General features: G+C 54.8%; 53 protein-coding genes (2 of these 53 running past the window's edge). 26 read left to right on the top strand and 27 right to left on the bottom strand.

Going from position 1 to position 57356, the window contains the following annotated elements; genetic code table 11:
• Positions 1–956, bottom strand: the 5' portion of a protein-coding gene (gene purH, locus IEW52_RS01170; protein WP_188628231.1) for a bifunctional phosphoribosylaminoimidazolecarboxamide formyltransferase/IMP cyclohydrolase. The gene continues 628 nt to the left of window position 1, outside the view; the window shows 956 of its 1584 coding nt (coding positions 1–956); it begins with the start codon at positions 954–956; its stop codon lies off the left edge, out of view.
• Between the two features lie 223 nt (positions 957–1179).
• On the opposite strand from purH, the gene zntR reads away from it, so the two are divergent.
• The 5 genes from zntR to IEW52_RS01145 all read left to right on the top strand — a co-directional run bounded on the left by zntR (position 1180) and on the right by IEW52_RS01145 (position 6773).
• Positions 1180–1608, top strand: a complete 429-nt coding sequence (zntR, locus tag IEW52_RS01165; protein WP_188628230.1) for a Zn(2+)-responsive transcriptional regulator — start codon at positions 1180–1182, stop codon at positions 1606–1608.
• 211 nt (positions 1609–1819) lie between these two features.
• Positions 1820–3103 (top strand): purine/pyrimidine permease, encoded by a 1284-nt coding sequence (locus IEW52_RS01160; protein ID WP_188628229.1) that lies wholly within the window; start codon positions 1820–1822, stop codon positions 3101–3103.
• A 108-nt stretch (positions 3104–3211) separates the two neighbouring features.
• Positions 3212–3412, top strand: coding sequence for a heavy-metal-associated domain-containing protein (locus tag IEW52_RS01155; RefSeq protein ID WP_188628228.1), 201 nt, complete (start codon positions 3212–3214; stop codon positions 3410–3412).
• Positions 3413–3660: 248 nt separating this feature from the next.
• On the top strand, positions 3661–4053 hold the full coding sequence (cueR, locus tag IEW52_RS01150) for a Cu(I)-responsive transcriptional regulator (protein WP_188628227.1): 393 nt from the start codon (positions 3661–3663) through the stop codon (positions 4051–4053).
• A gap of 248 nt (positions 4054–4301) precedes the next feature.
• On the top strand, positions 4302–6773 hold the full coding sequence (locus tag IEW52_RS01145; RefSeq protein WP_188628226.1) for a heavy metal translocating P-type ATPase: 2472 nt from the start codon (positions 4302–4304) through the stop codon (positions 6771–6773).
• Positions 6774–7048: 275 nt separating this feature from the next.
• Here the strand turns inward: IEW52_RS01145 and IEW52_RS15665 are convergent, their stop codons facing one another.
• Positions 7049–7396 (bottom strand): GMC oxidoreductase, encoded by a 348-nt coding sequence (locus IEW52_RS15665; RefSeq protein ID WP_229667731.1) that lies wholly within the window; start codon positions 7394–7396, stop codon positions 7049–7051.
• Positions 7393–8688, bottom strand: coding sequence for a GMC family oxidoreductase (locus IEW52_RS01140; protein ID WP_229667730.1), 1296 nt, complete (start codon positions 8686–8688; stop codon positions 7393–7395). The genes IEW52_RS15665 and IEW52_RS01140 overlap by 4 nt, the downstream gene beginning before the upstream one ends.
• Before the next feature lie 224 nt (positions 8689–8912).
• Between IEW52_RS01140 and IEW52_RS01135 the strand changes: the two genes are divergently transcribed.
• From IEW52_RS01135 to IEW52_RS01120, 4 genes are all read left to right on the top strand, one after another.
• Positions 8913–9926, top strand: coding sequence for a TRAP transporter substrate-binding protein (locus IEW52_RS01135; protein ID WP_188628225.1), 1014 nt, complete (start codon positions 8913–8915; stop codon positions 9924–9926).
• 119 nt (positions 9927–10045) lie between these two features.
• Positions 10046–11998 carry a TRAP transporter large permease gene (locus IEW52_RS01130; RefSeq protein WP_308424512.1) on the top strand — a complete coding sequence of 651 codons (1953 nt, stop codon included), beginning with the start codon at positions 10046–10048 and terminating at the stop codon, positions 11996–11998.
• A 73-nt stretch (positions 11999–12071) separates the two neighbouring features.
• Positions 12072–12479: a GlcG/HbpS family heme-binding protein gene (locus IEW52_RS01125; protein WP_188628224.1), complete on the top strand. Its 408-nt coding sequence runs from the start codon at positions 12072–12074 to the stop codon at positions 12477–12479.
• A gap of 32 nt (positions 12480–12511) precedes the next feature.
• Positions 12512–13279: an IclR family transcriptional regulator gene (locus IEW52_RS01120; RefSeq protein WP_188628223.1), complete on the top strand. Its 768-nt coding sequence runs from the start codon at positions 12512–12514 to the stop codon at positions 13277–13279.
• Between the two features lie 50 nt (positions 13280–13329).
• Here IEW52_RS01120 and pdxR read toward each other — a convergent pair whose 3' ends face one another.
• Positions 13330–14805 (bottom strand): MocR-like pyridoxine biosynthesis transcription factor PdxR, encoded by a 1476-nt coding sequence (pdxR, locus tag IEW52_RS01115; protein WP_188628222.1) that lies wholly within the window; start codon positions 14803–14805, stop codon positions 13330–13332.
• A 1220-nt stretch (positions 14806–16025) separates the two neighbouring features.
• Between pdxR and IEW52_RS15870 the strand changes: the two genes are divergently transcribed.
• Positions 16026–16820 carry a group II intron maturase-specific domain-containing protein gene (locus IEW52_RS15870; protein ID WP_308424515.1) on the top strand — a complete coding sequence of 265 codons (795 nt, stop codon included), beginning with the start codon at positions 16026–16028 and terminating at the stop codon, positions 16818–16820.
• 77 nt (positions 16821–16897) lie between these two features.
• Here IEW52_RS15870 and chrA read toward each other — a convergent pair whose 3' ends face one another.
• Positions 16898–18028, bottom strand: a complete 1131-nt coding sequence (gene chrA, locus IEW52_RS01105) for a chromate efflux transporter (protein ID WP_188628275.1) — start codon at positions 18026–18028, stop codon at positions 16898–16900.
• Between the two features lie 223 nt (positions 18029–18251).
• On the opposite strand from chrA, the gene IEW52_RS01100 reads away from it, so the two are divergent.
• Positions 18252–18395, top strand: a complete 144-nt coding sequence (locus IEW52_RS01100) for an entericidin A/B family lipoprotein (RefSeq protein WP_188628221.1) — start codon at positions 18252–18254, stop codon at positions 18393–18395.
• A gap of 92 nt (positions 18396–18487) precedes the next feature.
• On the opposite strand, the gene IEW52_RS01095 is transcribed toward IEW52_RS01100, so the two are convergent.
• From IEW52_RS01095 to hmpA, 3 genes are all read right to left on the bottom strand, one after another.
• Entirely contained in the window at positions 18488–18853 is a 366-nt protein-coding gene (locus IEW52_RS01095) for a glutathione S-transferase N-terminal domain-containing protein (RefSeq protein WP_188628220.1), read from the bottom strand.
• A gap of 84 nt (positions 18854–18937) precedes the next feature.
• Positions 18938–19780: an HpcH/HpaI aldolase/citrate lyase family protein gene (locus IEW52_RS01090; RefSeq protein WP_188628219.1), complete on the bottom strand. Its 843-nt coding sequence runs from the start codon at positions 19778–19780 to the stop codon at positions 18938–18940.
• A 116-nt stretch (positions 19781–19896) separates the two neighbouring features.
• Positions 19897–21093 carry an NO-inducible flavohemoprotein gene (gene hmpA, locus IEW52_RS01085; RefSeq protein ID WP_188628218.1) on the bottom strand — a complete coding sequence of 399 codons (1197 nt, stop codon included), beginning with the start codon at positions 21091–21093 and terminating at the stop codon, positions 19897–19899.
• A 193-nt stretch (positions 21094–21286) separates the two neighbouring features.
• Between hmpA and IEW52_RS01080 the strand changes: the two genes are divergently transcribed.
• Positions 21287–21874 carry a DUF4202 domain-containing protein gene (locus IEW52_RS01080; protein WP_188628217.1) on the top strand — a complete coding sequence of 196 codons (588 nt, stop codon included), beginning with the start codon at positions 21287–21289 and terminating at the stop codon, positions 21872–21874.
• A 200-nt stretch (positions 21875–22074) separates the two neighbouring features.
• Positions 22075–23415, top strand: a complete 1341-nt coding sequence (locus IEW52_RS01075; protein WP_188628216.1) for a Na+/H+ antiporter family protein — start codon at positions 22075–22077, stop codon at positions 23413–23415.
• Between the two features lie 74 nt (positions 23416–23489).
• Here IEW52_RS01075 and IEW52_RS01070 read toward each other — a convergent pair whose 3' ends face one another.
• Positions 23490–24398 (bottom strand): LysR family transcriptional regulator, encoded by a 909-nt coding sequence (locus IEW52_RS01070; protein ID WP_188628215.1) that lies wholly within the window; start codon positions 24396–24398, stop codon positions 23490–23492.
• A 94-nt stretch (positions 24399–24492) separates the two neighbouring features.
• Between IEW52_RS01070 and IEW52_RS01065 the strand changes: the two genes are divergently transcribed.
• On the top strand, positions 24493–25308 hold the full coding sequence (locus IEW52_RS01065) for a phytanoyl-CoA dioxygenase family protein (protein WP_188628214.1): 816 nt from the start codon (positions 24493–24495) through the stop codon (positions 25306–25308).
• Positions 25309–25381: 73 nt separating this feature from the next.
• Here the strand turns inward: IEW52_RS01065 and IEW52_RS01060 are convergent, their stop codons facing one another.
• The 11 genes from IEW52_RS01060 to IEW52_RS01010 form a co-directional block, all read right to left on the bottom strand.
• A complete protein-coding gene (locus tag IEW52_RS01060) occupies positions 25382–25696 on the bottom strand; it encodes an AzlD family protein (protein ID WP_188628213.1) in 315 nt (104 codons plus the stop codon).
• A complete protein-coding gene (locus tag IEW52_RS01055) occupies positions 25693–26424 on the bottom strand; it encodes an AzlC family ABC transporter permease (protein ID WP_229667729.1) in 732 nt (243 codons plus the stop codon). The genes IEW52_RS01060 and IEW52_RS01055 overlap by 4 nt, the downstream gene beginning before the upstream one ends.
• Positions 26425–26509: 85 nt before the next feature.
• On the bottom strand, positions 26510–26869 hold the full coding sequence (locus tag IEW52_RS01050; protein WP_188628212.1) for a lysozyme inhibitor LprI family protein: 360 nt from the start codon (positions 26867–26869) through the stop codon (positions 26510–26512).
• Between the two features lie 109 nt (positions 26870–26978).
• Positions 26979–28646: an energy-dependent translational throttle protein EttA gene (gene ettA / locus IEW52_RS01045; protein WP_188628211.1), complete on the bottom strand. Its 1668-nt coding sequence runs from the start codon at positions 28644–28646 to the stop codon at positions 26979–26981.
• A 327-nt stretch (positions 28647–28973) separates the two neighbouring features.
• Positions 28974–30029 (bottom strand): BMP family protein, encoded by a 1056-nt coding sequence (locus IEW52_RS01040; RefSeq protein WP_188628210.1) that lies wholly within the window; start codon positions 30027–30029, stop codon positions 28974–28976.
• A 246-nt stretch (positions 30030–30275) separates the two neighbouring features.
• A complete protein-coding gene (locus tag IEW52_RS01035; protein ID WP_373286206.1) occupies positions 30276–31049 on the bottom strand; it encodes a heme ABC transporter ATP-binding protein in 774 nt (257 codons plus the stop codon).
• Complete coding sequence (locus tag IEW52_RS01030) at positions 31040–32056, bottom strand: FecCD family ABC transporter permease (RefSeq protein ID WP_188628208.1); 1017 nt, start codon at positions 32054–32056, stop codon at positions 31040–31042. Before IEW52_RS01030 ends, IEW52_RS01035 begins: the two co-directional genes overlap by 10 nt.
• Positions 32056–32892: a heme/hemin ABC transporter substrate-binding protein gene (locus IEW52_RS01025; protein WP_188628207.1), complete on the bottom strand. Its 837-nt coding sequence runs from the start codon at positions 32890–32892 to the stop codon at positions 32056–32058. Before IEW52_RS01025 ends, IEW52_RS01030 begins: the two co-directional genes overlap by 1 nt.
• Positions 32892–33314 (bottom strand): ExbD/TolR family protein, encoded by a 423-nt coding sequence (locus tag IEW52_RS01020; RefSeq protein ID WP_188628206.1) that lies wholly within the window; start codon positions 33312–33314, stop codon positions 32892–32894. Before IEW52_RS01020 ends, IEW52_RS01025 begins: the two co-directional genes overlap by 1 nt.
• Entirely contained in the window at positions 33311–33931 is a 621-nt protein-coding gene (locus IEW52_RS01015) for a MotA/TolQ/ExbB proton channel family protein (protein WP_188628205.1), read from the bottom strand. Before IEW52_RS01015 ends, IEW52_RS01020 begins: the two co-directional genes overlap by 4 nt.
• 3 nt (positions 33932–33934) lie before the next feature.
• Positions 33935–34621, bottom strand: a complete 687-nt coding sequence (locus IEW52_RS01010; protein WP_188628204.1) for an energy transducer TonB — start codon at positions 34619–34621, stop codon at positions 33935–33937.
• A gap of 169 nt (positions 34622–34790) precedes the next feature.
• Between IEW52_RS01010 and IEW52_RS01005 the strand changes: the two genes are divergently transcribed.
• The 5 genes from IEW52_RS01005 (at position 34791) to IEW52_RS00985 (ending at position 39690) form a co-directional block, all read left to right on the top strand.
• Entirely contained in the window at positions 34791–36797 is a 2007-nt protein-coding gene (locus tag IEW52_RS01005) for a TonB-dependent hemoglobin/transferrin/lactoferrin family receptor (RefSeq protein WP_188628203.1), read from the top strand.
• Between the two features lie 18 nt (positions 36798–36815).
• Entirely contained in the window at positions 36816–37319 is a 504-nt protein-coding gene (gene hutX, locus IEW52_RS01000; RefSeq protein ID WP_188628202.1) for a heme utilization cystosolic carrier protein HutX, read from the top strand.
• Entirely contained in the window at positions 37312–37839 is a 528-nt protein-coding gene (hutZ, locus tag IEW52_RS00995) for a heme utilization protein HutZ (protein ID WP_188628201.1), read from the top strand. Before hutX ends, hutZ begins: the two co-directional genes overlap by 8 nt.
• Positions 37840–37978: 139 nt before the next feature.
• A complete protein-coding gene (locus tag IEW52_RS00990; RefSeq protein WP_188628200.1) occupies positions 37979–38431 on the top strand; it encodes a CBS domain-containing protein in 453 nt (150 codons plus the stop codon).
• A 77-nt stretch (positions 38432–38508) separates the two neighbouring features.
• Positions 38509–39690 carry a benzoate/H(+) symporter BenE family transporter gene (locus IEW52_RS00985; protein ID WP_188628199.1) on the top strand — a complete coding sequence of 394 codons (1182 nt, stop codon included), beginning with the start codon at positions 38509–38511 and terminating at the stop codon, positions 39688–39690.
• 734 nt (positions 39691–40424) lie between these two features.
• Here the strand turns inward: IEW52_RS00985 and IEW52_RS00980 are convergent.
• The 3 genes from IEW52_RS00980 to IEW52_RS00970 all read right to left on the bottom strand — a co-directional run bounded on the left by IEW52_RS00980 (position 40425) and on the right by IEW52_RS00970 (position 43026).
• Positions 40425–41753, bottom strand: coding sequence for a DEAD/DEAH box helicase (locus IEW52_RS00980; protein WP_188628198.1), 1329 nt, complete (start codon positions 41751–41753; stop codon positions 40425–40427).
• A gap of 172 nt (positions 41754–41925) precedes the next feature.
• Positions 41926–42663 carry a glycerophosphoryl diester phosphodiesterase gene (locus IEW52_RS00975; RefSeq protein ID WP_188628197.1) on the bottom strand — a complete coding sequence of 246 codons (738 nt, stop codon included), beginning with the start codon at positions 42661–42663 and terminating at the stop codon, positions 41926–41928.
• A gap of 30 nt (positions 42664–42693) precedes the next feature.
• The gene (locus IEW52_RS00970) at positions 42694–43026 is read right to left on the bottom strand and encodes a DMT family transporter (RefSeq protein WP_188628196.1); all 333 of its coding nucleotides are present in this window, start codon (positions 43024–43026) and stop codon (positions 42694–42696) included.
• A gap of 131 nt (positions 43027–43157) precedes the next feature.
• Between IEW52_RS00970 and IEW52_RS00965 the strand changes: the two genes are divergently transcribed.
• Positions 43158–44525 carry a GGDEF domain-containing protein gene (locus tag IEW52_RS00965; protein WP_188628195.1) on the top strand — a complete coding sequence of 456 codons (1368 nt, stop codon included), beginning with the start codon at positions 43158–43160 and terminating at the stop codon, positions 44523–44525.
• Here the strand turns inward: IEW52_RS00965 and IEW52_RS00960 are convergent.
• Positions 44511–45440: a ChaN family lipoprotein gene (locus IEW52_RS00960; protein WP_188628194.1), complete on the bottom strand. Its 930-nt coding sequence runs from the start codon at positions 45438–45440 to the stop codon at positions 44511–44513. The genes IEW52_RS00965 and IEW52_RS00960 overlap by 15 nt on opposite strands.
• A 112-nt stretch (positions 45441–45552) precedes the next feature.
• Between IEW52_RS00960 and IEW52_RS00955 the strand changes: the two genes are divergently transcribed.
• Both IEW52_RS00955 and IEW52_RS00950 read left to right on the top strand, forming a co-directional pair.
• Positions 45553–46671, top strand: a complete 1119-nt coding sequence (locus IEW52_RS00955) for a 3-phenylpropionate MFS transporter (RefSeq protein ID WP_229667728.1) — start codon at positions 45553–45555, stop codon at positions 46669–46671.
• Positions 46668–50144 carry a hybrid sensor histidine kinase/response regulator gene (locus IEW52_RS00950; protein WP_188628273.1) on the top strand — a complete coding sequence of 1159 codons (3477 nt, stop codon included), beginning with the start codon at positions 46668–46670 and terminating at the stop codon, positions 50142–50144. The genes IEW52_RS00955 and IEW52_RS00950 overlap by 4 nt, the downstream gene beginning before the upstream one ends.
• A 35-nt stretch (positions 50145–50179) precedes the next feature.
• Here IEW52_RS00950 and IEW52_RS00945 read toward each other — a convergent pair whose 3' ends face one another.
• A complete protein-coding gene (locus IEW52_RS00945) occupies positions 50180–50818 on the bottom strand; it encodes a response regulator transcription factor (protein ID WP_188628192.1) in 639 nt (212 codons plus the stop codon).
• 132 nt (positions 50819–50950) lie between these two features.
• Here IEW52_RS00945 and IEW52_RS00940 point away from each other — a divergent pair, with 132 nt between their 5' ends.
• The 4 genes from IEW52_RS00940 (at position 50951) to IEW52_RS00925 (ending at position 54483) form a co-directional block, all read left to right on the top strand.
• A complete protein-coding gene (locus tag IEW52_RS00940; RefSeq protein ID WP_188628191.1) occupies positions 50951–52285 on the top strand; it encodes an MFS transporter in 1335 nt (444 codons plus the stop codon).
• Complete coding sequence (locus IEW52_RS00935) at positions 52282–53010, top strand: DUF3108 domain-containing protein (protein WP_188628190.1); 729 nt, start codon at positions 52282–52284, stop codon at positions 53008–53010. Before IEW52_RS00940 ends, IEW52_RS00935 begins: the two co-directional genes overlap by 4 nt.
• A gap of 43 nt (positions 53011–53053) precedes the next feature.
• Positions 53054–53677, top strand: coding sequence for an energy-coupling factor ABC transporter permease (locus IEW52_RS00930; RefSeq protein ID WP_229667727.1), 624 nt, complete (start codon positions 53054–53056; stop codon positions 53675–53677).
• Positions 53678–53748: 71 nt separating this feature from the next.
• Positions 53749–54483 (top strand): DsbA family protein, encoded by a 735-nt coding sequence (locus IEW52_RS00925; protein ID WP_188628189.1) that lies wholly within the window; start codon positions 53749–53751, stop codon positions 54481–54483.
• An 87-nt stretch (positions 54484–54570) separates the two neighbouring features.
• Here IEW52_RS00925 and ycaO read toward each other — a convergent pair whose 3' ends face one another.
• Together ycaO and asd are read right to left on the bottom strand one after the other, a co-directional pair.
• Positions 54571–56322 (bottom strand): 30S ribosomal protein S12 methylthiotransferase accessory factor YcaO, encoded by a 1752-nt coding sequence (gene ycaO / locus IEW52_RS00920; protein WP_188628188.1) that lies wholly within the window; start codon positions 56320–56322, stop codon positions 54571–54573.
• 200 nt (positions 56323–56522) lie between these two features.
• Positions 56523–57356, bottom strand: partial view of an aspartate-semialdehyde dehydrogenase gene (asd, locus tag IEW52_RS00915; RefSeq protein ID WP_188628271.1) — the 3' portion only. 270 nt of this gene lie beyond the right edge of the window; the window shows 834 of its 1104 coding nt (coding positions 271–1104); its start codon lies beyond the right edge, outside the window; its stop codon occupies positions 56523–56525.

The raw sequence follows: 57356 nt of genomic DNA, 5'->3' as shown, positions 1-57356 counted from the left end.
GCAATAATGCCGCCAAAGGCCGAAGTAGGATCGGTTTGATAGGCACGATCGTAGGCTTCCAGCAGGTTATCGCCTAGCGCTACACCACACGGGTTGGCGTGCTTGACGATCACACAGGCGGGAACGTCGAATTCCTTCACGCATTCCAGAGCGGTGTCGGTGTCATTGATGTTGTTGAACGACAGCTCTTTGCCTTGCAGCTGAGTCGCCGTAGCAACGGAGGCTTCATCAATATTGTTTTCCACGTAGAAAGCGGCGTTCTGATGGCTGTTTTCGCCGTAGCGCAGATCCTGCTTCTTGGTGAACTGGTAATTGATGGTACGCGGGAAGGCGGAGTCTTTGCTGGCGGCGTGATAGGCCGGCACCATGGTGCCAAAGTAGTTGGCAATCATGCCATCGTACTGGGCGGTGTGCTCGAAAGCGGCAATGGCGAGATCGAAACGTGTCGCCTGAGTCAGGCTGTTGTTACCTGTGTCCATTTCAGCCAGCAAGCGGTCGTAATCACCGGCATTTACCACTATGGCCACATCGTTGTGGTTTTTGGCGGCGGCACGTACCATTGTCGGTCCACCAATGTCGATGTTTTCGATGGCATCTTCGAGGCTGCAATCGGCGTTGGCGACGGTATTGGCGAACGGGTAGAGGTTAACCACGACCATGTCGATGGGCGCAATGGCGTGCTCGGCCATAATGGCATCATCTTTGCCGCGACGGCCAAGAATACCGCCATGAACCTTGGGGTGCAGGGTTTTAACGCGGCCATCCATCATTTCCGGAAAACCGGTATAATCGGATACTTCGGTGACGGGCAAGCCTTGTTCGGCCAGCAAACGTGCGGTGCCACCGGTAGACAGCAGTTCTACACCGCGGGCGTTGAGGCCTTGTGCAAAAGCGACGATGCCGGCTTTGTCAGACACACTCAGCAGAGCACGGCGAATGGGTCGAGCAGTTTCCATGGGTTCTCGTTCCTTTAACGATCAATCGGGGGGTTTGGTAAAATCGGCGAATGAGCGTCGACTTTACCAAACCGCCTGGTACGCCAGAACAGAGGCGGCGTATTCTACTTTATTTTGCCCCGGCTTGTGTGACTATTTGTTTTAGTGTCAAGAGTTTTCAAGTGTAACAACCCCGGGGATTGGATTTGATTAGGGTCTGTTGGCCCTGGCTGGAGAATAATGAATGTTTCGAATTGGTGAATTGGCAAAGCACTTTGGCGTAAAAGCCGATACGCTGCGTTTTTATGAAAAGGAAGGTCTGCTTTCGCCTAGTCTGCGTAGCCCTGCCGGATACCGTTTGTATAACGAGGAAGATAAACGCCGGCTGCATTTTATTCTGCGCAGCAAGCGGGTGGGATTTACCTTGAAAGAAATTGACGAGCTGTTGTCGCTGCGGGTAAGTAGTTGTCAGGTGACCTGTCGTGAGGTAAAAGCGGTGGCCGATGCAAAAATTCAGGATGTATCCGAGCGCATTGCCGAGCTGGAGCAGTTTCGTCAGTCGCTTAAACAGCTCTCCGATGCCTGTTGCGGTGGCCTGGAAAGTGCCGAACATTGCTCCATTCTGGAAGCGCTGGATGGCAAGCAACTGGCCGCCGGCAATAACGCCCGCTAATGCGGAGCTATCAGCCGTCAGCGAACAGTTCAACCACAATTCAAAGAACCTGGTGTTCACTTATTACTGACGGCGCACAACGTAACGTGTTTATGCTGTTGGTTGTTAACTGGCCGCTCACAGCTTACAGCGCCCCGAAGGGCTTAGTGTTTATTTCCGACTGATGGTTCAAGGCTGTCAGCTCACCGCTGCCGAAAGGCTGGAGTTAGGTATGCAATCTCGTTTTGGCTGGGGATTAAGTGTCAGCCAGTGGTTTATTTTTTTACTGGCCAATGCCCTGGCGCTGCCCATCGTGCTGGGACAGGCGTTTGGGCTGGAAAGCGCAGACATTGCCGGTCTGATGCAGCGCACCCTGATGCTGGTGGGTCTGAGTTCTTTACTGCAAGTGGCTGTGGGGCACCGTTATCCGGTGGCCGACGGCCCGGCGGGATCCTGGGCGATCGTGTTTGTGGTGATGGCCTACATTGGCCGGGCTCAGGGGTATGAGGGCGGCGAGATCCTGCGTTTGCTGGCCGGCGGGGTATTGGTGGCGGGAGCTATTATGCTGGTGCTGGGTCTGGCAAGACAAACCCATCGCTTGCTGTTCTTGTTCACGCCGCTGGTGACGGGCTGCTTTATGTTGTTGCTGGTGATCCAGCTGTCGGGGGTGTTTGTGCGCGGCATGGTCACCGATCCGCGCAGTGGCGTAATGACCATGCCGGTGGCCGCGATTGGTCTGCTGGTGTTTATCGGCGTGTTATTGTGCTCGTTCAGTCGCCATGCCGTGGTGCGCACCTATGCGGTGCTGGTGGGTATAGTGCTGGGCTGGGGCGCCTTTACCCTATTCGGACTCAGTGCCTCTACCTTGCCTGACACCGCCTCTGGCGTGCAGTGGCCGGCAATCTTTGTCTTTGGCTGGCCACGACTCGATATGGGCATGCTGGTGGTCGCTGTGCTGTTTTCGTTGTTATTGATCTCGAATCAGGTGGCGGCTATTACAGCTATTTCCTCGGTCGTCGATGAAGAGCAATCCGACATGAAGCAGGCGCTGAATCGCAGCAGCTGGGCATCGGGCATCAGCCACCTTATGGCTGGCGGCCTGGCCACCATTGCCGTGGTGCCTTTGCCGGTGACGGCAGGCTTTATCCAGCTTACCGGTGATAAAAGACGTGGTCCTTTCATGCTGGCGTGTATTTGTCTGGCGCTGGTCAGCCTGTTTCCGGCAGCGGTGGGTTTTTTATCGCTATTACCGGCACCAGTGGCCAATGCCGCCTTGCTGGCGACCTTTATCAAGCTGGTGATGCTGGCCTTTCAGCTGTTGACCAAGTATCCGTTAGACCAAAGAGCCGGGACTATTTTAGGCGTGACCATGCTGCTTGGCGTTGGTTGTATGTTTCTGCCGACCGAGCTGTATCGTGACTGGCCGGGGCTGGCGCAATACCTGCTGGGCAATGGCTTGCTGACCGGCACCCTGATTGCTCTGGCTATGGAGCAGCTGTGGCGTAAAACCGCTTGACCTTGCCAGCATGGTAAGCCTGATAATGCAGCCAGCCGAAACCGAGAGGCGATACTGGACATCCATTAATTACCCTGGCGCCAAAGGCGCCTGAATAAGGAAACCAACATGACTGAATTTATGCTGCCCGACATGACCTGTGGCCACTGTGTGGGGGTAATCAACGAGGCGTTAACGGCAGTGGACTCCGATTGTGAAATCGAGTTTGATTTGCTGAATCACACCATTACCGTGAACAGCCGTTGCACCCCGCAACAGTTGGTGAACGCACTAACCGCCGCCGGCTACCCGCCAAAGCAAAGCGACTAAAAGCGAAAGTACATTTTTGCCACGCAATCCACGGAACCCACAGAACTAGAGCGACAAGACCAGAGCGAAAGTACATACCCTTAGTAAGAGTTGACCAATAAGATGTTTTCTTAAGCTCAATTTTTTCTTAATGTTTTTTTCGTGGGTTCTATGGATTCCGTGGCGAGATAGCTTTTAAGGTCACTTTTGCCATGGTACTCACATCACTAAACGTACTCTCTTCAATGAGTTACATAGCAGGGAATGAGATGAATATAGGTGAGGCGGCAACATTAAGCGGCTTGTCGGCCAAGATGATCCGCCATTACGAACAGATAAAATTGCTCAAACCTGCCGCGCGCACCGCGGCTGGCTATCGTCAGTATGATGCGCAAAACATTGAAGTACTGAAATTTATTCGCCAGGCGCGAGTGCTGGGGTTTTCGATTGCCCAGATCGATGAATTGCTGAGCCTGTGGCAAGACCCGGCGCGGCCCAGCCGTGCGGTCAAGCAGGTGGCACAGCAGCATCTGCACGAGGTGGAGCACAAGATGCGCGAGTTGGCGGCCATGCAAGCCACGCTGCAGCAAATGATTAGTGCCTGCCCCGGTGATGAAGGCCCAGCCTGTGCCATCCTTGAACAATTATCTCGGAAAAGGTGAACCGCCGCAGAAAACCAATAACAAACGGGAAATGGGAATAGGGAATAGGGATATAGCGCCCAGCCACCCCCCTCTCCTGTAGTCGCTCGGGTTCAAGACCATACGGCGAGATAGGAAATATCGAAGCAAAGATGCCGCTTCGCGGTATTGCGCAGCGGTCGCATCGCCTACAACTGTGCAAAAGGCTTGACCTTTCCCCTGTGGCAAGCTTTAAGCTGAAGTCATGAATCCCATCGAGGAGCCGACTGATGACCAGTACACATACTTCCCCTACCTCTGCCGACCAGCAACAGGTACAGCTGCCTATCAGCGGCATGAGCTGCGCCTCTTGCGTGCGCCGCGTTGAGCAAGCCTTGCTGAACACGCCTGGCGTGACGGCGGCCAACGTGAATCTGGCGAGTGAAAAGGCCGAAGTGAGTCTGACTACTGACACCTCACTTACCGTATTAACAGACACCCTCACCAAGGCCGGTTACTCCACCCGCAGCGAACAGTTTGAGCTCAGCATTATCGGCATGAGCTGTGCTTCGTGCGTGGGCCGGGTTGAAAAAGCGCTGCAACGCTTACCGGGCGTGCTCTCGGCCAGCGTGAACCTGGCGGCAGAAAGTGCTCAGGTTAGCGCGCTGGTGGGCAATGTGGATCAAGCCCAGTTAGTGGCGGCTATTAAAAAAGCCGGCTATCAGGCCAAGCCGGTGTCGGCACAGCGCGAAGACGATAATGCGCGCCGCGAGCTTGAACAACAAAGCCTGAAGCGCGACTTTGGCTGGTCGCTGGCGCTGACTTTGCCGGTGTTCATACTGGAAATGGGCGCGCATATTATTCCCGGTATGGCCCAGTGGATTGAAGAGATCCTGGGTCAAACGCTCAACTGGGGCATACAGTTTGTGCTCACCACCCTGGTGTTGCTGGGGCCTGGGCGGCGCTTTTTGCGCCTTGGAATTCCTGCGTTATTGCGCGCCACCCCGGATATGAACTCTTTGGTGGCGTTGGGCAGTCTCTCGGCATGGGGATTTTCGGTGGTGGTGTTGTTTGCCGGGCACATTCTGCCCGTCGGCACCCAGCATGTATATTTTGAAGCTGCGGCGGTGATCGTCACCTTGATCCTGCTGGGCCGTTTCCTGGAAGCCAGAGCAAAAGGGCGCACCGGTGAGGCCATACAGCGCTTGTTGAGCCTGCAGGTCAACACGGCGCGGGTGCAACGCAATGGTAGCAGCCAGGAAGTGCCCCTGAACGAGGTACTGGTGGGGGACTGCCTGTTGGTGCGCCCCGGTGAGCGCATACCGCTGGATGGCACGGTACAGAGCGGCAGCTCTTATGTAGATGAGTCCATGCTCACCGGCGAGCCGATACCGGTGGAAAAAAAGCAGGGTGACGAGGTAGTGGGCGGCACCATCAACAAAAATGGTGCCTTGAGCGTGACCACTACCAAGATCGGCAAAGACACCTTATTGGCGCAAATCATTCGTATGGTTGAGCAAGCCCAGGGCGCCAAATTACCCATTCAGGCTCTGGTCGACAAGGTAACGGCGGTGTTTGTGCCGCTGGTGATGGCCACGGCGGCGTTAACCTTTGCGCTCTGGCTGTGGTTGGGACCCACTCCGGCACTCGGCTTTGCCTTGATCAACGCGGTGGCGGTGCTGATTATCGCCTGCCCCTGTGCCATGGGACTGGCGACACCCACCTCCATCATGGTGGGCACCGGGCGTGCCGCCGAGTTGGGCGTGTTGTTTCGCAAAGGTCAGGCGCTGCAAACCCTGCGCGATACCAAAGTGGTGGCGCTGGATAAAACCGGCACCCTCACCAAAGGCCAGCCGGAGCTAACCGATTTACAGCTGACGCCGGGCTTTGCTGAAGATGACGCCCTAGCGCTGATTGCCGCGGTAGAGCAGCACTCCGAGCACCCGATAGCCGAGGCCATAGTGGCGGCGGCCAAGGAACGAAAACTGACCCTGGCGAGCCCTGAAGACTTTCAGTCGCACTCCGGTCTGGGCGTAAGTGCTCTGGTGGACGGTCAAACAATCGAGGTAGGGGCCGATCGTTATCTTGGCCAATTGGGCTACAGTCTGGCGGCGTTCGGTGACACGGCGCAGCAGCTGGCCAAAGAAGGGAAGAGCCCGCTTTATGCCGCCATTGATGGCAAGCTGGCCGCCATTATTGCGGTGGCCGATCCCATTAAAGAAGGCACACCCGACGCCATCAAGGCCTTGCATGATCTTGGGCTGAAAGTGGCGATGATCACCGGTGATAACCGCCATACCGCCGAGGCGATTGCCCGTCAGCTCGGTATAGATGAAGTAGAAGCCGAAGTGATGCCCGACGGCAAGGTGGCAGCCTTGCAGCGCTTGCGCAAGCTTCATGGCTCCGTGGCCTTTGTGGGGGATGGTATTAACGACGCACCGGCGCTGGCCGAAGCTGATGTGGGCCTGGCCATCGGCACCGGTACCGACATTGCGATAGAGGCGGCCGAAGTGGTGCTGATGGGCGGCGACTTGCGGGCGGTACCCAATGCGCTGGCTATTAGTCAGGCCACCCTGAGCAACATTCGGCAAAATCTATTCTGGGCCTTTGCCTATAACGCCTGTCTGATCCCGGTGGCGGCAGGGGTCTTGTACCCGTTATACGGCATCCTGCTCTCACCCATGCTGGCCGCCGGCGCCATGGCCATGTCGAGCGTGTTTGTAGTGGCGAACGCATTAAGATTAAAGCGGTTTAAAGTGTAAACCAGCGCCAATAGCCCGGCGCCCCGCAAGACTGTGGGCGGTGTATTTTACAGGCGCATTGCCGATTGTTCGCGCGATTTTGCGCTCCATGCCTGGATCCGCCGAAGTCTTCTTTGCCAAAGAGGCGGGGCGGGCTACAGGGCGATTTGGCACTTTTATCACGGCGAGAGGGGGAGCCTGGTTATTCCAAGCAAAACCCCAGCCAATGAAGCCAATGAAAGAGAAAACGCATTTAGCCGCACCGCCATCTCTAAAGAGCAACCATTGCCAATATTTTATGAACCACGAACTCGATCCTGTTTGATCATATCGGCGCATTTTTCACCAATCATGATTGAAGGAGCATTGGTATTACCGGACACAATCTGCGGCATAATCGAGGCATCGGCGACTCTGAACCTCTTGATGCCGTGAACTCTCAGCCTGCGGTCGACCACCGCCATATCATCGTTACCCATCTTGCAGGTACTGGTCGGATGATAAATGGTCTGGCTGAAACGACGGGCGGCATTCAGTAATTGCTCGTCGGTCTGATACTGGCGACCGGGCACATATTCATCGATGATAACGGACTTGAGCGCATCGGCTTCGGCAAGGCGCCGGGCTACCTTGATGGCATTCACCGCGACTTGCAGATCTTCCTCTGCCGAAAGATAATTGGCCTAATGGAAGGATATTCATGAGGATCGGCGCTACGGATCTTGACGGTGCCTCGGCTATGAGGGCGTAGTTGACACACGGAGGCGGTAAAGGCCGAGAAGGGATGTACGCCTTCTCCGGGCTTGTCGGCACTAAGTGGCTGCATGTGGAATTGAATGTCCGGCCGATCCAATCCGTCCCGAGACCGGGTAAAGACACACACCTGGCTGGCGGCCAGCGTCAGGGGACCGGTTCTGGAAACCGAGTACTGTATACCTACCCCCAGCTTCTTCACCGGATTATTGACCTCATCGTTGAGTGTTTTGCAGCTGGTCTTGAATACCAGACGTATTTGCAGGTGATCCTGCAGGTTTTCTCCTACGCCTGGCAGGGGGTGCAGGCACTCGACGCCTACTGATTTCAGGTGCTCAGGTTCACCAATCCCCGAGCATTGTAGTATTTGCGGTGAGCCGATGGCACCGGCACTGAGCACGACTTCTCGTTTTGCCCGGGCCAGTAGCCGCTTGCCTTTATGTTCAAATTCGATGCCGGTAGCCTGTTTGCCTTCCAGCAGGATACGGCGGGTATGGGCACGGGTCAGCACTGTCAGGTTGGGACGTTGCAGCGCCGGGCGCAAGAATGCCTTGGCGCTGCTGCAGCGCAGGCCCTTGTGGGCGGTTTGTTGGAAGTAACTCACGCCTTCCTGTGTTTCACCATTGACGTCCGGGTTGGCGGGGATGCCGATCTGTTGTGCGGCTTCGACAAAGCGCTCGGCTATTTCCCTGCGCAGGCGAAGATCGGATACCTTCAATGGGCCATCGGTCCCGTGATAGGCATCCGCGCCCCGGGACTGGCATTCAGACTTTTTGAAGTAGGGAAGAACCTCCTGGTAACTCCAGCCTTCGTTGCCCATGGCAGCCCAGCCATCGTAGTCTTGATGCTGGCCACGAATATACAGCAGGCCGTTGAGTGAGCTGGAACCGCCCAGCACCTTGCCTCTGGGCCACTGCAACTGTCGTCCATTGATGCCCTGATCCGGGTCTGTGACATAACACCAGTCGGTGGCGGGGTTATGCATGGTCTTGAAGTAACCGACGGGAATGTGGATCCAGGGGTTCCAGTCTCGTCCTCCAGCCTCCAGCAGCAATACACTGATCTCCGGATCTTCAGTAAGCCGGTTGGCCAGCACACATCCTGCCGAGCCTGCGCTCACCACGATATAGTCGAACTCTCCAAAAATTTCACTTCGATGCAGGACTACTCTGCGATTACGCATAAAATGGCTCCAAAAATTTCGGCTTATCTGATAGGGGGCTGACTTTCTGTCAGTAAATTACTCACCGACGAAATGATTTTTTCGATGCTATTTTTTCGATACTAAAAGTATCGTTTGTTTGTCTATTGCTCATTGACAGATCATGTTTTGATTAATATAGTCTCAATTGTTAAATGTTTGTATCTACTTTGTAATTTATTGTCAAATCAAGGATGAGGTTACCTATGAAAATTGCTCCGTTTATCCTGTCGTCGCTGGTATTGGCCATGTTGGCCAGTCCGGCAGTCATGGCTGAATACACAGGCCCCAAGATCAAGATGAAGCTGGCGCACACGGCTCCGCCGGGTAACCACATTACTCAGGCTTATACTAAATTTGCCGATTTGGTTAAGGAAAAATCAGATGGCAAGATCAGAATTCAGGTATTTCCGGGGGCCATTCTTGGCAGTGATCGCGTGCTGATAGAAGGGGCGCAGAGAGGGACGCTGGAGATAGGCGTTAGCTCGACTCCGAATCTGGCAGGCTTTTCTCGCCTTTTCCAGGTCTTTGACTTGCCATACATTACTAGCCCTGAACACCAGGATAAGCTTTACAAGTCTTTGGACAAGGGTGGTCCGCTGAACACCTACTTCGAGCAGGCGTCGAATGAAATTGGTTTGCAGCCCATCATGTACGCAGAATATGGTTATCGCAATTTTGTTTCGACCAGTAAACCGTTAACCGGTCCAGATTCACTATCCGGGTTAAAAATGAGAACCACCGATTCACCGGTAGAAGTGGCGGTGGCCAAGGCGTTGGGCGCAAATCCGGCTCCTATTGCCTGGGGAGAGGTTTATACCGCGCTGCAGCAGGGCACCATAGATGCTGAAGGAAATACTTTTCCGCATATGTTTGGTGCCAAGCACCATGAAAACCTCGAATATGCAGTGACCTCGGCCCATAACTATGGCATGCAGGTGGCAATGGCCAATAAGAAATGGTGGGATTCACTTCCTGTCGAAGCCAGGGAAGTCATTGAAGAAGCAGCTCAGGAAGCGGTTACTTATCAGCGGACAGAAGCTTATCCTGCAAACGAGGATAAAGCTCGACAGGGAATGTTAGAGGCTGGTATTACTATTCATCAAACAACGGCGGAAGAAAATGCCAGATTTCGTGAGCTGACTCGACCGGTATTTGAGGAATTTGCAGCCAATTTGCCGAAGGACCTTATCGAAATGGTACAGGATACCCAACAGTAAAATTATCTATCAATGCGTAGCGGTACCGGAAAACGATTAATCTACCGGTTGCCGAATAACGGGTGGGAGTGATACTCCCACCTTATTGATTGCTGAAGGTGTAGTGCCGGAGCTGCTTTATGGAAATGCTAAAGCAAAGTGAAATACAGGATGTTCGTGAGCGAAAATATTCATTTTTAAATCTGTTAAATAATCTAGAAAAACCTTTTCTTTTCGTTGGTTTGATTATGATGATTCTAATCATCAATTATCAGACGTTTTTCAGATACGGTATATCCACTCTTCTGGAACTGATTGCTACTCCGGGCTTTGAGCGATTTTTCGGTAGCTGGCTGGATACAGAAGTACTGCGTGATAACATCAAGGGGGCCGTAGGTTGGGGCGTCTGGACCGAAGAGTTGGCAAGATATGTTTTTATCTGGATTTCATATCTTGCTGTATCTATATCGATTCTCACAAGAAGCGGAATCAGGGTTGATGTGTTACACAACAGGCTTTCACAGCGCTGGCAGAGTGTTGTCTGGGTAATGATCGACTGTTGTACTCTGGCACTGGTGTTTCTTTTTTCTTACATGGGCCTTGATTATGTAAAAATGCAGTTGGCTATGCCACAAATAACACCCGCTTTGCAGATAGGTTATTACATTCCTTATCTGATTCTTCCTATCGGCTTTGGACTGATGTCGGTGCGTACCTTGCAGACACTGTGGCAACAGAGCAGAAAGATGACACTGCCAGATGTTGTGCTGGGCATGGCGTTGTCGGTATTGCTGTTTTTGCCTGTGTTGCTATCTGAAGACTGGAATGCACCTCTGCTGTTGTTCGGTTACTTTACTTTTTTTCTTGTTTTGGGCGTACCTATTGCTTTTGCCCTGGGGCTGGCCGGGCTGACCACTGTGCTGGGGGCCGGCACCCTGCCGGTGGATTATCTGGCTCAGATTGCCTTTTCTTCGATCGACTCCTTCCCCATCATGGCCATTCCTTTCTTTATTGCGGCCGGCGTATTCATGGGGGCCGGAGGCTTGTCCAGGCGGCTGTTGGCACTGGGTGATGAACTGGTGGGGGCCTTGCCCGGCGGTATGGCACTGGCCAGTATCATGACCTGTATCTTCTTCGCTTCGATCAGCGGTTCAGGCCCGGCGACGGTGGCGGCCATCGGCTCCATTACCATACCGGCCATGATAGCCCGGGGATATGATAAATATTTCTCTGCCACCGTGGTGGCTTGCGCCGGGGCAATTGGGGTGATTATTCCGCCCAGCAATCCCTTTGTGGTCTACGGGGTGTCAGCTCAGGTCTCCATCGGTAAGCTGTTTATCGCCGGTATCATACCCGGTCTGATCATGGGCGTGGCCCTGATGGTCGTTGCCTACCTGATCTCCAAGAAAAATGGCTGGTATGGTGAAGTGCGCGAGCGTTCGCTCAAGACCTTCATGAGTGCGGCCTGGCAAGCCAAGTGGGCCTTGATGGTACCTGTGATCGTGCTGGGTGGTATCTATGGCGGCATCATGACGCCAACGGAAGCCGCTGCCGTTGCCGCCTTGTATGGCCTGTTTGTGGGGATTTGTATTCATAAGGAGCTGACCTTAAATAAACTCTGGGCCTCGGCTCAGGATGCGGCCAGTATTTCATCCATCATCATATTGCTGATGGCGATGGCGACCATCTTTGGCAATATAATGACCATAGAGCAGATCCCCGAATTTATAGCTGAATCTATTCTTGCTCTGACCTCAAACAAGATTGTTATTTTGATCATGATTAATATCTTCCTGCTTTGGATAGGTATTTTCATGGAAGCTCTAGCAGCAATCGTTATTCTTACGCCGATTTTACTTCCATTGGTTATAGCGGTAGGCGTAGACCCGGTGCATTTTGGGGTGATGATGGTCATGAACCTGGCAATCGGCTTTGTTACGCCACCGGTGGGTGTGAATCTGTTTGTCGCCAGTGGTATTGCCAACGTCAGTATCGGTGGTTTGGCCAGACATATTTGGGTATATCTGCTGGTGATGATAGCAGTGCTGCTGCTGGTTACCTATATCCCGGAAATATCATTGTTTTTAGTCTGATGGTTTACTTAACGAAAGCGAAGCCTGATGGCTTCGCTTTTATTTTTTGGCCGCAAAAATAAAGGAGTCACCTTTGACTATTAATTCAATGACTGTTGCGGCGGCCTGCCAGACAACTGCCTACATAGCCGGGCAGGATGGGAGCCAACCGGTCTGTTTTGCGGCCGTCGATAGCTCGGGAGCCCTGATTTATCTGTATCGGATGGATGGCGCGCCCGAACGGTTGATCAATATTGCAATAGGCAAGGCCTATACGGCGGCCAGGATGGGGGTATCGACCGACATCTTCAGGCAGAGGTTGTTGAAAGATCATCTGTCGCTGGCGGATTTTCTGGATGACAAATTCACCTCTCTGCCCGGTGGGGTGCCCTTGCTTGAGGGAGGGAAACTGGTCGGCGCGGTTGGCGTCAGCGGCCGAGCCCTAGAGGAAGATGTGGCCCTTTGTCGGCAGTTCGCTGAACATATCCTGGTAACCCTATGATAAACTGCCTGAATATACATACAGGAGGGCTTATGAGCACATCAGCAAGTGCTACCAATTCTACTCTGCTTCGTGCTTTTGCCTTGATCGAGGAACTGCTCAAGGAAGACAGGGCGACCACGGCGGCAGACTTGTGCCTGCGTCTTGATGTGCCCAAGCCAACAATACACCGCATTATTGGCCAGCTGGAGCAGGAAGGTCTGTTGCAGAAAGAGCCCGACGGTCGTCACCTTAGCCCGGGACCGCGCTTGAGAAAAATGGCCCTAGACGTGCTGGCACAACGCAGTGTCGGGGCTCCGAGACGGGCGGTATTGCAGAATCTGGCCGAAGAGCTGGGAGAAACCTGCAATATTGCCCTGCTGGATGGCCATGAACTGGTCTACTTCGAACGGGTCGAAACCAACTGGCCGGTACGGATACAGCTGCATCCGGGATCGCGTATGCCATTACACAGTACTGCAGCTGGAAAACTATTGCTGGCGTTAATGCCGCTGCATAAACGTAAGGCCTTATTAAGCGGTCTGTCTCTGGATGCTCATACTCGGCATACAATTACTGATAGGGAACAGTTGGAGCTTGAACTGGAGAAGATTGCCGCCAATACCCTGAGTATTGATAATGAAGAAATGTTTGAGGGTATGGTGGCTTTTTCCGTTCCGATATACGACGAGTTGGGGCTGGTGCGCGCGGCAGTCGCCGTACATGCCCCAACCGCTCGTAAGCCGCTGGCCAGCCTGATGGAATGGGCACCGACCTTACGTCGTGCTGCCGCCCAGCTGCAGGCGGTGCTGGATTTATAGTATTTCTTTTATCTGTATGAAATGGGTAACAGGCTCCGTTATCTTGCTGTTTACGCCTGTAACTGAGCCTTTATTTTGGCCAGCAATTTGATACCGGGTTCGATTTTTTCGAGAGGAATCGCCGAGAGGCCAATCTTCAGGAAGTTTTTCGGCAGATGGTTGCCAAAATGGTAGCTATTGGCGGAGATCAGCAGTAGCCCTTCTTTTGCCGCTCTTTGTTTCAGCTGCCCTGCATCTATATGTTCTGGCAGTTTCAGCCAGCAAGAAGAGCCGCTGATAGGGGAGCTGATGCAGTCGGGTAGATGCTGCTTTAACGCCTGGGCCAGGCATTCTCCCCGTTCCTGAAATACCCGAGCCAGCTTTCGCAATAGCGCATCATGGTAGCCCTGGGCCAGGAACAGGGCTACTGCGCGCTGGTTATTGAGCGGCGGGTGACGCAACATCAATTGACGAAGGTTACGAGCTTCCTGAATCAAGGCTTTGGGCCCGACCATAAATCCCATGCGTAACCCGGGCGCCAGAGTTTTGGACAGGCTACCGATATAAAGTACCCGTTCTGTTTTATCCAGACTCTTGAGGGCCGGGGTTGGATGGGTATCAAAGCTCATTTCCATCTCATAGTCATCTTCAATGACAATGAAATCCTGTTGCTGTGCGGTTGTTAATAGTGCGAGCCGTCGCGCCAGCGGCATGGTGACTGCAGTAGGACACTGGTGGCTGGGCGTAAGGTAGACCAGATCACACTCATTCAGCTGCTGATCCACGATCATGCCGTCGCCGTCAATCTGCAGGCTTTTCACCCGGGCATTGAACACCAGGGCGATATGGCCGGCGCTGACATAGCCCGGATCTTCGATGCCAAAACAGGATTTGTTGTCCAATAGTAGCTGAGCCAGCAAATAGATAGCCTGCTGTGAACCCACGGTGATCAGAATCTCCTCACTGCTGGCTTGTATACCCCGGCTGGGCAGGATGCGCTGTTGCAATTGTTCGATTAATAGCGGGTCATCGCTGTCGTAGCGATCCGAACTCCAGTCGCGAATAGCCTGTACGCTGACCGCATCTTTCCAGCACTTACGCCAGTTATTGATGGGAAACAAGCTAGTGTCCAGTTGGCCGTAAACAAAGGGATATTGATAACTTTGCCAAGAGTGGGATTGGCTGGCATTGGGCTGAGGTCCGGTTTTTACCTTGAGTCGCTCAAGCCAGTTGACCTTATTGATATCGGCATCTGTGGTGAGGGGAGGCTCATTCAGGATGTTTTTCAGGCTTCGAGCAAAAAATTGATCGTTAACATAATAACCACGGCGTTCACTGGATATAAGATAACCGTCTGAGACCAGTTCATCATATACCAGCGTAATGGTATTACGCGCTACATGCAGGTTTTTTGCCAAGCTGCGACTCGAGGGGAGAGGTTTATCCAAGGGCAAAAAACCGCCCAGTATGGCATTGACCAGGTGTTCTCGGACCTGCTGCTGCAGAGTAGCTTGGCTACCTCTATCCAGATGGAAAAGTGCCGACATCCTGTGGCCTCCGTGATGAACGGACTAGATATTTGTAATTAGATTGTAATGTTTTGCTATTAAATAACAACGCTCTTTCGATTCATTATCACTAAATAAAAAAATTAAAAAACTTTAATCAATCATTAAATGATATTTTTTATATCATTTTTAAATTGTGCGCCAGGCATGGCGCGTAGCGCCTTGACGGGCGCTGTTCCGGTACGCGTGGTGGCGGCCGGATGACTTGGAGGTGCAAGTCCTCTGTGAGCCCGGTAAGGGGAATCACTAGCTGAACCGTAAGGGTGTCCACCGCGAGGTGGGATCTGAAGGAAGCGGAAAGCAAAGCACTGGCCTGACGAACAGAAATCGCATACGAGGCGGGCACACTGGGTAAGGCGGCGATTATCGTCAAAGCCCAATACTTACACGGAAGGTGTGCACGTAGATGCGGCAGGCATAAGTGTGAAAGTCACGCGCATTACCCTGGGAGGTCTGCTCTCCTGCCTTGGGCTACTGATGCCGTGAGGTATCAGGATGGGAGAGGAGAAGTCAGCAGACGCCGTAGTAGGTTTGCGACCGCAAACTGAAGGGCTGAACATGAATGATGAATCGGAGCCGGTTTATTCGATGAGACAACGAATCACAGCAAGAGCAAGTCGCTCACCCGACCCAGAGCAGGCGGCCAGCAGCCGACCTGTCACGGCCGGGTTGTGCAGTGTCTCACGGCATAGACCAGAGTCCCTCCGAGCGGGGCTGACATGGAGCTAATGTCAGCGATAACCGAACAGTCGAACATGTGGCGAGCCTATCAACGTGTGTGCCGTAACAAGGGTGCACCGGGGGTAGATGGGATGCGTACCGATGAGCTGAAAGGCCATCTGCAAACCCACTGGCCACACATCAAACAACAACTGCTGGACGGCCGTTATCATCCGCAACCGGTGCGCAAGGTAGACATCCCCAAGCCCGGAGGCGGCCGGCGCATGCTGGGCATTCCCTGCGTGATAGACCGTCTCATCCAGCAGGCCATGCATCAGGTATTAAGCGACCAATTTGAGCCGATGTTCTCCCCGCAAGCTATGGCTTCAGTCCGGGGAAAAGTGCCGTACAAGCGGTACAGCAGGCCCGAGACTACATGGAGTCAGGCAAGCGCTGGGTGGTGGATATCGACATGGAGAAATTCTTCGACCGGGTCAATCACGACATTCTGATGTCGAGGATTAGCCGGGTCATCAAGGATAAACTCGGAACTCGTCCTCAGACTGATACGCCGGTACTTGCAGTCGGGCATCATGGAGCAGGGTGTGGCGACAGCGCGAACAGAAGGCACGCCACAAGGTGGCCCGCTGTCGCCGCTGCTGTCCAATATCCTGCTGCATGAGCTGGATATGGAGCTGACCGAACGAGGGCATGCCTTCTGCCGCTACGCGGACGACTGCAACATCTATGTTGGCAGCGAACGCGGGGCGCACCGGGTGCTGCACTCGGTGACAACCTTCCTCGAACGGCGCCTGAAACTCAGGGTCAACAGGGAGAAGAGTGCCGCGGGCAGGCCATGGCAGCGCAGCTTCCTTGGCTACACGGTCTGCACCCGAAAGCGCAACATCCGGCTGAGAGTGTCCCCGAAAAGCGTCAAGCGCTTCAAGGGCAAGCTGAAGTCACTGCTGCGCAGGGCCAGGGGCTGGAACATCCGCCGCACGACACACGCGCTCGCGACCAAGCTGCGAGGTTGGATAAACTACTTCCGTTACGCGACGGCCAAAGGCATCTTCAATGAGCCGGATGGCTGGCTACGCCTTCATCTGCGGAAGATACTGTGGCGACAATGGAAGCGAGGGCGCACTCGGGCACGGATGTTGATGCGATTGGGTATTGCCGAGAGGAGAGCGGTCCTGAGCACCACGAATGGGCGAGGCCCGTGGTGGAACGCCGGGGCATCGCACATGAATCAGGCGTTACCGAAGAAGTTGTTTGAGCGACTGGGACTGATATTGCTGATGGATAGTTACCATCAGCTCAACCATCATCCATGAACCGCCGTGGTACGGAACCGTATGCTCGGTGGTGTGAGAGGGCGGAGGCCGTGAGGCCTCCTCCTACTCGATCGTTTTTACAGCCAGAACCCTAGCAGCATGAACACCGGGATCAGTACCAAGACCGGGCAGCGCAAGGTGCGCAGGGCCAGCAAGCCGAGGGCGGCCGCCGCCAGCGCGGGCGCGCCAGTCACGCTGCTGGTAAAAACGGGCTGATACAAGGCCGAGAGCAACAAGCCCACCACGGCGGCATTGATGCCGCGAACTGCCCCCGCCATTAACGGCTTTGCTGCCAACCCCTGCCAGCTGTGTTGCAGCGCCAATACCAGTAAAAAACCCGGCAGGAAAATACCAAAGGTGGCTGCCAGCGCCCCTAATACCGGCGAGCTTGGGTAAAGCTCGGCGCCCAAAAAGCTGGCCAGGCTGAACATGGGGCCCGGCATGGCCTGGGCGGCGCCGTAACCGGTTAAAAACACGTCTTCTGATAATGACTCGGGCAGCGTACCTTGCAACAGGGGCAGCACCACATGACCACCACCAAACACCAGGCTGCCGGCCTGATAAAAGTCGGCAAAAATGGCCGCGGTGTCGGTCAGGCTCAACAGCGGCATCAGCAACAGCAAGCCAAAAAACAGCAGCAAAAATGGCCAGCTGATCCCTAGCGACTGTGCGTGTTCGGCCGGTTCGGCCTTGAGTAACGCCATCCCCACCAGAGCTGCGGTGACGAGCACCACAAATTGAGTCATCAGGCTTGGGAACAGCCATAATGAGGCGGCGCTGAGTACGGCCAGGATAAGCGTGGTTTGCTGACGGCAGAATTGTTTCGCCATGGACAGCACCGCATCGGCTACCACCACTACGGCAAACAGCTTGAGTCCGGTAACAATGGCCAATGCCGCCGGCTGATTGGCCCAGGCGTTGCCAGCCATTGCCAGGGCCAGCATCAACAGAAAAGAGGGCAGGGTAAAACCGATAAAGGCGGCCACGGCGCCAAACAGTCCGGCCCGCTGATAGCCCAGAGCAAAGCCCAGCTGACTGGATGCGGGGCCCGGTAAAAACTGACACAGTGCCAGGGTGGAGGCAAAGCGATCCTGGGGCATCCAGCCCAAATTGTGCACGAAATGACGCTGAAAATAACCAATATGCGCCGCTGGCCCGCCAAAGCTGACCCAGCCTAATTTAAAAAACTGCCAAAACACCTCAAGCATCATCTTCTCTTTCCTCGTTTTATCTCGCCCTATCATAACCGCATTGAATTCACTTCTTATGACAGAATGAAAAAGTTATTTGCAGGAGTCTTGTAAATAACGCCTATTATTGAGTAGGTTATATCTGCGACAACATGGGTCGGAGCGCATCGGCTGGCTGTCGTTAGGCTCTGCAATTGAGTCTATACTGGAATTGTTTATTCACCGAAAGAAGGACGAAATCATGATTAAGAAAATAATGGCGGTCTTGATGGTGGTCGGTTTGTTTGGCGGCTTGGCGGGCTGTAATACCGTGGCCGGGGCTGGTAAAGATGTGCAGCGTGGCGGTGAAGCGGTAGAAGATGCCGCTCGTGACGTGCAATATTAAGCAGAGTGACTAGACAAATGTGAGGGACCGGCGATAACAGCCATCGAGCGTTTGAATTACGCCTTGTCCCTCACATATTACGCCTTTCGATCTCAAGCAAAGCGCTGCTGCAGATAGGCAATAATATCGTTGGACTCATACATCCAACGCACTTCCCCATTTTCTTCTATACGCAGGCAGGGCGATTTAACACGACCGCCGCCCGCTTCCAGTTCACCTCGATAGGGCGAGCCTGGCTGCACGTTACGTCGCTCTATGGGCAGATTTAGTTTGTGCATGTTTCTGCGCACCTTGATGCAGAAGGGGCAGCGCGGCAGTTGATACAGCGCCAGCTGCTGGCAGGCATTATCCACTTCAAGCTGTGCCTCGGGAGATCTGCGCATCTTGGTCGGGCGAGTAATAAAATCACCCAGTTGCCAAATTCCCCCAATCCCATTACGTAATATTTTTACCAGCATGACGGCTCCCTTTTTATAAGCAGCCTCGGCCGCTCATTTGATACTCAAAAGAGGGATTGTATCTGAAAGCGACAGGTTTTTTTGCTATTTATACACGTCACTGGCCAGTTCCAGAATGCGCCTGGCTCTGGCCATGACGGGGGTGTCGACCATGTTGCCGCTTACCGCCACCACGGCGCCTTTTTCCCGTTGCTCGGCATCCATAATATGTCTGGCCCAGGAAATTTGCGCGCTGGTGGGCGTTAAGGCCTTCTGTGCCGGCGCTACCTGAGCGGGGTGGATCAGCAAGAAACCACTAAAGCCCAGTCGCATGCCCTGGCGCGCGTAATCGGTCAGCCCTTTGGCATCGTGAATGGCGGTGTAAATGGCATCAATGGGTGCTGCCAGGCCATGAACTCGCGAGCACATCACCAGTTGGCTGCGAGCATATAAAAAAGCGGTTTCATTCAGTGCTTCACCGGCCGGAGGCGGGTAGTCCATGCCCAGATCCAGTGCCAGGTCCAGCTTGCCGAACAACAAGCGAGTAACTCCTGGTGCGGCGGCAATCTCGTTGAGTCGTGCCAAGGCCACGGCAGATTCAATAAAAGGTAACAGGGGTTTTTCGGTAATATGCGCCAGCTCTTTCAGCGCGGCAGGATCGTCGGCCTTTGGCACTATGATGCCGGCCACGGCGGCCGAACGACACAGGTTGGTATCCTGATTGAACCAGGGGCTACCGGTGCCATTGATGCGAATTAATACCGAGTTGGCGGGTTGGCTGTCGAGCCAGGTGGCGAGGGTGCCGCTGGCAGCATCTTTTTCTGCGGCCGGTACGGCGTCTTCAAGATCGATAATGATGGCATCGGCCCCACTGGCCAAGGCTTTATCGAAACGTTCCGGCCGATTGGCCGGAACGAATAGCAAAGTTTGTAGCGCATTGATGTCCATAAAACCCCCTGTTAATCCGGGCTGTTCAGCCCGAAGATGTGCAACGGAGTCTTTTATGTAAACCAGTGCCTCGGCACTGTAAACCGTCAGAGTCGGATAGTGAGACCTGGGTGGGTTTACAGCGTTTGATGAGGGCCGAAAACCTCATAGTGCAGACGGTCGTCGCCAATGCCCCAACCAGATAACGTCTCTTTTACCATGGCCATGAACGGCAGCGGACCACAGAAGTAATAATGGGCATTGGCGGGGGCGATACGCTCTTTCAGCTGGTTCAAGTCCATCAGACCTTCGGCATGATACTGCTCTGCCGGTTGATCCTGTTCGCCGGGAGTGCGGTACCATACATGGGTCGTCAAATTTGCATTAGCCTGACGCAAGCCTTGCATGTGGTCTTTAAAGGCGTGTTGGGCACCGTTTTCACAGGCATGCAGCCAGTGAATGTCGGCCTTGTGCTCATGCTTGATTAACTGGTCGAGCATGGCGCGCATGGGGGTCTGGCCAACGCCACCGGAAATTAATACCACCGGGGTATCGGTGCTCACTTCCATAAAGAAGTCACCAGCGGGAGGCAGCACCTGCAGGGTATCGCCCACTTGTACTTCGTCATGCATGAAGTTGGACGCGACACCATTGGGCTCGCGTTTTACGGCAATGCGGTAATTCTGGCCATTGGCCGCCTGGCACAAGGAATACTGGCGCGTTTCTTTATAGGCCAGTTTGGGGCTGTCCAGGTGCAGGTTGAGATACTGACCGGGTAAGAAGTCGAGTACGGCTTTGCCGTCTGCAGGCGCCAGCAGAAAGCTGGTGATCTGCTCGCTTTCTACCTGTTTTTCTTTTACCACAAAAGCGCGATGTCCGCGCCAGCCGCCGGCTTTTTCTTCGCTTTGCTGATAAATCTGCTCTTCACGGCCAATAAAAATCCCGGCCAGTGCGCCGTAGGCCTGTGCCCAGGCGTCAATCACCTCCGGGGTGGCGGCATCGGGGGCCAGTTCTTTGATGGTTTCCAGCAGGTGATGACCGACGATGTCGTATTGTGCCGGTTGAATGGAAAAACCGGTGTGCTTTTGGGCAATGCGTTCAACCGCACTGCTGAGTACTGCCGGGTTATCGATATTTTTGGCATAGGCCAATACCGCAGAAAACAAGGCGGCGGGTTGGCGGCCAGAGGCTTGGTGGCTGAGGTTGAAAACGTCTTTCAGCTCGGGGTTGTCACGAAACATGCGCTTGTAAAAGTGTTCGGTGAGTGCGGTGTTGGCAGACTCGAGCAGGGGAACGGTGCTTTTTACGATTTCTATGGTGCGACTATCCAGCATGATTAACACCTCTTAATGTGTATCCATGATGCAACTTAAGGCGCATTTTATAGTGACATTTGATTTGCATCAATAAAAAGTTACTCTTTTTTGTCTGCACGGTTTATTTTGTCGAAATCGGGCTGGTTGCCGGCTTGCATTTGCAGGAGCAGAGGTAACAATGTGGACCAGTTTTCTCAGCAGGTGTTAACGAATGACGGAACGTTCTCGATTACAACAGGTGTTGGCCTTGATTGATGCCGAAAACAAGCAAGACCCCAATCAGCAGCTGATTGGCGGACAAACCTGGCCAAAAGAGTATTTATACAGTGTCCGCATGAGCAGCAAGCAAGCCGAGTTTGCGCCCGAGGCCAGCGAATTACTGCAGATTGCCTGCCGCGCCCAGCACATCAAGCGCTGGCATGTTGCACGGGCCAGTTATCCCATGGACAGGGCCGGTTACAAACGCTGGCGTACTGATTTGGGAGCATTTCACGGCGAGCTGACCGCCCAGCTGATGGCCAGAGTGGGATATAGCACCGCAGATCAGGAACAGATCAAAGATTTGTTACTGAAAAAACAGCTCAAACGCGATCCAGAAGTGCAAACGCTGGAAGATATAATCTGCCTGGTGTTTATCGATTTTTATCTGGCCGATTTTGCCACCCGCCACAGTGAAGAAAAGTTGCTGGATATTATCCGTAAAACCTGGGGAAAAATGTCGGCAGCCGGGCAAGCGGCGGCTTTGAACCTGAGACTCACTCCAGCAGTACAGGCATTGGTAGGCAAGGCTTTGCAGTGAGGTAGAGCCGCAGCCAGTCTGTGTTTAAGCACAACATAGTTGCCGTGTTAGGATAATTACATAGCTAAAAGTATATGCAGCTCATATAAAAACAACATGAATGCTAAATGTATATACAATGTTAAGTTTATGTAAATGCTAGGTGTTGATCGGGCATGGGAATCAATAAAGGGACGTAATAACATGAGGGAGAGGATCCTATGAATGCCATTGTTCTGGCCATCCTGGTGATGGTAGCGTTGTGTTTGGCTCGGGTATCTGTTGTATTTTCGCTGGTAGTTGCCGCCCTGGTGGGTGGGCTCTGGGCCGGAATGTCGGTAGAACAGGTGATCGGTGCTTTTAATGACGGGTTGGGCAGCGGCGCGACCGTTGCCCTGGCTTATGCCACTCTGGGGGCGTTTGCCGTGGCGCTGTCGCGCACCGGTATTACCGATTTGGTAGCTGGCAAGGCCTTGAGCTGGGTTGGCTCCCGGCGCGATCCGGGCCAGTTGAGCAGCGTAAAATGGTTGATGTTCGGCGCCTTGATCGTCATAGGTGCTGCCTCCGGCACCGTGATACCGGTGCATATCGCTTTTATTCCGATTCTGGTACCGCCTTTGCTGGGTCTGATGAGCATGCTGAAGCTGGACAGACGCGCGGTGGCGTGTGTGATTACTTTCAGTATTACCATCATGTACATGACCACACCGGTGGGGTTTGGCACCATTTTTCTCAACGATATTCTGACCAACAGCGTTAATCAGGCCGGTAATGAGCTGGGTATGACGGTTACGCCAGCCATGGCGCCCAAGGCGATGCTGTTGCCGGCTCTGGGCATGTTGCTCGGGTTGCTGGTGGCGGTATTGTTCAGCTATCGTCGCCCACGGGAGTACCAGCAACAGACGGCGGCAACCGTTGACAGCAACAAGCCACAACACCGGCTCAGCCGCAAGCAGTTGGTCATGATTTTGGCCGCTATTGTCGGTGCCCTGATAGTACAGCTGTTGACCGGCTCCATGGTATTGGGCGGTTTGCTGGGATTTGCGCTGCTGTCGATGAATGGCCTGTTCAAATGGAAAGATCAGGATGATGTCTTTACTCAGGGCATGCGACTGATGGCACTAGTGGGCTTTATCATGATTGCCGCCTCGGGTTTTGCCGGCGTAATGAAGGCCTCGGGGGCGATTCCCGAGCTGGTCGCCGGTTCGGGTGCGCTGATTGGTAACAGCCCACCGATGGCGGCGCTGATTATGCTCTTGGTGGGGTTGTTCATCACCATGGGGATTGGCTCATCGTTCTCGACTATTCCCATTATTGCCGCCATTTATGTGCCACTGGCGATAAGCTTTGGTTTTTCACCGCTGGCAACGCTGGCGCTGGTGGGGACCGCCGGGGCTTTGGGTGATGCCGGATCGCCTGCGTCCGACTCGACTCTGGGGCCGACCGCCGGCCTGAATGCTGACGGTCAGCACGATCATATTCGTGATTCGGTGATCCCTACCTTCTTGCATTACAACATTCCGCTGGTGATCTTCGGCTGGATAGCGGCTCAGGTGTTATAAGCCATACACCATAAATTACAAATCAGGCCGGGAGGCTTGGGGTTCAAAAGCGAACCCCGAGCCGCCCGGTTTTTTTATGGGCGACGATGCGGCTGGCGAGCCACCTGATCGAGAAACCGCTGTGCGGGGATAGAGAGCGGAAATTCTCGGGAGCGGGCCAATACCACCCGCTGGGGTGGGAGTTCATCCCGCAAGGGTCGGCAGGCCAGTGGCGCGCCATCGTAACTTTGATCGCCGGCCGGACGAGTGCAGGACAACGCAACACCATGCCCGTGAGCCACCAGTCCCCGCTGCATCTCGAACGAAGCTGTGGTGTGAATAGCGGCGGGTTGCAGATCCTGATGCCAGAACAGCGACATGAAATACTCCCGGGTTAACGGCATATCCTGCAGTATCAGGGTCTCCTTCGCGATCTCAGCCAGGCTCAGGGCTGGTTTTTCGGCCAGCTTGTGGCCTGCAGGCAACAGGGCGTAGGGTTTCAGCTCGTCCAGCACCTGAGTGTCTACTTCTTGCGGCAATCCGAGCTCATAGCTTAACGCCAGCTCTGCCTTGCCCTGTTTGAGGGCCTGACTGACACCGGCCAGATCCTGCTCCTGCATCACCACCCTTATTTTGGGATAACGGCGCTCAAATTCGCTGACCAGTCGGGGCAGATAGTAGGGCGCAATATCCCGAAAACAGCAAATAACCAATTGCCCTTCTATCTGGGTATTATCTCGTTCTTGGCTGGCCAGCAGGTTATGAGACAGGGTGAGAATCTGGCGTGCTTCCCTGAACAGGCCTTCTCCTCTTGGCGTCAGGCTGACACCCTGACCGCGATGGCGTTGAAACAGCGGCTGATTGAGCAGACTCTCCAGTTGATGAATGGCGATGGACACCGAGGGTTGAGACACATGGAGTGTATCGGCGGCCTTGCTGATACTGCCGTGTTGGGCCACGGATACAAAATAGCTGAGCTGACGAAAGGTAAAAGGGATAGCCATTTATCTATGTACCTTATATTTAAAGTATATTTCTATGCTATGTAGTAAAGATGTTAAAGTCGACTGGTATCTAATTCAAGGGAAGGAGAGCAGCATGACTACGCCGGTAGCTTTAGAACAATGGCTGACACAAGAGCAGAAGCTTGCCTACGAGCGCGATGGTGCCATCGTCATCAAGGGCGTCTTTAAAGAGTGGATTGAAACCCTGCGTGCGGGCTTCGATAAAGTGCTGAACGATCCCAGCGAGCACGGCCGTGAAAACGTGACCGGCACCGACACCGGTCGTTTTTTTGAAGATTACTGCAACTGGCAGCGTATTCCTGAATTTAAACAGTGGATTGAACAATCGCCGGGTGCGGCCATCGTTGGTGAAGCCACCGGCTCCGAGCAGGTGCAGGTATTTCATGAGCATATTCTGGTAAAAGAACCCGGTACTTCCAAACCGACGCCCTGGCACCAGGACTTGCCGTATTATTGTGTGGAGGGCGATCAAACCGGTAGCTACTGGATACCCCTGGATCCGATTACCCCGGAAAACGCCCTGCAGGTGGTATTGGGTTCTCATCGCTGGCCCAAACTGGTACGCCCCAGCAAGTGGTCGACCAATGCTTCCTGGTATAAGGAAGACAGCCACTTCATGGAAATGCCGGATATCGACAGCGGTGATTTCGAGATCATGATCCCAGAAATGGAGCTGGGCGATGCGCTGCTGTTCAACTTCAAGACGGTACATGGCGCGCCGGGGAACCAGACCCAGAATCGGCGCCGGGCTTTTTCCACTCGCTTCATGGGTGATGATGTACGCTATGTAGACCGAGGTGGTGCGACTTCGCCGCCTTTTGACGGCATCAACCTGAAAACCGGTGATAAAATGCGCGAAGATTGGTTCCCGGTAGTGTGGCAGCGTTAAGCTGAACACCTATGAACAGCAAAGCCCGCCATTTGGCGGGCTTTTGCATTAAAGGTCTGTTATTGGTAGCTGACTACCCCAAAAAATGCCGACTGAGGGCAGCGGCTATAATGCCGGCCGCGATGGCGGGCAACTGCTTTTTCAATAGCAGCATGGTCAGTGCCGTGGTGAGCAGGGCGGCACGCGCACCTATGTCGCCGTTGATGGCCATGGGGGTCAGAATGGCCACCAGCACAGAGCCGGACATGGCGGTAATAAACTGATGTACCCGTTGATTAAAGGGAATAAACGACATTACAAACACGCCGCCCAGGCGGGTGGCCAGCGTCACCAGCGCCATCACGCCAATAATCAACAAGGTGCCATTGCCTGCGGTGGTCAATGTCATGATTTGTCTTTCTCCATCCAAAGGGCGCCGAGCAAACCACCAGAGAGGGCGCCTACTACGACATGGCTGTTGGCGGGTAACCACCAGTAGGCCAGCATGGCCGAGCCGCCGGCAACACACCAGATAACAAACGTACGCAGGTCTTTGCGTCCGCCCAGGGTCATAGCCAGCAAAAAACAGCCCAGCACCATGTCCAGCCCTATGCTGAACGGATCTTCTATGGCACTGCCAAAATACAGACCAATCCAGGTGCCCAGCATCCAGCAAGACCAAATGGCCAAGCCGCCGCCAAACAGTATGCCCAGGGCCCGTTCCCCCTTGTAGAACCCCTGCATCGCCATGGCCCAGTTGGCATCGGAGGCAAACAGCATGATGCCGTAGCGTTTGAAAGGTGGCAGATAGCGCAACCAGGGATAAAGCGTGGCCCCCATCAGCAGGTGGCGGGCATTGATGGCAAAGGTAGTAATTATCAAGGGCACCAATGGAACCTGAGCACCCCAGATATCCAGGGCGGCAAACTGCGACGTTCCGGCAAACACCAGCGCGCTCATCAGCGCAATGGCGCCGTTGCTCAAGCCTTCCTGGGCGGCGGCCAGGCCAAAAGCCAGCCCAAAGGCACCAACAAAAAAAGACAGCGGTAACAGCTGCTTAAAGCCAAGCCAGGTATCGCTGGCATCGAGTCTGGCTTGTGCGGCATAGGTGTCCATACAGTCACGGGACTCATACATTCAAGGGCCGACAAGAATAGCATTATGCTTAGAAGGGGGCGAGCGCAGGGAAGCATAACGCCAGCAGATTTTGATCGCGCGCAGGTTAATGTGTGGATTCGTCTTGATACAGAGCGTTCAGCTGGCGGCTTCTGTGCTCGGTCAGCTCAATCAAGGCCTGGCTGTAAATCAATGGCTGAATGGATCCACCCTTATAGGGCGCGGCTTGAAACTCGGCGTGGGCATCCCGGTATTTCAACCAGGCTCTTTGTGCGTGCTTGAGCTGCTGCTGGCGCTCGGGTGGCAAGATTGTCATGAGTCGACGATAGGCGTTATTCAGGGCCGCATCGGCATTTTGATAGTGCTGGTGAGCAGACTGGTTAAGATCGGCCTGGGTATCGCCGGCGGCATGGGCAACCCCCGAGATCGTCAGTATGGTGATGAATAAAAGCAGGGCTTTGTGCATGGCGAAACCTGTGAGCGGCAATCAAACATGACCATCAGTTTAGCAGCCACAAAAAAACACCGCCTGATGGGGCGGTGTTTTTACATCATGCACTAAATAACTTAAGAACTTATTTGGTTACTTTTTTGTACTTAATGCGCTTGGGCTGCACGGATTCGGCGCCGTAGGTTTTCTTCTTCCAGTCTTCGTATTCGGTGAAGTTACCTTCGAAGAATTCCACCTTGCCTTCATCCTTGTAATCCAGAATGTGGGTCGCAATACGGTCGAGGAACCAACGGTCGTGAGAGATAACCATGGCACAACCCGGGAATTCCAGCAGGGCGTTTTCCAGTGCGCGCAGGGTTTCAATGTCCAGATCGTTGGTCGGTTCATCCAGCAGCAGTACGTTGCCGCCGGTTTGCAGCAGTTTGGCCATGTGCAAACGACCGCGCTCACCACCGGACAACTCGCCGACGCGCTTTTGCTGATCCACGCCCTTGAAGTTAAAGCGGCCTAAATAGGCGCGACTCGGAATTTCCAGATTGCCGATGCGCAGCATGTCCTGACCGTTGGCCACTTCTTCCCACACGGTTTTCTTGTCGTCCATGTTGTCACGGAACTGTTCAACCGACGCCAGTTGTACGGTTTCACCGAGAATAATGTTGCCCGAGTCGGCTTGCTCTGTACCTGTCAGCATGCGGAACAGCGTTGATTTACCCGCGCCGTTAGGGCCGATAATACCGACGATGGCGCCTTTGGGAATGCTGAATGACAGGTCGTCGATGATCATGCGATCGCCGTAAGACTTGGTCAGATTTTCTACGTCAATCACCTGATCGCCCAGGCGGGGTCCTGGCGGAATAAACAGCTCGTTGGTTTCGTTACGCTTTTGAAAGTCCTGATTCTGCAATTCTTCAAAGCGGGCCATACGAGACTTGGATTTGGACTGACGACCTTTAGGACCCTGACGTACCCATTCCAGTTCTTTTTGAATGGATTTTTGACGTGCCGCTTCAGATGCCTGTTCCTGTGACAAACGCTCGTCTTTTTGCTCCAGCCAGGAAGAATAGTTGCCTTCCCACGGAATACCTTCACCGCGGTCCAGCTCCAGGATCCAGCCCGCCACGTTATCGAGGAAGTAACGGTCGTGGGTAATGGCCACTACTGTGCCTTCGTAGTCATGCAGGAAGCGTTCCAGCCAGGCCACGGATTCGGCATCCAGGTGGTTGGTGGGTTCGTCCAGCAGCAGCATGTCGGGTTTCTCCAGCAACAGCTGGCACATGGCCACGCGGCGGCGCTCACCACCAGACAATTTGTCTATAGTGGCTTCCCAGGGTGGCAAACGCAGCGCATCGGCGGCGCGTTCCAGCTGGTTGTCCAGGTTATGGCCGTCGTGAGCCTGAATAATGGCTTCCAGCTCGCCCTGGCGTTTGGCCAGTTTGTCAAAATCCGCATCCGGATCCGCATAGGCGGTGTAAACGGCATCCAGCTCTTTCAGTGCGCCGGCCACTTCCGATACGGCTTCTTCAATGGCTTCGCGTACGGTTTGCTCAGGCTTTAACTTGGGCTCCTGGGGCAGGTAGCCGATATTAATGCCGGGCTGGGGGCGTGCTTCGCCCTCAATTTCGGTATCCAGGCCGGCCATAATGCGCAGCAAGGTCGATTTACCGGAGCCGTTCAAACCCAGCACACCAATTTTGGCGCCCGGGAAAAACGACAAAGAGATATTCTTCAGAATATGACGCTTGGGCGGAACCACCTTGCCCACGCGGTTCATACTGTAAACAAATTGAGCCATATCTATTTATCCTGATATTTCATAAGGTTAAGAAGTTAATTGCCGGGCCGGATCTTGGCTGACAGTCAACCGAAAAGCAATGGTGTACATGGTACTTGCCTGAGCGGGGAAAGCCAGTGCCTGAAAGCGGAGAAACGGGAATTTCACGAAGGTGTACTGTGTTGGGTGTTTATGCAAGTCGAGCAGGAGACTGAAGTCCTTTGTGTGCTTCGAACAGTAACCGACATCGTATTTTACCCTAGGTAGGGCGGAGTCTCGGAAAAGCAGCAGAAATAACTCTGCTGCTTTTTTATGTCGTCAGTCAATGAGTGTCCAACTGACAGGCTATCAGGACTTGGTGTTCAGAGACTCCTTGAATGACTGATCCACGAACTCACCACTGGCCGGATTGAACTCCTGACCATCGTAGGTGGTGGAAATGCTGATCTCGCCGCTGATGATATTGGCGGCCAGCTCGTCCAGCTGCTCTTTTACTCGGGGTGAGACATCATCGGCCAGGGTGAGCTTGACCACATCGCCCTGGCCCAGACCGATTTCCTGGATCTGGTTGGGCTGCCATTCGCCTGTGGTGTAGTCACGGGCAGCGTTGAGGATGGCGACGCTGGCATCGGCTACCGCCGAGCCAACGAAGCTCGGATCAACCTGGGTCCAGTCGGACACGTTGCCAATGTGACGCACCTTGCCGTCGTGAGACTGGATCTCTTCGATCACGCCCTGACGTCCGGCATTGAGCATGGTGTAGATAACGTCTGCGCCCTTGGCAATTTCGGCGGCGGCCGCCTCGCCATTGATGGCGGTATTATCCAGATCGCCGGTAAACCAGGTCAGGAATTTAGCATCGGGATTGACGTGCTTGAGGCCGTCGTAGAAGGCGGCACGGCCCATCAGGCCCGGAGTGGGCCAGGCACCGGAAATATGGCCGACCACATCAGACTCGGTGGTCAGGCCGGCCAGAGCGCCCGCCAGCCAGGCGGAGTCTTCCTGGCGCACCATGTAGCTGGACAAGTTGGGACCCTGCACATGGCCCTGAATGACCACAAATTTGATATCGGGGAATTCCTGACTCACGGTCTGGGCCGGGCCGTTGCACTGGCCGCCGTGGGCAATGATCATGTCTGGGCCTTCCTCGGCCAGCTTGCGCATGGCGTCGGTCAGCAGCACCGGATCCGAAGTGGCGGAAATATTGGATACATAGCTGGCGTTGACATCCAGCTCGGCCTTGATCTTCTCATAGCCCCGGTAGGCGGCCTGCATGAAGCCGTTGTCGTTGTGTTTACCCGGGATCAGCACGGCGATGTCGGCCTTGTCGGCGGCCATGGCCTGAGCCAGGGGAGCCAGAGTCAGACCGGCGGCGATCAGCAGAGCACTTCCAAATTTGTACATGGTGTTGTCCTTAATTTGTCTCGGCGTGTGTGCATTTAAGTATTTTTTTGTATGCATGATTCGTACGCCATGAGATTACGGCATGGTTAATTTTTTGTTAACAGTTAGGGTGTTTAATTGCGAATAAGCTCACAGAAAGAAAGCATGATCACATTCAAGGACGTGCAGTTATCACATCGAGTTTGGTGGGCTAGAAGCGGCGCCCGAATATATTCAAGAGGCCGCTTATTGCGAGAATAAGCCTAGTTAAACCAGTACCTGATGGCCGGACGGGCTTTGCAGTAACTGGGCCTTGTAACCAAAGTAGTGGTCAACGTTGGCGGGGGTTAATACCTGCTCTGGCCTGCCAACACTGGCGATAGTGCCATTGTGCAGCAACACCAGCTGGTCGCCATAACGCGCAGCCAGGTTAAGATCATGCACTATCACCAGTACGGCACAGCCTTCATCCGCCAGGCGACGGGCTTCAGCCAGCAACACATGCTGCTGACCCAGATCGAGAGCCGAGGTGGGCTCATCAAGCAGCAAGATGCGCTGTTTTTCGTTACTGGTGAGCTGTGCCAGAATGCGGGCAAAATGTACTCGCTGTTTTTCACCGCCCGAGAGCCGGGGGTAGGGTGCATCGCGCAGATGCCATACCTGAGCCTGTTGCATGGCCTGTTTGATAATAGGCTGGTTCTCGTGCTCGCTACTGCCATGGGGAATACGTCCCAGACTGACGACCTCATGGGCTAAAAAAGGAAACTGCAGTCCGGATTGTTGCGGCAATACCGCCAGTTGCCGGGCCAGAGCCTGGCGTGACCATAACGCGCGCTCGCGGCCAAACAGCCTCATTTGGCCGCAGGGCGAATGCTCGCCGGCGATACACTTGAACAGAGTACTTTTGCCGGCGCCATTGGGGCCGATCAGCGCAGTGACTTCGCCCGCATCCAACTGCAAGTTGATATTGGTGAGCAGCTGGCGATGCTGCAGGGTCAGTGATAACTGCTTGATATCCAACAATGCTTCGCTCATGCCAATCCGATGCCCCGTTTTTGTTTCAACAATAACCATAGGAAGAAGGGAGCACCCAGCAAGGCGGTGACTATGCCCACCGGCATTTCGGCGGGGGCGGCCAGGGTACGCGCCAGCATGTCGGCCAGTAACAATAACCAGGCGCCGAGCAGGGCGGATAAAGGCAGCAAGCGGCGATGATCGGGGCCAGCCAGCAAACGCACCAGATGCGGTACTACCAGGCCGACGAAACCGATAATACCTACGGCGGCTACGCTCACGCCCACCGCCAATGCCGCCATTAACACCAGCTTGCGCTTCAGTGATTGTACATCTATGCCTAGGTGACTGGCCTCGGCTTCACCCAATGCCAGCGCATTCAGGTTGTGGGCATGGCGGCGTAACAATATTGTTAACATGATGGCGGTGGCGCACACTAAAGCCAGTTGAAAAGGGGCGCTTTTGGCCATGGAGCCCATTTGCCACAGGGTAAGATCTCTCAGGGTTTCATCGTCGGCCAGGTAATTAAGCAGCCCTAAAATGCCGCCACTCAAGGCGGCAATGGCCACTCCGGCCAGCAGCAAAATGCTTACCGAGGTACCCTGTGGCGTGCGCGCCAGTTGATACACCACCAGGGTGGTGATCAGGCCACCGGCAAAGGCCATTAGCGAGGTTAAACTGGCCCCCAGCCAGGCAGGCAGCAAGACCGCAAGCGGTGCCAGCAGTACCATGGACAATGCTGCCCCCAGGGCTGCACCACTGGAGACGCCGATAATACCCGGATCCGCCAACGGGTTTCTGAACAAGCCCTGCATCACGGCGCCACACAAGGCCAGAATGGCCCCCACACCCAGGCAAAGCAGGGTGCGGGGTAAACGAATATGCAGCAATACCAGGTTTTCGGTGGGGCTGAGCGTGGACGGGGTAAGTAACTTGAGTAAATCCAGCGCCATGGGGCCGGTGGCCAGCGAGATGAAGCTGGTCACCAGTAACAACCCCAGCAATACGGGTAACAAGGTATTGCGGGCTTGCATCAGGGGCGCGCCAGCCAGTGTTGATGCAAACGTTCGGCTTCGGCCAGGGTACTTAACCCCAGACCGCCAATCAGCGCCTTGCCGTTGATGGGCACTATGGCGTTAGCGTCGGCGGCAGGAGTTTGGCGCAATAACGGAAACTGCTTGAGCAGGGAGGCGGTTCCGGTTTCTTCTACCAGATGGCGACGGCTGATCAAAATAACGTCGGGAGCCATGGCAACCAATGCTTCCATCGCGACCGGTTTGTAGCCGTCTATGCTGGCGGCGGCGGGATTGGTGCCACCGGCCAGACGGATCAGGCTGTTGGCCAGGGTATTGCTACCGGCAATCTGCACTGTGTTACCGTCCCCCAGCAACAAGAACATGGTTTTTTTACCGCCCCCGGTATTATGGGTTGCCAGTTGTTGTGCCCGCGCGCCAACCTGTTGTTGCAGCGCCTCGGCCCGTGCTTCTCTATCTAACAGTGTGCCAAGACGAAGTATATTGGCCTGTAGCTGAGCAACCGACATGGCTTCGGGCAGGGCTTCTACCTGCACGCCTGCCTGACGCACCAGCTTCAGCGCGGCAGGTGGCCCCATTTCTTCACTACCGATCACCAGGGTGGGTTGAGTGGACAACATGCCCTCGGCACTTAGCTGCCGATGATAGCCCAGCCGGGCAAGAGAACTGTTTTCTGGCAAGGTACTGGTGCTGTCTACTGCCACCAGCTGGTCGTCGGCATGCAGTGCAAATACCAGCTCCGTCATGCTGTTGCCGGCACTGAGCACCCGCTGAGGTGCGGCTTGCACGACTGTGGTAAGCAATAAGGTCAAGGGGAGTAACCAGCGGGCAGCCATTAATCGTCCTCCATCAGAATTTGCGTGGCACTGATGTGATGTTCCTGCAAAAAGGCCAACAATTTCAACATGTTGTCGACGGTAACCTCTTTGTCAGAGGCGAGAATCAAATCCGTTTCTTTCAAGCTCTCGGCTTGGGCCTGCAATACGGGTTTGAATTGTTCCCAGTCTTCGTACTGCTCGCCTTGCAAAGCCCAGGCCGGGCTGCCCGCCATCAGATTGATGGTAATGGACTTGGTGTCTTGTACCGAGCTCAAGGCAGCACTGTCGGTTTCGGGCAAGTCCACTTCCAGTGATTGCAGGGGAATATTGGCGGTCAGCAGCAAAAACACCAGCACGATAAAAATAATATCGAGCAAGGGGGTAATATCCGGCGTTAAAGAACGCCAGCCAGAATTTGCCGGTTCGGGACGGCCTATCATGGGCGGCCCTCCAGCTGCACACCTTCCAGATGCAGGTTGCACTGGTTCAGCTCATCGGTCAGCTTGTCGAGCAGGCGGTCGGCCCACAATCCGAACAGCTGGGCACCGGCAATGGCGGGCAGGGCAATCAGCAAGCCGGCGGCGGTCGTGCTCATGGCCAGGCCCAGGCCATCGGCCAACAGGGCCGGGGTAACCGGATCACTGCTTTCACCGATGCTTTTAAACATTTCTATCAACCCCAGTACGGTTCCCAGCAACCCAAGCAAAGGGCTGATCACCCCCACCAGGGTCAGTACTCTCAGGCCAGAATGCAGCTTGCGTCTTTGTTGTTGCAGCCACACCGAGGCCAAGTCTTCCCGGGTGCTTTTATCACAGCCCTGGTGCTGTGCCAATAAGTGACAACCGCGCAAGATCAGTGACTTGGGAGCATCGAGATCGGCCTGGATATAAGCATTGCCAGTGCGGCGCAATTGCCTTTTTTCCTGCTCACCGCGCAAGCTGACCCACAGCAGGGCCAGGGCGCGTTCCAGCCACAACGCCAGAGTAATAACAGAACAGAGGATCAGCGGCCAGCTCATCAGGCCCAGTTGTTGATGCAATTGATTTAAAAGTGACATGATTTAATCCAGTTTAAAACGAATAGGAATATGAACGCGGTGAGCGATGCTTCTGCCGTTTTCTACATAAGCAGAAAAACGCCACTTGGCAATGGCTTTTAATGCCGTTTTGTCCAGCGCACTCACCCCGGAAGAGCTGGCGAGTATACGCTTGGTTTGTTTGCCATTCTCATCCAGCCACACCTCGATGATAACGGTGCCTTCCTGACCACGACGGCGCGCTTGTGCCGGATAGGCGATGGGCGCCGGTCTGGTTTTAAAGCTCGGTGTTTCTATGCGCTTGGGCGAGCTGTCTTTGGCCGCCGTTTGCTGGGGCTTTTGTTCGACCTTTTCAGGCGGCTTTTGCTCGGTAACCGGTGCTTTTGCTGCGACTGGCTCCGGCTTGGGAGCCGGCTTGACTACCGGCCTGGGCTCGGGTTTTGGGGTCGGCTTGGGTTTTGGCTTGGGCGTCGGTTTGGGCTTGGGCTTTGGTTTAGGTGTTGGCTTGGGCTCCGGCAATGGCTCAACCACAGGAGTAGGCTCTGCCACCGGCTGCGGCTTGGTAACCGCAGGCAGCATTTGCACACTAATAGGCCCAGGCTTGCTTGGCGCCATGGCTATGGTCCTGTCTTCACGCTCCATGGCCTGAGCCAATAGCCCATGCAGCAACAGCGAAGCCAGTGCGAATACGGCGTAGCGTTTAAAACTCACAATAAAACCCCGACCTGACAAATAAGAGTAATTTCGTTTTCCCAGGCGCATAGAATACGTATTTTCAGCAAAATGTCTATTGCTATTCTTAATGATAATGAGTTGTATTTGTGATTGCCTTGTATTAGCCTGCTGCAGCTAAATATCAGGGAGCAGGGAGAGAGGCAGCGTGCAACATCATTCGAAACTGGTTGTGGGAACCCGACGTACCGCGATAGCTATCGCCATCGGGAATATTTTATTGGCACCAGTCATGGCGGCGGGAGTCAGTGAGTTTGAGGAAGTGCTGGTGCAGGCCAGTCGAGATAACAGCACGGCGGCACAAAGCAAGCGCAGTACGGCGGTGGTGACACGCCAGCAACTGGACGAGCAGCAGCCCGCATCCGTTGCCGAAGCACTGAAGTATCAGCCTAATATCGAGGTGGGGGGAGGAACGCGTGCCAGCAATCAGCAACCGGTGATCCGGGGGCTGAGTGGTCAGCGGGTATTGCAGCTCACCGACGGCGCGCGGCAGAACTTTAATGCCGGTCACCGCGGTACCTATCAAATTGATCCCGAGTTACTTGAACAAATCGATGTAATTAAGGGGCCAGCCAGTAGTCTGTGGGGCAGTGGTGCCATTGGCGGTGTGGTGGCACAAACCACCCGTGATGGCCGCGATATGCTTAAACCCGAGCAAACTCTGGGTGGCTATGTAAAACAGGATTTTAATACCGCTGCCGATAAAACCAAGACCAGCGGCGCGGTATACGGTGTGCTGAATGAACAGCTTGATTTACTGGTAAGCGGGTATTACAGCGATCAAAACGATATTCGCCTGGGTAATGAACAGAGCCTGAGTGATTCCAGCGAGCGCGATAATGGCGGCATGGTGAAACTGGGCTGGCAGCTTGATGACAGCCAGCGAGTGACCCTGAGCCACAGACGCAGTGAAAGCGTTGGCTCGGTACCGGGCAATCCCGCCACTAACGTCAGCACAAGCAGTCCATTAATCGAGCGGCAGTCCACCGACAGCAGCACCATAGTGGGTTATCAATTTAATCCGGAGTCTGAACTGGTGGATCTGGATGTCAGTCTGTTTCGCAATAAAACCGAGATAGAGGAGTATCGTGTGCTCGCGAGCCAGCAAGACAGCACCGACTACCGTACTCTGGGCTTGAATCTGGTCAATCGCTCGGCACTGGACTGGGGCAAACTCACCTATGGTGTGGATGGTTTTCAGGACAAGAGCCAGGGCCTGCGCAGCGGCAGCCATCGACCGGTGCCGGCCGATGGCCGTACCCAGGTGATGGGCGGCTTCTTGCAGGCAGACGTGCCGTTGGCCGATGCCTGGACGCTAATGCCGGGGTTGCGTTACGACCATTTTGAAACCGAGGCCAACAATATCAGTGACTCGCAGCGCAGCGATGATGAATGGTCAACCTCTCTGGCGCTGAGTTGGCAGGCCAGCGACTGGTTGCAACTGATTGCTCGTTACGATGAAGCCTTCAGGGCTCCGACCAGCGAAGAGCTTTACACCACGGGCACTCACTTTGTTATCGGTGGGCCTTTGGTCAATCGTTTTATCGCCAATCCTGATCTCCGTCCGGAAAAAGCGGAAAATAAGGAGTTGATAGCACGGGCCCGCTTTTCTGGATTGTTAGCGTCAGAAGACAGCCTGCAAGTGAATGCGAGTTTGTTTGAAAACAAGGTGACAGACTTTATTGAGCAGCAGGTGATTATGGACTTTCGCAATATGGTTTTTGAAACCCGTAATCAAAACGTACAAAATGCCCGGCTGCAAGGTGGTGAGCTGAGCATAGATTATCGCTGGCAAGATCTCGACCTTGGCGTATCTTACGGTCGTACCATAGCGAAAGACGAAGACACGGGAAGAGCTTTAGAAGGCATACCAGCCGACAAGTGGGTAGCCAGCGTCGGCTATTGGCTGTGGGATAGACAGCTGAAACTGGGGGCCAAGGCAACCTATGCCGACTCGGTGACCAGTGATACTGCCCAGTACGACGATTACAGTTTGCTGGATGTAGGGGCCCACTGGGTTGGCCGTGGCGGCATGGATGGCCTGGAACTGGGTTTGACTGTGGATAATCTGACCGATCGTTATTATCGTCGTGCCTTTAGCGAGTTATATGAAGCCGGCCGTAACGTGAAGCTCAGCGCGTTATATCGTTTTTAAGTAGAGGATGTGCTCCTGATGCCCGAATTAACGACTCAAGTACTCGAATTGTTGGCCGCCGAGCCCAAGCTGCGTCCTGCCGATATGGCCAGGCGCTTGTCGGTGCCCGAGTGGGAGCTGGCACGCCGGCTGCCAGCAGACATTATTTTTACGCTGCCCGGTATTCATGCGCAAACCATACTGGAGCAGGTGTCAGAGTGGGGAAGGGTGACCACCATCATGGAAGTGGCTGGCTCTGTTTTTGAAGTAAAAGCCAGTATTCCCAAAGGGCGTGTCGGTCATGGTTATTACAATTTATTTGGTGAGCCGGGCCAGCTGCATGGTCATCTCAAACTGGATGCAGTGGCGAATATTTCGTTGCAAAGCAAGCCCCATCGCGGCAACGAAGCCTATGCTGTGGTGTTTTACGATGCGCACGGCAGCTGTATTTTCAAAATTTATCTGGGCCGAGACGAGCAGGGCACACTGTATCCTGAGCAGGTCATGGCATTTAACGCATTGAAGGAACTGAAACATGTTTGATAAACAGGAACGTCTGCAGGGTCGCCTGGAGCCGGAAATTCGCGAATTTCGCGATGCCACCCAAACCCTGGTATTGGCCACGGTGGATGCCGAGGGCTCGCCCAACGTCAGTTATGCGCCCTTTGCCTTGCTGGAAGACGGCTATTACATTCTGATCAGCGAAATGGCTCGCCATACCAAAAACTTGCTGGTTAATCCCAAAATTTCCTTGATGATGGTGGAAGATGAGCAAGCAAGCCGTACCCTGTTTGCCCGCAAGCGCCTGACCTTTGATGCGCGCCCCGAGCGCCTGACCCGAGATACCCCCGAATGGCAGGCGGGCATAGATGCCTTGCATGCGCGCTTTGACGACACCGTAACCGGCCTGAGCAAGCTGGAAGATTTTCATCTGTTTCGCCTGGTTCCGTTGCAAGGGCTGTTTGTGAAAGGTTTTGGTAAAGCCTTTGCCGTGAGCGGAGACGACTTGGTGGATGTGCTGCATTTGACCGATGGTCATCGCCCGGTAGTCACTACCGAATAAGCGTATAAAAAACCAGCAAAAAAGCCCGTAACTGTTAGCAGTGACGGGCTTTTTCTTTTTGTATTTGCAACCCTGGGGGCTCTGTGACAAAACAGAGTAAAATAAAGCGGTAACAACTCACAATAAGGACGAATGTCTTATGGCTGTTATTTCTGTTGGCGATATTATGACTCGTGACTTGCTGACCCTGGATCAGGCGGCAACCTTGAAAGACGCCCATGATCTGATGCGCGAGAAGAGCATCAGGCATATTCCGGTGGTCGATACCCTGACCGGCAAGTTGCTCGGCGTGCTCACGCAAAAACGCATGATTGCCACCATTATGGGGCTGTTGTCGGATTATGGGGTGAGTGCGCTGGAACGGCGTGAGCGGCAGTGCCGCGTGGTGGAAATTATAGATGCAGATTTTGAATCGGTGGATGCGAGTGCTCCCCTGACCGAAGTGGTGTCGTTTTTTCTGAAAAACAAACACGGCTGCCTGACCATAGTCGACGACAAGCAGTGCTTGATTGGCATCGTCACCTCGTCCGACTTTGTGCGGCTGTGTGCCGAGTTGTTGAATAGCCGCTCTGCAGGCAGCGATAAGCCGTAAGTCGTACGCTGTCAGTAAAAAGACGGCTCTTTTAGCGTATAGCGTAAAGCTTGGCGCTGTGTTTCAAGGATTAGGTCATGCGTTCGGCTTTTCAGTTTTCTCACCTGTCTGCGGGTTTTATTGCCGTGTTGGTGGGCTATACCAGTTCGGCGGCCATTATTTTTCAGGCCGCCGCCGCCGCGGGCGCCAGCCAGGCTGAAATCAGCTCCTGGATGTGGGCGCTGGGGCTGGGCATGGGGGCAACCTGCATTGGTTTTTCGCTGCGTTATCGTGAACCCATTATCACCGCCTGGTCAACGCCGGGCGCAGCATTGCTGGTGACGGCGCTGGCGGGTGTGCCCATGAGTGAAGCCATTGGCGTATTTTTATTCAGTTCGGGCCTGATCTTGCTGTGTGGGGTGACCGGCTGGTTTGATCGCATCATGCAACTGGTGCCTGCCGGGCTGGCCGCAGGCATGCTGGGCGGTGTGCTGCTCACGTTTGGTCTTGACCTGTTCGCCTCGGCACAAACCCAGCCCTGGCTGATTGGCGCTATGTTGGTGACCTATCTGGCGCTGCGTCGACGCTTGCCTCGTTATGTGATCCCCTTGAGCCTGTTAGCCGGGCTGGCGATTGCCTGGGGCACAGACTTGCTGCATTTTGAACAACTCAGCTGGCAGTTGGCCAGGCCGGTGCTCATGACGCCAAGCTTTTCTGTTGGCAGTATTATCGGGATCGGCATTCCGTTATTCATGGTGACCATGGCATCGCAGAATGTGCCCGGCATTGCCGTACTCAGGGCCCATGGTTATTACACCAAGGCTTCGCCCCTGATCAGCTGGACGGGAATTACCGGATTATTGCTGGCACCTTTTGGTGGTTTTGCCTTTAACCTCGCCGCCATTAGTGCGGCAGTGTGCATGGGTAAAGAGGTAGACGCCGATGCAGGCCAGCGTTACAAGGCCGGGGTATGGGCAGGAGTTGTCTATCTGCTTATGGGGCTGTTTGGTGCCACGGTTGTGGGGCTGTTTGCCGCTCTTCCACAAGAGTTGGTGATGGGGATTGCCGGTTTGGCCTTGCTGGGTACTATTGGCAGCAGTCTGGTGGTAGCCATGAGTAATGAACAAGAACGGGATGCCGCCTTGATGACCTTTATGGTCACCGCCTCTGGTGTGGCGTTGTTGGGTATTGGCAGTGCCTTTTGGGGGCTGGTAGTGGGTGGCACAGTGCATTGGCTGAATGTGAGGGCCAGCGCCCGAGCTGTGAAGCGTGAAGCGTGAAGAGGAAAACCTCTACCGGTTCGGTTAGTTATTGAACGCTTGCGAAGCTTGGCTGCAGCGCAGGCAAGCCTGCATGACAACGCAGAGCCTGACAATACGGCACACGGTGGCCAGGGTCGGTTCGCGCATCATACCAACTTGAATAAAGATCTGATCATTTTTAAACCCGAGCTCAGAAGCAACACAGTCGCCTTCCACGACACGCCATGAACTCATCCCTGAGGGCTCGGGAAATGCCGTCCATGGCATTTCACGGTCGTGGGAGTCGATCTCTGTTGCCTCTTCTCGATCATCGAGTTGTCTGTAGACGGCGCTAACAGCCAACGCCGGTGCATCAAGAAGGACAAAGGTATCTGCTCAGCCGACCATCAGCGCCACGGATGGCGCGGCTGAGCCTCCAGGGAGGGATCCACGGCGAGTCGGGGGAGCGGGCACTTTGTCCAACCTTTTGTAGAACAACAAAATAGATCAGTTATTTAATCTGTTTGGCATCAGAACCTGCTACGCAGATTTTAGCAGCTAACGCAGCTACTACATTCGTGCAGTATGTATATCGGCACCGCTGTTGGCGCTTACCATTAAAGCTGCTTTCAGGTTCGGTCACTATTTTTCCGAGCTGGTCAGTGCCTGCAGCAGGGAAGCATGGCAAACATTTTTAGCTCGAAAAACAAAAAACCGACCAGAGCAGGTCGGTTTTTTGTACTTTCTGATAGCTTAGCGCTAACCGCTATATGTTAACCGCCGTCGTGGCGGCGTGGCGGCTTATTGCTGCGCGGCGACTTGTTGCTGGCACCGCGTGAATTTTGGCCCCGGCCGCCACCGGCATTACCGCGGCCATTGTGCTGGCCTCGGCCACCACCGCCGTTGCCACGACCGCGATTGGCGGCGGGCTTTTCGATAGGCGGCTGTTCGCTGTCAGGGATAGGCTCGTAGCCGGGCATGATTTCCAGCTCGGCCGTTTGTTTGATCAGCTTTTCAATGGCCTTGAGCAGTGGCTTTTCTTCAAAGCACACCAGTGACATGGCTTCGCCCTGTACGCCGGCACGGCCGGTACGACCAATGCGGTGCACGTAATCTTCGGCCACATGGGGCAGCTCGTAGTTCACCACGTGTGGTAATTCGCTGATATCGATGCCACGGGCCGCGATATCGGTAGCCACTAACACCCGTAGTTTGCCTTCCTTGAATTGGCTCAAGGCGCGGGTACGCGCTCCTTGGCTCTTGTCGCCATGAATGGCCATGGCGGGCAGACCGTCTTTATCCAGTTGCATCGCCAGGCGGTTGGCACCGTGTTTGGTGCGGGTAAATACCAGCACCTGGCGCCAGTTGTTATGACCAATCAGATAACTGAGCAAGGCACGTTTTTTATTTTTGTCTACGCCATAAAAACGCTGGGCTATGGTATCGGCGGTGGCGTTGCGGGTAGCGACTTCGATGTGCTCGGGGTTGGTGAGCAGGCTTTCAGCCAGTTTTTTGATCTCATTTGAGAAAGTAGCAGAAAACAGCAGGTTTTGGCGCTTGGCCGGCATTTTGGCGATAATGCGCTGAATGTCACGGATAAAGCCCATGTCCAGCATGCGGTCGGCTTCATCCAGTACCAGCATTTCAACGCGCGATAAGTCGATAGAACGCTGGGATACGTGATCCAGCAAACGACCCGGTGTGGCGACCACTATATCGACCTTACGGCCCAGGGCCTTCATTTGCGGATTAATGCTCACTCCGCCAAACATGGCCAGGGTTTTTAGATCCGAGTGTTTGGCATAGGCGCGCAGGTTTTCTTCTACCTGAGCGGCCAGCTCGCGGGTGGGGGTCAGTACCAAAGCACGCACTGGCGCTCGGCCATTGGCCAGCGGTTGGGCTTTTGTTTCGCTTAGGCGCTGCAACATCGGCAAGCCAAAACCGGCGGTTTTACCGGTACCGGTCTGGGCGCCGGCCAACAAGTCACCGCCTTTAAGTACCAGCGGAATGGCTTGGGTTTGAATAGGGGTGGGTTCTGTATAACCGCATTCATTGATCGCTTTAACGAGCTGGGCGTTGAGGCCTAGGGAAGCAAAAGACATGAGACTCCGAACATAAAAGGTCCTGGCGGACGGCTGAGAGGCATTGCCGATAGGCAAACTTCCACCATGATAACAGAAAAGCACAAAGGGCAATAAATTAAAGCGTGAAAGACAAGGTTAAGCGCCGAGTGCCCGGCGTTAGGCTCCCAGGTGACAGAACGCGATTTTTTGTTCAGCTTGGTGCTCGGTTCCGGGCGCTCGGGGTTTGTTTTAATGCCACATCGGTAAACACCATGTTCACGCCCCAGTCGGCCAGGGTGTCGGCTTTGTGCTGCTGGTTCACCGTATAACAATTCAGCTGATAACCGGCAGCGCTGACCGCTCGTGCTTGTGTATCGGTCAGATGGCGGTGATTGCAGTTGAGCGCGCGGCAATCGAGTCGTTGCAATTGAAGCTGCCAATCGTCGGGAATGCGCTCTACCAGCAAGGCGCGGGCAATGCCGGGTTGCAATGACTGCATATGCGCCAGTGCAATGGGATCAAAGCTGGAAAACAACAGGCTGTCGGGCATGAATTTCCCTTCTGTGATCACCCGGCTAACCTGCTGGCAGAGGGGGGCGGCGCTATCTTCGGGATACAGCTTGAGTTCGATATTGACCTTGATATCAAGGCGCTCGGCGCGGGCCAGATAATCGCGCAGCAGCACCAGGCGCTCGCCGGAAAATTCATCGCCAAACCAGCTGCCGGCATCGAGTTCACTCAGTTGTTGCCAGCTGTGCTGGCGCAGCTGGCCGCGGCCATTGCTGCAGCGATCAAGATACTCATCATGAAACACCACTACCTGATTATCCTGGCTAAGCTGCACGTCTATTTCTACCCAGCTCAATCCCTGTTGGTGCGCGGCTTGGAGCCCTGCCAGGGTGTTTTCGGGGGCCAGACTGGCCAGCCCTCTGTGTCCGCAGATAATCATGGATGTTGTCCTGTTTGTGATTGGCCCATATCAGTGGCCGGCACTGTTCGACCACAGTTGAATAACCATAACACCGGCAATGATCAGTGCCATACCGATCAAGGCTGGAGTATCGGGAAGCTGGCGATAGAACAAGATCGCCAGCAAGGTAACCAGCACTATGCCCGCGCCAGACCAGATAGCATAGGCAATGCCTACCGGCACGGTGCGCATCACCAGCCCCAGCAGCCAGAATGCGAGACCGTAACCGAGCACCACCAATATACTGGGCCCCAGGCGGCTGAACCCGGCCGAGGCCTTTAAGGCGGTGGTGGCCACCACTTCGGCAACAATGGCCACGGCCAGTAACCCATAAGCGTTCAATATAGACTCCCTTGCAGAGAACACAGGGTATTCCTGTTTCCTCGCGTAGTAATGTTTAAGGAGAATATATATTCGCAAAGTAAAATTCTCTACAATATGGCCTCGTTTTTATCCCAAATAGCAGCATTTTAATGATAGATCATCTCAGCTATGGCCAGCGTCAGTGGCATATTATATTGGCTAACTATGATGAGAGCATGCGCTCTCGGGTGCGTGAAGTAGTGTTGGCACATAGTCGCGAACTCACGGATGATTTTTATCAGCAAATGATGGAGCAACCCGAAGCGCGAGAGTTTCTGGCTCATGAAGTGGTAAATCAGCGCCTGAAAGCCTCTATGACGCGCTGGTTGGAACAGGCATTTTCCATTCAAGCTCCCGAGACCATCCCCGGCGCCGTAGAGCGACAATTTGAAGTCGGTAAAGTGCATGCCCGCATCAACTTGCCCATTAATCTGGTGTCCTTGGGGGCGCGGCTGCACAAGCGACGCCTGCTGGACTACATTTCACGGCTGTGGAGTGAGCCGGCCGACTGGTTGCCGGCGGCCCAGTACTTGATGGATGTAATGGACTTGTCGCTGGAGCTGATGAGTGTGGCCTATGTTACCAAGTCGGATCGTAAAAGCCGGGCCGCCGAGGCCTACCGCCTGCATACCTTGAGCCTGAACCTTGCCGTGGAACGAGAGCGACAGCGCGCGGCGCTACTCGACTGGAGTCACGAGCTGATGTTTGCGCTGCACAGTGGCGAGCTTTCGTTAAAAGGAGTGAGTCGCTCCGAGTTTGGGTTATGGTTCCATCATCAGGCCATTACCGTGTTTGAAGGGGCGCCGGAGCTCAGTCAGATTGAGCAGGTACTGCAGCAAATTGACCTGGTGATACTGCCTGATCTGCAATCGACCATGGCTCCCCATGCTGGTGTTATGGTGGAAAAAATGGCGCTGCTACAGCAGGAAGTAAAAGCCATTATTTACTTTATGACCACCATGTTTGACCGCTATATCGAACTGGAGCAGGGGCGAGATACCCTGACCCGGCTGCTGGATCGACGATTTTTGCCGGCGGTGATGAATCGCGAGGTGAAATTGTCCAAGCGTAACGGCGGCGTATTCTCGGTGATCTTGTTCGACATTGACCACTTTAAAGCGATTAATGACAACCACGGTCATGAAGGGGGAGACCTGGTATTGCAGCAAGTGGCCAACTTGGTGGCAGGTTCGGTACGCAGCAGCGATTTTGTGTTTCGCTACGGCGGTGAAGAGTTGCTGGTGGTGCTGGTAGAGGTGCCAGCCGACAAGGCGCTGGCCATTGCAGAAAAAATACGCACCAAGTTGATGAGCAGCCCGTTAAAGCTGGCCGACAATAATACCTTGCAGGTGACCATGAGCGGCGGTGTGGCCACCTTTGATGGCCATCCGGATTATGAGCACCTGATCAATCGTGCCGACAAGGCCTTGTACCTGGCAAAAGAGCAGGGGCGAAATGCCTGTTCAGTTGCCGGCTGACAGACACTCGGGCTTGCTCAGGCTGAATGCCGGCAAAGGTTCGCCTTCCAATCGGGAGGCGGGTAACGGGGCGACCCGCAAGCTCCACAGCGGCGCGTCGGGCAAGGTTTCGTCGGTGGTGACCGGGTAAATCAGCGCTATGTTGAGTCCGGGAGCGCGCTGTTGCAGGCGTTGCGCAGTACCCAGACCGTCGGCAATATGAAAACGGCCCACCGTCAGCATCACTCCGTGGCTGGGATGTTGCTGCAGATACCGCTGAATGCTTTCGGCCATGGTGTCGTCCCAGGTGGTTTGCGCGGCAAATTGCTGTTCGCTGGGAGCCTGACCATGATGGCGATTCACCATAAAACGCGCCTTGTAGGCATCGTCGGTCAGGGTCAGTCGTTCGGCTACCCATTTGCGCTCATTTTCCGGTAAGCGTTGTAGATAGTCCGCTCCCTGGCGGCCGATGCAGCGCACTATGTTGCGCGGCGCATTGGCGGCAATAACCGGGATTTGGGCGTCCCGAGCCAGGCTGATCAAGGCGCGATAATCGCTGCGATAGCCAGGCCAGGCATGACTCTGCTCTATAAACACATCTTCGCCCATGTCTCCAGCCAGATAGGCATCGACTGTGCCTTGATTCTCTCGGCTGAATTGCTCCATGGCCAGTGCGAACGGGCGGGGCTGGCTAAGCAACTGGGCCAATAAATCGGCCTGAAAGCGGTGTATTCCCTGATGCCCGTGCAATTCGCCGACCATGATCACGTCGGCATCGGCCAGCTGTTCAACCGCCTCTGGCAGTGACAACCCATTTCCCGTCGGATCTTGCAATTGATAGTCGAACAGGCTGGATATCGGTGCAGGCAAAGAAGCCGCGCTGTTAACCTGGCAACCCGTGAGCAGGATCCCGGCAAGCAAAGAGAGTAGTCGCATCACACAACCTTTATTAAATGGAAATAGACCCTGAGTCATAACGTATTATCATAGGCCACATGGACTCACTAAGTAAGTCGCCAATATGACGCCTGTATTCTGGCTTTCCTCAATGTTTGCCCTGTTTTATTTCAGTTATGGCATTTATCTGCCTTACTGGTCGCTGTGGCTCAGCCATGCAGGAGCCGAGGCGGAGTTTATTGGTATGTTGCTTGGCCTGGGGATGGTGGCCCGTTGTGCGGGTAACTTACTGGTGATGAGCCGTATTCGCGCCGCCCGTCATCTATTGCCTGCCGCGCGCTGGTTGGCCTGGCTCAGTTTGCTGAGCTTTGCGGCTTTCTACCTTAACCAGTCGAGTCTGGCGCTGATAGTGCTGATGATAGGCATGAATGTGATTTACCCCTCGCTGATGCCGCTCAATGAAGCGCTGGCCAGCCGCTTGATTGTGCAGGTGCGCCTGGATTACGGCAAGGCCAGGCTGTGGGGCTCGGCGGCGTTTATTGTCGCCAATGTAGCGGTGGGCAGCCTGACCAGTCATTGGGGCGAGCAATGGGTGCTGCACATGATGGTGGTCGCCATGGGTCTGATGTGGCTGATGAGCCTGTTGCCCATGACACCGCCCCCCGTTGAGCAGCAGGATGAGCGTCAGGGCGACAGCCTGCTGCAGGTGTGGCGCCGCCCGAACATGAAGCGATTTTTACTGATTGTGGCGCTGTTGCAGGGCAGTCATGCTTTTTATTATGGTTTTAGCGCCCTGTATTGGCAGCAGCAAGGGTATGCGACCAGCACCATAGGGTATTTATGGGGGCTGGGAGTCCTGGCTGAAATAGTGGTGCTGGCCATGAACCGCCAGTGGTTCGAGGCCATGACGGCCCGGCGACTGTTACTGGCGGGTGCCCTCTGTTCTCTGGTGCGCTGGACCATTATGGGAAGTACCACCCATATCAGCTGGCTGATCCTGGCGCAATTGCTGCACGCGGGCAGTTTTTGTCTGAGTCATCTGGGTGCCATGCGCTATATCAGCCGCGATTTGGCCAGCGAGGCGGTGATTGGTGCCCAGGCGTTATATGCGGCCCTGGCCATGGGGCTGATGGTGGCGCTGTTACTGGTGGCTTCGGGGCAATTGTACCCGGTGTTGGGGGGATACACCTTTGGCCTGATGGCGGTGGTAGTAGTGCCCGCTTGTTGGCTGCTGCGCACGTCTTTAACCGAATATACAAGAGAGAGCTGATGCAGGGCTGGACCGTAATCAACATAGCGCTGGCGTACCTGGCGATATTGTTTCTGTGTGCCTGGTTGGGCGACAAGGTGCGCATGGGCCACCGGGCGGGCCGCCTGCGCCCGCTGCTGTACAGCTTTTCGCTGGCAGTGTACTGCTCTTCCTGGAGCTTTTTTGGCACTGTGGGGCAGGCCAGTACCGACAGCTGGTCTTATTTTTCGATTTACCTTGGCCCGATACTGATGTTCACGCTGGCCGGTCCCTTTATTGCGCGCCTGATCGACGTGGCCAAGCGGGAACACATTACCTCCATCGCCGATTTTATCGCCGCCCGTTATGGCAAGTCGCAGCGGCTGGCGGTGTACGTGACCCTGATTGCCATTGTTGGCGTTTTGCCTTATATCGCCCTGCAGCTGAAAGCCATAGTGATGGGGCTGAACCTGATGGCGCCCGAGGTGGTGGGCGGCAGTGGGCGTAGTGCCGGTGAGGTGGCCCTGATGGTCACCCTGTTGTTTACCGTGTTTATTCTGCTATTTGGTACCCGCCATATCGATGCCACCGAACATCAGCGCGGGGTTATGGTCGCCATTGCGGTGGAGTCTCTGGTGAAGCTGGTGGCCTTTATTGTGGTGGGTGGCTTCGCGCTGTGGCTGATTGTGGCCTATCCCAACCAGCAAAGGGTCATGGTGGCGGAAGACTTTATCGGCAGCTTTGTGAACGTCACCGGCGCCAGTCTGCTGGACATGGGAGTCTATACTCTGTTGTCGATGAGCGCCGTCATCTGCCTGCCGCGCCAGTTTCATGTCACAGTGGTGGAAAATCACGACCCGGCTGACCTGCGCTGGGCCCGGCGCTTGTTTCCGGTTTACTTGCTGCTGATGGGGCTGTTTGTGTTGCCGCTGGCGCTGGCCGGACAGCAGTGGTTGGCTGCCGACACTTCGCCGGATACCTATGTGATCAGCCTGCCACTGGCCCAGGGGCAGTCTGCGCTGGCAGTGCTGGCCTTTATTGGCGGGGCCTCGGCGGCCACCGGCATGATGATTATTTCTACCATAGCGCTGGCCATCATGGTCAGTAATGATCTGGTGTTGCCGATGATCTTGCGCCGCCGTCAGTTGCAGGGGGCAGATTTCAATGACTTTGCCCAGTTGTTGCTCAAGGTCAGGCGTACCGCCATTATCGTGATCATGGGCTCGGCCTGGCTGGTTTTTCTGTGGCTGGGCGACATCAACAGCCTGTCGCGTATCGGCTATCTGAGCTTTGCCGCCATTGCCCAGTTTATTCCGGCGCTGGTACTGGGCCTGTTGTGGCGGGGCGGAAATCGGCGCGGAGCCTATTGGGGCTTGAGCCTGGGTATGGTGATGTGGCTGTTGAATCTGATGGCCGAAACCGGGCTGTTTGCCGGCGATGCCGACAGCAACTTTCTGCTGTGGCTGTTAACGCCACCTCACTGGGGCGCCGTGGGCGAGATGAGCCCCGTGACCTGGGGCATTTTGCTGAGTTTGCTGTTCAACCTGGCCGGCTACTTGTTGGGCTCCTGGCTGTCGGTGTCGTCGGTCAGCGAGCGTTTTCAGGCGGCGGTATTTGTGGGCCGCCAGCACAAGGACGATGGTGATGTTTATCGCGCCAGGGTCTCGGTACAAGAGCTGGAGCAGCTGGCGTCTCGTTTTGTGGGAGAAGCCAGAGTCAGTCGCGCTTTTGCTCGTTACGCCGGTGATAATGGCACCCTGGAGGGCAGTATGCAGGCTCCGGCCAGTCTGATCCGGCACACAGAGCGAGTGCTGGCCGGTGTGTTTGGTGCCTCGTCGGCGCGGCTGGTATTGGCGTCCGTGTTGCAGGGGCGCACCATGGAACTGGATGAACTGGCGATGATTGTCGACGAGGCCGGCGATGTGTTTCGCTTTAATCGCGGCTTGCTGCAAGGTGCCATAGAACACATAGGGCAAGGTATTTCGGTGGTGGATAAAGAGCTGAATCTGGTGGCCTGGAACCGGCGATACATAGAGCTGTTTGCCTATCCAGCCGAGCTGGTGCAGGTGGGGCGGCCCATTGCCGACATCATTCGCTATAACGCCGAACGGGGTTTGTGCGGGGCCGGCACAATACAGGAGCACGTAAACCGTCGGGTGAATCACATGAAGGCCGGTACGGCCCATACGTCGGCCCGTATTCGGCCCGATGGCCGAGTGATAGAGATGCAGGGCAACCCCATGCCCGGCGGCGGTTTTGTCATGACCTTCAATGACATCACCACCTTTCGCCAGGCCGAGCAGCTACTGAAAGACGCCAACGTGGTGCTGGAATCGCGAGTCGCAGAACGCACCCGGGAGTTGTCGACCGTGAATCAACAGTTGCTGGCGGCCACCCATGAAGCAGAAAAGCTCAGCGCCTCCAAGAGCCGTTTTCTGGCGGCGGTGAGCCACGATTTGATGCAGCCCCTCAATGCGGCCAAGCTGTTTGCGTCGTCCTGGCTCGAGACTTCCAGCGACGCCGACAGTCGACGTCTGGCCGGCCATATCGATCGCTCTCTGGCCGCCGCCGAAGACCTGATCAGCGACCTGCTCGACATGTCGCGCCTTGAGTCGGGCAAGCTCACCGCCAAGCCGGTCGATTTTGCCCTGAATAACCTGTTCGACACCCTGCAAGCCGAGTTCAGCGCCCTGGCCGAGCAGGATGGCGGACGCTTCGAGGTGGTGACCAGTCAGTTGGGGGTACACAGCGACCCTCGGCTGCTGCGCCGTATTTTGCAGAATTTTCTCACCAATGCGCTGCGTTATAATCCGGGAGGGCGAATCTTGCTGGGGGCGCGCCGCCAGGGAGACGAGCTGTGTCTGCAAGTCTGGGATAATGGCCCGGGCATTGCCAGCGATAAGCAGCACACCATTTTCGACGAGTTTATGCGCCTGGAGCATGGGCAGCGTCAGCATCAGCAAGGACTGGGCCTGGGGCTGGCCATCGCTCGGGGGGTGGCCACCATGCTGGGCCATCGACTGGCGGTGCGCTCCATCGAAGGCAAAGGATCTGTGTTCAGCGTTATCGTCCCCAGGGCGAGCCTGTATGCAGGTGCTGTGACTCAATCTCCCGTAGTGCCGGCCACTAACAACCGCCAGCTGGCGGGAATGCGTATCTTGTGTATTGATAATGATCCGGACATTCTGACCGCCATGTCGGACTTGCTGAGTCGCTGGGGGTGTGAGCTGCAACTGGCGTTGAATGGCCTTGAGGCCCACCAACATTACCAGGACGGCTTCGTGCCGCAGGTTATTTTATCGGATTATCACCTGGATGAAGGGGAAACCGGTATCGATCTGGTTACCCGGCTGCATCAGGCGTTTGCGCCCGTGCCGACCGTGGTGATCAGCGCCGATCGGCAACCCGAGCTGCAGGCTCAGTTGCAGCAGTTGGGATTGAGTTATTTAAGCAAACCGGTCAAGCCACTCAAGCTGCGTGCGCTATTGCAGCACCTGGTAAAATGCGGGGATTAGGGATTAGGGATTAGGGGTGGGGGGTGCGGCTGTCATTAATATTCACCGCCTTCCAGCTGCGACAGTGCGATGACCGCCTGGGTACGGTTTTTAACGTCGAGTTTGCGAAAAATAGCGGTGACGTGCGCTTTTACCGTGGCTTCCGATACGTTGAGCTCGAAGGCGATTTGTTTGTTAAGCAGGCCTTCGGACAGCATGCTCAGCACCTTGAATTGCTGAGGGGTGAGGCTGGCCAGACGTTCGGCAATAGTGTCTTGCGGTGCCTGATCCAGGCTGATGCCGTCGGGAAACCAGGGCTCGCCTTCTAAAATCGTGTTCAGCGCACTCACCAATACCGGCATGGGAGCGGACTTGGGAATAAAGCCCATGGCACCAAAGCGCATCGCCTGCTGAACGATGGCGGGCTCTTCGCTGGCCGACACCATGACCACGGGTAACTGAGGATATTGATGCCGCAGTGAAGCCAGGGCAGAAAAACCACTGGCACCGGGCATTTTGAGATCCAGCAATAACAGGTCGATGTCATCGGTGTCACTCAACAGCTGCATCAGACTATTGATGCAATCCACCTCTTGCAGCTCGGCACCTGCTACCGCCATTTGCACGGCCTGATGCAAGGCACTGCGAAACAAGGGGTGATCATCGGCAATAATAATGCGGTAGGCCATATCCATTTGAGATTTAAGTCCTTGTGTCGATGAAGGTAAGCAATAAACGTCGTGGTCTATGTACCTTGTTATCATAGGGCCTCGAGCGCGGCCTGAGAACAGGATGAGGCAATTTTCGTGATCTGGTAAGGAAAGGATATGACATTGAAAAAAACGGCGGCGGGGCAGTTTTCCAGTTTGGCTCGTTTCTTGAGCCAGGAGGAAGATGCCAGACTGTGCAAAGATATTCCCGACGAGGCCTGTGTCGTTATCAAGGGTAACCGGCGCTGGTTGATTCTTGCCCAGGTTGCCACCGCCCTGGCCGAGCTGATGACCAATGCCAAAACCGTGCTGCCCTGGTTGCTGCAAGCCGTGGGAGCGCCGGTGTGGATTATTGGCTGGTTGGTGCCGGTGCGCGAAAGTGGTTCCATGTTGCCGCAAATTGTACTGGGTGCCTATGTCCGGCGGCTACCACAACGAAAAACGGCCTGGTTGTGGGGGGCCGGCCTGCAGGCCGCCTGCCTGGTACTGATGGCGGTGGTCGCCTTGATTTGTTCGGGGTGGCTGGCGGGCATCTTGCTGCTGGTGTTGCTGGGCGTCATGAGTTTGTCCCGAGGCTTGTGTTCTATTGCCGCCAAGGATGTACTGGGAAAAACCGTTCCCAAGCGCGAGCGGGGCAAGGTAACGGGGGCCGGTGCCAGCTGGGCCGGTGGTATCGGGCTGTTGTTTGGTTTGCTGCTCAGTCGCCTGAGCGATATTCCGTTGTGGGGTTACGCGCTGATCCTGCTGGCGGCCGCCGTGGTGTGGGGCCTGGGTATCTTGTGTTACTGGAATATAACCGAACAAGCCGGCGCTACCCAGGGGGGCGTGAATGGCTGGCGTCACGCCCGGGAAAATATCAAACTGGTGCGGGAAGACGCGAACTTTGCCCGTTTTTTAATGGTGCGGACCTTGCTGTTATCAACGGCTCTGGTCACGCCCTATTATGTATTGCTGGCGCGAGAAAATGATACCAGCATGCAGGTGCTGGGTTGGCTGGTGATTGCCCAGGGGCTGGCCCAGTTTGTCAGTAGCTGGGTATGGGGGCGAATGGCGGATCATTCCGCGCGCCGGGTAATGCAATGGGCGGCGACGATCGCTTCTTTATTGGGAGTGGCTGTCTGGCTGCACCTTGATGGCTTTGCGGGGACCCCCTGGGTTGGCTATTTTCCGGTGATGATTTTTATTCTTAGCCTGGCGCATGCGGGCGTGCGGGTGGGGCGCAAGACCTACCTGGTGGATCTGGCTGGCGGTAACCGGCGCACCGATTATGTATCGGTCAGCAATACCTTGATGGGATTATTGCTGTTGCTGGTGGGTGCCTTGAGCATGTTGCTGGCGTTGTTCTCCAACCTGGTGGTGATTCTGGTGTTTTCTTTACTGGGGATGATTGGTGTATGGTTAGCACAAACATTGCCGGATGTTCAGGCGCAGACAGATGAGGAAAACGGATGATTAAGAAAATCGTATGGGCGCTGGGTGCGCTCATGGCTGCCGGGAGTGTTTCGGCCCAGGATATTGATCATTTGCGCGCCGAGTTCAGTGTGCTGCTCAATGGCGATAAAACCCGGGGGGTTAACACCCTGAATATCGACCGTAATAAAGACCGCTATCACGTGCATTTTTCTCTGGCACACTGGCTGCTGGACGTGGATCAGAAAGCCAGTTTCACCTGGAAAGACTGCACTGCGGTGCCCGAAACCTTCAGTTACAAGGCCAAGGCTCTGGGAGTGCGGCGAGAAGAGCGTCTGGTATTCGATGCCAACACCCAGATGGTGCTGTATCAGGGCAAAGAGGGCGACACCCTGTTATCGACCAAAGACGGCGCCTTTGACTCGGTCAGCTTTTTCTTTGAAGCCCGTTGCGATCTCATGGCCGGAAAAACCAGCTTGACCTACCCTGTGGTACGAGATGACGAAATTAAAATGATCACCTTTAACGTGGTGGGCAAAGAAGTGGTGCATACCGGCATTGGCAGTTTCGAGAGTCTGGTGGTAGAGCGCGATCGTGGCAACAGCAAACGCAGAACCCGGTTTTGGGTCGCCCCCGAACTGGACTATCAGCTGGTGCAAATCAGCCATGATGAAAACCGCCAGCTTTCGGTAACCGTAACCCTGGACAAGCTGAGTTATACGCTGGTTGATGCGCCGACCAAGGTTGCCGAGCGGTCCGCTCAGTAAGGCCTGGTGGCTGTAAACACCAGATAATGGAAAGGAGCAGGGCGTGATTGTACTTGGCATGCTGGTGGTGTTGGTGGCGGCCTGGAATATAGACTGGCGCGCCTGGCTGAGTGATAAAACCCGTCAGCATTTGAGTTTTGGGGCTGCCATTGCCCTGGTGCCATTGTGGATGCTGCAGGCTGGGGTAAAGGAAGGGCTGGAAGTGCACTTTCTTGGCCTGACGACCCTGGCACTCATGTTGGGGTGGCGCATGGGGCTACTGATGAGCAGCGTGAGTCTGCTGTTGATCACCCTGTTCAGTTTTGAGTCCTGGCCCGCCTTTGGCGTTAATCTGTTGTTGGGCGTGGTCATACCGCTGACCTTCAGCTACTTTGTTTTTTTGCTGACCTACAGCTATTTGTACCGACATCTTTTTGTCTACATCTTTGTGGCGGGTTTCTTTAATGCGGCCCTGACCATAGCGGTCAAGACCTTAATTTTTTCAGGGTACATGGTGTGGTCTGAACAATATAATTGGCAAACGGTACTGGATAATTACCTGAGCGTGTTGCCCCTGCTGTTGTTTCCGGAAGCATTACTCAACGGCATGGCGATTACCGTATTGGTCGTGTTCAAACCTCATTGGATGCGTACTTATCTGGATCGCGATTATTTAATTAATAAGTGAGGCGGGTCTTCTGATGCCTTCTTTGGTCTGATACGCTACATCAAGATAACCTAATTTAATGTGAGAAGCAGATGAACCCTAGATTATTGAATACTCTGGCACCCATTCTGGCCCTGGGCCTGTTTTCTGCCGCGCCTGCCCAGGCAGAAATGACCCCGGATCAAGTCAAGAAGCTGGTGCGGGAAACCCTGCTGGAGCAGCCGGAAATTTTGCGTGAAGCCATTATCAAGCTGGAAGAAAAAGACCAGTTGGCCCAGCAGGCGGAGTTTTCCAAGCAGTTGAAACAGCAATCGGCACAGCTGTTTGCCAATAAAACCGACGGCATCATGGGCAATCCCAAGGGCAAAATCGAAATAGTCTACTTCACCGACTACAACTGTCCTTATTGCCATCGCATGAATCAAACGCTGCAAACCCTGATCAAAGAGGAGTCGGAGCTGAAGATTATCGTCAAGGACCTGGGTATTCTTGGCCCCGATTCGGTACAGGCGGCGCGCCTTGCCCTGGCGACGGCTCAGGAAGCCCCTCGCCAATACGAAGAGCTGCATCAGGCGCTGATGAGCCAGCAAAGAGTGAAAACCGCGGCCCTGGCCAGCATTACCGACAAGGCCGGACTGGACAGCAAAGCCCTGTTGAAGACCGCCGACAGCAAGCAGATTTCCGACAAGCTAAGCCAGAACCTGAGCCTGTTCCGCAGCCTGGGTTTGAATGGCACGCCCGCACTGGTATTCCCGGATGGAACCCTGATCCCGGGCGCCGTGGATGTAGACGGCTTAAAAGACATTTTAAAGAAACAAAAGTCCTGATCACTCGCTCATCTCGTTGAGCGTACTCAGCATAAAAAAAAACCGGCATCAGCCGGTTTTTTTATATCAAGCATCCAGAGCCAGTACTCAGCTTGCCTGTCGTTTGGCCTGTTGCAGTTTCTCGTAGGTGGCCAGCAACGCCTGATGCGCAGGAAAATCCGCCAGGCTTTCGTCGGCCAGCGTCAAGCCATGAAAACGCGCACTGCCGTCAATTTGTGCCCACACCTGTTCTACCGTATCGTCACCAAACATGCTGGCAAAGGCGTTACGATATTGATCAGGATTTCGGTTGTCGTCCAGATGCAGCTCCAGAGCCGCTTTCAGGCAACGATAATAACGATGGCGCTCGTCACTGAACACGGATGCATTAAAGCTTAAGGTCCAGTCGGCATATTCCAGTGCCAGCTCTCGCTCTCCGGCGGCCAGCGCCAGCATGCACTTGAGCTCGCCCACCCGCAGTGTATGCCAGGCCGTGCCCTTGCTCGAGGCAATGCCAATCAGCTCTCGCACGCGAGTAAAGTCATCCAGACCTTCTTCTTCCAGCAACTCGTACAGGCTCATCAGTTGTTCTGCATCGGCATCCGAACCGGGCAGGCTGAGCAGGGTGGCACGCAGGTGGGCACCCATATTGTTATTGGCCATTAACAAGTCTTCTACCGGATAAATATCCGACATGCCGGGTGCCAGAATACGGCAGGCGTAGACGCCCAGATGCTCGTAATCGGCAATGTATACCGGTTGACCCATTTGCTCGAAAATGGCCAGCAAGTGAGTAAATTCCTGCTCCGAACTGCCGCTGAAGTCCCAGTCGGCAAACTCGTAATCGGGCTGATCCTTGAACATGTCCCAGCTGATCAAACCGGAGGAGTCGATAAAGTGGGTTTCCAGGTTGTGATGGTCGGCCACTTCGTCGTCGCTGAAAGAAGGCGGTACGAACACGTCCAGATCTTTCAGGCTGCGACCCTGTAACAACTCGGTGACGGTGCGCTCCAACGCCACTTCAAAACGAGGGTGAGCACCAAAAGAGGCAAAGCAGGTGCTGTTGCTCGGATTGAACAAGACCACACAAATCACCGGATATTCGCCGCCCAAAGAGGCATCAAAGGCATGAATCGGGAAGCCTTGCGCTTCCAGCGCGGCTATCGGCTCCTGAATGTGCGGATAACGGGCCATGACCTCGGCCGGAATGGTCGGCAGGCTGATACGCTCGGCAATAATCCGGTTTTTGATATGGCGTTCAAATACTTCCGACAAGCCCTGGGTACGGGCTTCGGTACGGGTGTTACCGGCGCTCATGCCATTGGACACATACAGGTTGCCGACGATATTCATCGGGATATACACGGTCTGCTTGTCCCCCTGACGTTCGAAGGGCAGGGCACAGATACCACGCTCTTCGTTGCCAGACTGCATATCGATCAGCAGATCGGCGGTCAGTTCGTTGTCCGGATTGTAAAAATCACGGGTATAGTCGTCGAGCATGCCGGTGGGCAAGCTGTTGTCGGCGGGCAGCGGGAACCACTTTTCGTTGGGGTAATGCACGAAATCACCGTTGGCGATCTCCTGGCCCAGATAGAAGTCGGCGAAGAAGTAGTTGGTGGCCAAACGCTCGAAATATTCGCCCAGGGCCGAGGCCAGCGCGGCTTTTTTGCTGGCACCTTTGCCATTGGTAAAGCACAGCGGGCAGCTTTTATCGCGAATATGCACCGACCACACATTGGGTACCGGATTCAGCCAGGAGGCCTCCTCGATATCAAATCCAAGCTTGATGAGTTGTTGCTGAAAATAGCTGATGGAGTCTTCCAGCGCAGCATCTTTGCTAGGAATGAATGTTTTCATGAGGGCCTCGGGTGTGGTCGGCAAAAGAAGGCAGATCCTAACCCGAGGCGATTTTCTGAACAAGCCTTGGCTGCGGCAAATTGCTGCTGGAGCGGCGAAACAGGCTCAACAGTAGTATCGGTGCGAGATCTGCCTACCGATAAGGCGCCAAAAAAAGCCCGCCAGGTGGCGGGCTCTTTCTTGGCGTTAGCGACGAATGCTTATGGCAGCAGGTGCAACATGCGGCGCAGCGGCTCGGCGGCGCCCCACAGCAGCTGGTCGCCTACCGAGAAGGCAGACAGATACTGTGGGCCCATGTTCAGCTTGCGCAAACGACCAACGGGTACGGTCAGGGTGCCGGTCACGGCAGCAGGGGTCAGTTCTTCCATCGACAGCTGACGATCGTTGGGGATCACCTTGACCCAGTCGTTGTGGCTGGCCAGCAGCTTTTCAACTTCAGGAATCGAGATATCTTCTTTCAACTTGATGGTGAATGACTGGCTGTGACAGCGCAGTGCACCCACTCGGACACACAGTCCGTCTACCGGAATGGTTTGCTCTATGCCGAGGATTTTGTTGGTTTCGGCCTGGCCTTTCCACTCTTCGCGGCTTTGGCCGTTTTCCAGCTGGGAGTCGATCCAGGGGATCAGGCTGCCGGCCAGCGGTACGCCGAAGTTATCGACGGGTAAATCGCCGCTGCGGGTTTTTTCGGTCACCTTGCGCTCCAGCTCAAGAATGGCCGAGCCAGAATCGGCCAGTTCGTCGGCCACTTCATCGTGCAGCATACCCATTTGCGTGATCAGCTCACGCATGTGGCGAGCACCACCACCGGAAGCGGCTTGATAAGTAGACACCGCCACCCATTCAACCAGGTCTTTTTCAAAAAGCCCACCCAGTGCCATCAGCATCAGGCTGACGGTACAGTTACCGCCAACAAAGGTCTTGGTGCCTTTGTCCAGCGCTTCACGAATCTGCTTGTTGTTCACCGGATCCAGCACTATCAGTGCTTCGTCATCCATGCGCAGGGCAGAAGCGGCGTCGATCCAATAGCCGTT

The organism is Oceanisphaera marina, from assembly GCF_014643915.1.
In the GTDB taxonomy this organism is placed as follows: domain Bacteria; phylum Pseudomonadota; class Gammaproteobacteria; order Enterobacterales; family Aeromonadaceae; genus Oceanimonas; species Oceanimonas marina.
The sequence above is the reverse complement of the archived record's forward strand: the minus strand, read 5'-3'. Positions and strand labels throughout refer to the sequence as shown.

Excerpts from the sequence above, each read along its gene's own strand:
- zntR (WP_188628230.1), top strand. The coding sequence starts at position 1,180 with ATGTTTCGAATTGGTGAATTGGCAAAGCACTTTGGCGTAAAAGCCGAT.
- IEW52_RS01160 (WP_188628229.1), top strand. The coding sequence starts at position 1,820 with ATGCAATCTCGTTTTGGCTGGGGATTAAGTGTCAGCCAGTGGTTTATT.
- IEW52_RS01155 (WP_188628228.1), top strand. The coding sequence starts at position 3,212 with ATGACTGAATTTATGCTGCCCGACATGACCTGTGGCCACTGTGTGGGG.
- cueR (WP_188628227.1), top strand. The coding sequence starts at position 3,661 with ATGAATATAGGTGAGGCGGCAACATTAAGCGGCTTGTCGGCCAAGATG.
- IEW52_RS01145 (WP_188628226.1), top strand. The coding sequence starts at position 4,302 with ATGACCAGTACACATACTTCCCCTACCTCTGCCGACCAGCAACAGGTA.
- IEW52_RS01140 (WP_229667730.1), bottom strand. The coding sequence starts at position 8,688 with ATGCGTAATCGCAGAGTAGTCCTGCATCGAAGTGAAATTTTTGGAGAG.
- IEW52_RS01135 (WP_188628225.1), top strand. The coding sequence starts at position 8,913 with ATGAAAATTGCTCCGTTTATCCTGTCGTCGCTGGTATTGGCCATGTTG.
- IEW52_RS01130 (WP_308424512.1), top strand. The coding sequence starts at position 10,046 with ATGGAAATGCTAAAGCAAAGTGAAATACAGGATGTTCGTGAGCGAAAA.
- IEW52_RS01120 (WP_188628223.1), top strand. The coding sequence starts at position 12,512 with ATGAGCACATCAGCAAGTGCTACCAATTCTACTCTGCTTCGTGCTTTT.
- pdxR (WP_188628222.1), bottom strand. The coding sequence starts at position 14,805 with ATGTCGGCACTTTTCCATCTGGATAGAGGTAGCCAAGCTACTCTGCAG.
- chrA (WP_188628275.1), bottom strand. The coding sequence starts at position 18,028 with ATGCTTGAGGTGTTTTGGCAGTTTTTTAAATTAGGCTGGGTCAGCTTT.
- IEW52_RS01100 (WP_188628221.1), top strand. The coding sequence starts at position 18,252 with ATGATTAAGAAAATAATGGCGGTCTTGATGGTGGTCGGTTTGTTTGGC.
- IEW52_RS01095 (WP_188628220.1), bottom strand. The coding sequence starts at position 18,853 with ATGCTGGTAAAAATATTACGTAATGGGATTGGGGGAATTTGGCAACTG.
- IEW52_RS01090 (WP_188628219.1), bottom strand. The coding sequence starts at position 19,780 with ATGGACATCAATGCGCTACAAACTTTGCTATTCGTTCCGGCCAATCGG.
- hmpA (WP_188628218.1), bottom strand. The coding sequence starts at position 21,093 with ATGCTGGATAGTCGCACCATAGAAATCGTAAAAAGCACCGTTCCCCTG.
- IEW52_RS01080 (WP_188628217.1), top strand. The coding sequence starts at position 21,287 with ATGACGGAACGTTCTCGATTACAACAGGTGTTGGCCTTGATTGATGCC.
- IEW52_RS01075 (WP_188628216.1), top strand. The coding sequence starts at position 22,075 with ATGAATGCCATTGTTCTGGCCATCCTGGTGATGGTAGCGTTGTGTTTG.
- IEW52_RS01070 (WP_188628215.1), bottom strand. The coding sequence starts at position 24,398 with ATGGCTATCCCTTTTACCTTTCGTCAGCTCAGCTATTTTGTATCCGTG.
- IEW52_RS01065 (WP_188628214.1), top strand. The coding sequence starts at position 24,493 with ATGACTACGCCGGTAGCTTTAGAACAATGGCTGACACAAGAGCAGAAG.
- IEW52_RS01060 (WP_188628213.1), bottom strand. The coding sequence starts at position 25,696 with ATGACATTGACCACCGCAGGCAATGGCACCTTGTTGATTATTGGCGTG.
- IEW52_RS01055 (WP_229667729.1), bottom strand. The coding sequence starts at position 26,424 with ATGTATGAGTCCCGTGACTGTATGGACACCTATGCCGCACAAGCCAGA.
- IEW52_RS01050 (WP_188628212.1), bottom strand. The coding sequence starts at position 26,869 with ATGCACAAAGCCCTGCTTTTATTCATCACCATACTGACGATCTCGGGG.
- ettA (WP_188628211.1), bottom strand. The coding sequence starts at position 28,646 with ATGGCTCAATTTGTTTACAGTATGAACCGCGTGGGCAAGGTGGTTCCG.
- IEW52_RS01040 (WP_188628210.1), bottom strand. The coding sequence starts at position 30,029 with ATGTACAAATTTGGAAGTGCTCTGCTGATCGCCGCCGGTCTGACTCTG.
- IEW52_RS01030 (WP_188628208.1), bottom strand. The coding sequence starts at position 32,056 with ATGCAAGCCCGCAATACCTTGTTACCCGTATTGCTGGGGTTGTTACTG.
- IEW52_RS01025 (WP_188628207.1), bottom strand. The coding sequence starts at position 32,892 with ATGGCTGCCCGCTGGTTACTCCCCTTGACCTTATTGCTTACCACAGTC.
- IEW52_RS01020 (WP_188628206.1), bottom strand. The coding sequence starts at position 33,314 with ATGATAGGCCGTCCCGAACCGGCAAATTCTGGCTGGCGTTCTTTAACG.
- IEW52_RS01015 (WP_188628205.1), bottom strand. The coding sequence starts at position 33,931 with ATGTCACTTTTAAATCAATTGCATCAACAACTGGGCCTGATGAGCTGG.
- hutX (WP_188628202.1), top strand. The coding sequence starts at position 36,816 with ATGCCCGAATTAACGACTCAAGTACTCGAATTGTTGGCCGCCGAGCCC.
- hutZ (WP_188628201.1), top strand. The coding sequence starts at position 37,312 with ATGTTTGATAAACAGGAACGTCTGCAGGGTCGCCTGGAGCCGGAAATT.
- IEW52_RS00990 (WP_188628200.1), top strand. The coding sequence starts at position 37,979 with ATGGCTGTTATTTCTGTTGGCGATATTATGACTCGTGACTTGCTGACC.
- IEW52_RS00985 (WP_188628199.1), top strand. The coding sequence starts at position 38,509 with ATGCGTTCGGCTTTTCAGTTTTCTCACCTGTCTGCGGGTTTTATTGCC.
- IEW52_RS00980 (WP_188628198.1), bottom strand. The coding sequence starts at position 41,753 with ATGTCTTTTGCTTCCCTAGGCCTCAACGCCCAGCTCGTTAAAGCGATC.
- IEW52_RS00975 (WP_188628197.1), bottom strand. The coding sequence starts at position 42,663 with ATGATTATCTGCGGACACAGAGGGCTGGCCAGTCTGGCCCCCGAAAAC.
- IEW52_RS00965 (WP_188628195.1), top strand. The coding sequence starts at position 43,158 with ATGATAGATCATCTCAGCTATGGCCAGCGTCAGTGGCATATTATATTG.
- IEW52_RS00960 (WP_188628194.1), bottom strand. The coding sequence starts at position 45,440 with ATGCGACTACTCTCTTTGCTTGCCGGGATCCTGCTCACGGGTTGCCAG.
- IEW52_RS00955 (WP_229667728.1), top strand. The coding sequence starts at position 45,553 with ATGTTTGCCCTGTTTTATTTCAGTTATGGCATTTATCTGCCTTACTGG.
- IEW52_RS00945 (WP_188628192.1), bottom strand. The coding sequence starts at position 50,818 with ATGGATATGGCCTACCGCATTATTATTGCCGATGATCACCCCTTGTTT.
- IEW52_RS00940 (WP_188628191.1), top strand. The coding sequence starts at position 50,951 with ATGACATTGAAAAAAACGGCGGCGGGGCAGTTTTCCAGTTTGGCTCGT.
- IEW52_RS00935 (WP_188628190.1), top strand. The coding sequence starts at position 52,282 with ATGATTAAGAAAATCGTATGGGCGCTGGGTGCGCTCATGGCTGCCGGG.
- IEW52_RS00925 (WP_188628189.1), top strand. The coding sequence starts at position 53,749 with ATGAACCCTAGATTATTGAATACTCTGGCACCCATTCTGGCCCTGGGC.
- ycaO (WP_188628188.1), bottom strand. The coding sequence starts at position 56,322 with ATGAAAACATTCATTCCTAGCAAAGATGCTGCGCTGGAAGACTCCATC.